Origin of the sequence: Mycobacterium sp. E136 (genome assembly GCF_001666865.1) — a bacterium.
Classification (GTDB): Bacteria; Actinomycetota; Actinomycetes; order Mycobacteriales; family Mycobacteriaceae; genus Mycobacterium.
The window spans coordinates 1-46,505 of the sequence record NZ_LZJE01000399.1 but is presented as its reverse complement, the minus strand read 5'-3'; the positions used below and the strand labels follow the sequence as shown (position 1 = coordinate 46,505).

Below are 46,505 nucleotides of genomic sequence, written 5' to 3'. Positions count from 1 at the left end.
GGGGCGGCCAGCGCCGCCGCCGGTGCGGGCGGTGGAGGCGGAGCGAACGGATCGAACGGCGGGGGCGGCGGAGGCAGCAAGTTGTTCACCGCGTCGATCGCGTCGTCGACGATGTTGCGCGGCGTCGCACCGGACAGGCCGCGACCGCACGTAGGCCACGCGCCCTTGCCCTGGCTGGCGAGCACGCGTTCGGCGACCGCGATCTGCTCTTCCTTGGAGGCCAGGTGCGCGGCGGGTGCGTACTCACCGCCGCCGTGACCGGACCAGGTGCTCGGCGAGAACTGCAGCCCGCCCTGATAGCCATTACCGGTGTTGATCGACCAGTTGCCGCCGGACTCGCAGCTGGCGACCTGATCCCATTCGCTGTCCGAGGCGGCGTTGGCCTGGCTGGCCAGCGCGATGCTTCCGGTTCCGAGCACAGCGCCCGTGAAGGCGACTTTCGCAACGTTGACAGCCGACGAAGTCGGCTTGCGGTGCCGTCCACTCATAGGTGCGTTCGGTCCTCTCTTCGGCGCCCGCGAGGTCAGCTGTCGGGTTCGGGCTGGAGAGGTATGCCCGGCCGTGTCGCACAACGCGATTCGGCTTCACCCCAAGGAACCGTCGGTTCCTGGTCCGTCTTTGACTCGGCGGACCGGTGGGTCCCCCGCCTCCATCCAAGTTGTTCGTTGGTATCCCGTGCGCCAACGGATGGAGCTCGGCGCGGTTGGGCACGGCGGGCCAATCGGTTTGGGGTCGACCGGCTTGGGACTGAACCGTATCGGCTCGTTTTGGCCGCGTCATCTTTTGCCGATTACGGCGTTTTCCGCCTCGGCAAATCTTAAAAATCTTCTAAATGCCCAGCAGTTGCGGGCGTTTCCGCAGGACTATCGCGGGCTCCACCGCGTCGTAGCCAGGTTGTGATCATTCCGTTATGTGACGGAAATCACCGTTATCCGCCGGCGAATGGGGGAAGAACATCGATCGTTTGAGCGTCGCGCAACGCGACCGACTCATCGCGCACTGCGACCCCGTCGCACAGAAAACTGCAGCGTTTCAAGACTTTCGCGAGATTCTCGTCGCGTTCGGCCAGGCCGGCGACAAGCGCCGCGAGCGTCGTTCCGGGCCGAAGCCGAATCGTCTCCTCATCGTTACCGGCGGCGGCCCGTGCAGCCGCGAAATAGCGGACGTTCACCGCGAATGTCGTTGCCGTCGTCATTGCTTCCTTCGACTCATCCGCCGATCGCGCTCATCGGGCGGTCGGGTTGTACGAAGTCCGGATCGTTGATGCCGTGGCCCGCGGCCTTGGCCCACATCGCCGCGCGCCACGCGGCCTCGACGGCGGCGTCGTCAGCACCGTCGCGCATCAGGCGGCGCAGGTCGGTCTCCTGCCGGGCGAACAGACAGTTGCGGACCTGACCGTCGGCGGTCAGCCGGGTGCGGTCGCAAGCGGAGCAGAACGCGTGTGAGACCGAGGCGATGATGCCGACCTTGCCCACCCCGCCGTCGACCCGCCACAACTCGGCAGGCGCCGATCCGCGCGGCGCGGAATCGGGGGTGAGCTCGAAGCGCTGCTGAAGCGCGGCTAGCACGTCGTCCGCGGCGATCGCCTTGCCTCGCTGCCACGCGTGGCCGGCGTCCAACGGCATCTGCTCGATGATGCGCAGCTGATAGCCGTGGTCGAGGCAGTACCGCAGCAGCGCCACCGCGTCGTCGAGCCCGGTGACCGGGTCGAGCACGGCGTTGACCTTCACCGGATCGAGCCCCGCGGCCTTGGCCGCCCGCAGACCGGCCAGCACATCGGCGAGTCGGTCCCTGCGGGTGATCGCGGCGAACCGCGCGGAGTCGACGGTGTCCAGCGACACGTTGATGCGGTCCAGCCCGGAGCTCTTGAGCCGCTCGGCCCGCCTGTCGAGGCCGACGCCGTTGGTTGTCAACGTGATCTCCGGGCGCGGTCGCAGCGCGGCCGTCGCGGCGACGACGTCCTCGAGGTGCCGGGCGACCAACGGCTCACCCCCGGTGAAGCGCACGCTCCGGATGCCCAGCTTCTCCACGGCGATGCGCAGCAGGCGGGTCAGCTCCTCGGGCCGCAACAGCTGTTCGGACGGCAGCCAGTCCAGCCCCTCGGCGGGCATGCAGTAGGTGCAGCGCAGGTTGCAACGGTCGGTCAGCGACACCCGCAGATCGGTGGCGATGCGGCCGAACGTGTCGATCAGCGGCCCGTCGGCGGGGGCGGGCGAGGGCGGTGCGGCCGAGGGCACACCGAGGTCGATGACGGTCATGCGGCGGCTCGCCAAGGGTCGGGTTGGCCCAGGCTGTCGACGGGGACGATGTCCTTCCCGAGCGGCATCAGCGATACCGGGATGAGCTTGAGGTTGGCCAGCGCGAGGGGGATGCCGACGATCGTGATCGCCATCGCCACGGCGGTGATGACGTGGCCGATGGCCAGCCAGACGCCGAACAGGATGACCCAGATAACGTTGCCGATCAGCGCTCCGGGGCGGGGTCCCGGTTTGTCGACGATCGTTTGGCCGAACGGCCACAGCGCGTACACCGCGATGCGCAGGGCGGCGAACCCGAACGGGATGGTGATGATCAGCACGAAGCAGATCAGCGCCGCGAGCAGGTAGCCCAGCGCCAGCCATAGGCCGCCGAAGACCAACCAGATGATGTTGAGTATCAATCGCATATGGGCGCTTCTTCTCCTCCAGCGGTGGCCTTCAGCCTACCGATAAGGGGGTGCTGGCGAGGTGGAGGTCAGAGTAGGATCGAGCAACACGCGTCCCGGCGCAATCGGGGCGCTTTCCTTATGTTCGCGATGTAGGTAGACAAGACGAGCGGGTGAGACCAGTGCCGACCGGCAAGGTTAAGTGGTACGACGCCGAAAAGGGCTTCGGGTTTTTGTCGCAGGAGGACGGCGAGGACGTCTACGTCCGATCCTCGGCGCTGCCATCCGGTGTCGAGACCCTCAAGGCCGGTCAGCGCGTCGAGTTCGGCATCGCCGCGGGTAGGCGCGGTCCCCAGGCGTTGACGTTGAAGGTCATCGATCCGCCGCCGAGCCTCACGCGGATGCGCCGCGAGGCGGCCGCCGCCGAGCGCAAGCACTCGCCCGACGAGCTGCACGGGATGATCGAGGACATGATCACGCTGCTGGAAAGCACCGTGCAGCCCGAGCTGCGTAAGGGCCGCTATCCCGACCGCAAGGTCGCTCGCCGGGTGTCCGAAGTGGTGCGTGCGGTCGCCCGCGAGCTCGAGCACTAGGTTTTATCGGCTCGAAACCGAGCTTGTGTTCGAGTATTCGGGCCTGGAACGCGCATATGTTCAGTTTCGGCTGGGCCCGGTCCAGCCGGCGTCGCACAGAGCGGAAGTTGTGCGCTCGATGATTGTGTTCGGTCGATAGCGCAGCATCTCGGCGCTCACGCGGATGATCCGCCAGCCGAGGGCTTCCAACCTCGCCTGCCTATCGATGTCGGCTGCGCGAATCCGCGGGTTCGTCCAGTGCTGTTCCCCGTCGTACTCGACGCCCACCTTCCACTCAGGCCATCCCATGTCGATGCGACCGACGTGCACGCCGCAAGCGTCATAGACGTTGATCTGCGTGCGCGATGGTCGTAGACCGGCGTCCGTCAGCACGAGCCGGGTGCGTGTCTCCTGCGGCGATTCGGCGCCTGGGTCGGCGAGTATCAGCACTTCGCGCAGTTGTCTCAGACCCCGTGCGCCGCGGTGACGTTCGATCAGGGCGTTGACGTCGGACAGCCGCAGCGCGGTGGCATGAAGCAACGCATCGACGCGAATGATGGCGAGGGTCCGCCCATATCGGCGGCCGAGGTCGAACGCCGTCCGCGCCGGGGTCGTCACCGGTAGTCCACGCACGGTGCAGATCTCATCGGGCGCCAGCGTGTCGTTGTGCAGGACGATTCCTCTTGTCTTGTGCTGGCTGCGCTGGTTGAGTTCGGCCGGAAGTCGGGTGTCGATCCACTTCGCTCCGTGCACCGCCGCAGCCGAGACAGCGACGACCGTCGCCGTGCGTCTCGACCACAGCCACGCAGCACGCGCGTTTTCCATCGGCGTGAGCACCTGACCGCGCGGGACGTACACATTGCGAAAGACAGCCTCGTATCGGGTGGACAGTTGATAGCGGTTGACCGTGCCCGCTGCCAGCGCCTCGGTACCCAAGAACGGCCAGTCCACAGTGGTATGACGGCGGTGTCGCCCAGCCGGTTCCACTCGGCGACTCACTCGAAACTGAGCTTGTGCGCGGAATCCCGGCGCTAGAACGCGCATAAGTTCAGATTCGGCGGGGAAGAATCGACGTCATGGCATATGTCGCCGACAAGTCCGACTCGGGTGGCGAGTTCAACCGCGACACCAAGTACATCGGCACTCGTATCACTGCCGATGGCCGCGACGGCTATCCCGTAGAACCCGGCCGCTACCGGCTCGTCGTCGCGCGGGCCTGCCCGTGGGCCAACCGCGCGATCATCGTTCGACGGCTGCTGGGCCTCGAGGACGTGCTGTCCATCGGCTTCTGCGGTCCGACCCATGACGAGGACAGCTGGACGTTCGACCTCGATCCGGGCGGCGTCGACCCGGTGCTGAAGATCCCGCGGCTCAAGGACGCCTACCTCAAACGTTTCCCCGACTACGACAAGGGCATCACGGTCCCGGCGATCGTCGACGTGCCGACCGGCGAGGTCGTCACCAACGACTTCCCCCAGATCACGCTCGACTTCTCCACCGAGTGGACGCAGTACCACCGCGACGGCGCCCCGGACCTGTACCCCGAGCCACTGCGCCACGAGATCGACGAGGTGGCGCAACGCATCTACACCGAGATCAACAACGGCGTGTACCGGTGCGGGTTCGCCGGCTCCCAGGAGGCCTACGAGAAGGCCTACGACCGGCTGTTCTTCGCGCTCGACTTGCTCTCCGAGCGCCTGGACGGCCAGCGATACCTGGTGGGCGACACCATCACCGAGGCCGACGTTCGGCTGTTCACCACGCTGGCGCGCTTCGACCCCGTCTATCACGGGCACTTCAAGTGCAACCGCCAGAAACTCGCCGAGCTACCCGTGTTGTGGGCTTACGCCCGCGACCTGTTCCAGACGCCGGGATTCGGCGACACCATCGATTTCGTCCAGATCAAGCAGCACTACTACATCGTGCACACCGACATCAACCCGACGCAGGTCGTCCCGAAGGGGCCCGACCTGTCCAACTGGTTGACACCGCACGGCCGGGAAGCGTTGGGCGGCAATCCCTTCGGCGATGGCACCCCGCCGGGCCCGCCGCGCGAGGGTGAGCGCGTACCGCACGGACACGGAGCAGGCTGACTCGTCAGGGCCACACCGTGCGCACCGACCACTCGGCGTGCGGCGCAGGCACCTCTTCCTCGTCGATGCGGACCAGCGTGGGCAGCCATATGACGAACCCGGTGAGCCTGCCGCGGTGCGGGTCGACGGTCGGGATCGTCACCGCCAACCGGGTGTTGGGCCGAAATTCCTCGATCACGTCGGAGTCCTCGTACTGGCGCAACAGCACCCACGGCGCTCGACCGATCGCCGGCGGCACCGACACCTGCACTGCGTGACGTTCGTTGACCGGCAACTCGCCCTGATCCTCGAACACCTCGCACTTGGTCGGGTTCTTCACGTCGCAGTACCGATAGGGGCCGACACGCACGAGGTGGCCACTCGAATATGCACTGATCTCAGGGTATTTCGGGGCGGGGTCCTCGCTGAGCCGCCAAATGAGCACGCCGGTGCCCACGCTCGCGAGAATCACCACCGCGACCAGCGCGGCGATCATGCGCTTCACTCGTGCGCCACCGCCGCGGCATCGGAACGTCCGCCCTCTTGTTCGGCCAGCACGGGTCGGTTTCCGCCGAGGCCGGGAATCAGCGAGTCACCGCGATAACTCACGACGGTTTGCGCGAGGCCGAGGATCAGCACCGAGGTGATCGCCGTGAAGCCGACCCACAGTTCGGTGTAGACCAGCACGCCGACCGCGCCGCCCGCGACCCAGGCCAGCTGCAGCACCGACTCCGAACGACCGAACGCCGACGCCCGCGACTCCTCGGGCAGATCGTCCTGCAGCGACGCGTCCAGCGAGGCCTTGCCGATCGCACTGGCCCCCGAGGTCACCAGTGTCGCGATCGCCGCCACCAGAAGGTTGCCGGTCAACGCGGCGGCCAGCGCGACAAGGGTGACGACGACCGTGCAGCGCACGACCACCTTGGCCGGATAGCCGAGCTTGAGTCGCGCGCTGGTGAAGTTGCCCGCGAAGTTGCCGATGGCCGCGGCCGCACCGATCACCCCGAGGATGCGCAACTGCTCCCACCCGCTGGCGTCATGCGACTTGGCGACGAACGCCGGATACAGGAACAGAAAGCCGACCATCACCTTGATGGTGCAGTTGCCCCACAGCGCGGCGATGGTGTTGCGCCCCAACGGCTGGCGCGCCGGCTTCGGCGGCGACAACGGTTCGGCGCCGCGCCGCAGTTCGCCCGTGCGACCGTGATAGCTCAGCGTCGCGGGCACCTCGCCCTCGGTGACCTCCACCCATCTCGGGATCCGCATCGACAACGCGGCACCGGCCACCGACACCGCGACGATCACGTAGAGCGCGCCCGGCATCTCGAACAGCTTGAACAGGTACTCCGCACCGGCGGCGACCGCGCCGCCAACCATCGTTCCGCCGAGTAGTCCGAACGTGGTCAGCCGCGAGTTCACCCGAACCAGATCAATGGTCGGCGGCAGCACACGCGGGGTCACCGCGCTGCGCAGCACGCTGAATGACTTGGACAGCACCATCATTCCCAGTGCGCACGGGTAGAGCACCCACGACGGGAAGCTTCCGGTGGCACCGTCGTAGTTGGCGATCAACACCACGGCGAGCGCAGTGCGCAATGCGAACGACGTGGCCAGGGCGACCCGGCGGCCGTGCTGCAGGCGGTCGAGCGCGGGGCCGATCAGCGGCGCGATGACGGCGAACGGCGCGATGGTGATCAACAGGTACAGCGCGACCTTGCCCTTGCTCTCGCCGGAGGCCGCCGCGAAGAACAGGGTGTTGGCCAGCGCGACCGCCATCGCGGCGTCGACAGCGAAGTTCGCGACCACCGGCCACGTCAGCGCCGTCAGACCGGACTTGTCGGCGCCGTCGGCGGTCGCGGCCCGGTGCACCAGGCCGTACATCTTGGAGCCCATCTCGCGGCTGCGCTGCGCGGCCACCCTTGTGACGGTGATCTTTTCGCCCGCGGCGCTGCCCATCCGGTGCGGAGGGGGCGTGGCGCCGAATTCACGGGTGGGCTCGTCGAGCGGCGGCAGCCAGCGGTTGGCGCTCGGGGTCGGGCCGTTGCGGCGAGGGCGACGGTAGCTCGGGTCGCTCGGATAGTTCGCCATTCCCGGGTGCTCGTCGCTCCACCGGTCGTCGGCGGGCGGGCGCGGCGGGTAATAGCGGGGGTCGCGCCGACCCGTGAAGTCTCGGGGGTCACGACGCGGTCCGCTCACGATGTCGATTCTCCACCATCGAAGCGGTGGCGGGCGTGCAGCCAACCGGTGTGGCTGCCGGTTAGCCGGTCAGGCAGTATTGAGGGCGATGGACAGCGTGACCGAATCCGCCGAACGGCCGGATCTGGAGGCGGTGCTTCTCGGCGCCGTCGACGACGCCCGCGCGGCGATCGTCGAGTTCAGCGGCGAGAACACCGTCGGTGAATACCTTGGTGCGAGCTTCGAGGACCCGACCGCGGCCACGCACCGCTTCCTCGCCGACCTGCCGGGCTACCGCGGCTGGCAGTGGGCCGTCGTCGTCGCGGCATGGCCGGGCGCCGACCACGCCACCATCAGCGAGGTGGTGCTGGTGCCGGGGCCGACGGCGTTGCTGGCGCCGAAGTGGGTGCCGTGGGAAGAACGCGTCCGCCCCGGCGATCTGGGCCCGGGAGACCTCCTCGCGCCGCCCGCCGACGACCCGCGGCTGGTTCCCGGATACATGGCGACCGGCGATCCGCAGATCGATGACGTCGCGCTCGAGGTTGGTCTCGGCCGACGCCAGGTGCTCAGCCAGTGGGGTCGCCTGGACGCCGCACAACGTTGGCACGACGGCGACTACGGACCGGGTTCGGCGATGGCGCGTTCGACGCGGCGGGTATGCCGGGACTGCGGTTTCTACCTTCCGCTGTCCGGAGCGCTCGGGACGATGTTCGGCGTCTGCGCCAACGAGTTCTCCGCCGACGGTCACGTCGTCGACGCCGAATACGGTTGCGGTGCACACTCGGACACCCCGCAGCCCGCCGGTGGCGGATCACCGTTGTATGACCCGTACGACGACGGCGTGCTCGATCTGGCCGAGCCCGCCGATTAGCTCTCGGCCGCGGCCTTGATCCTCGCGAGCGACTCGTTCATGCCCTCGACGAGTTCGCGTTCGAAGCTGGGCACCCCGCCCATGACCGCGTTGACCGCCATATTCGAAACCGGCTTCACGCCGTTTTCCGCGTGACGGGTCTCCACTAGTCGGGTGCCGGTCTCGGTGGGTTCGAGCTCGTAGCTCCACACCGTGCCGTTCTCGTTGACCCGGAACGCAAGCTTCTTCTCCGGAACCAGCTCGGTGATCTGGCTAGTGGTGGGCCAGAACAGGAACTTCCGGCGATTGAGGTTGATCGTCTTCGCCCCTGGCCGTAGCGGGCCGAACGTCTTCATGAGCCGGCACTGTGGGCTCCATCGCGGCATGTTCTTGAGGTCGGAGACCAGCTCCCACACCCTCGACACCGGGGCGTTGATCGTCGTCTCGGCTTGCAACAGCGGCGCTGCCATTGCGTCCTCCTGTCTCTTGATTACGTGAGTCCGCTCTGAGCCCCGCGCGATCCGCGACGCACGGCGTGACGTTGCCACAACCAGATGCCCGTGCCAAGGGCGCCGACACCCAGCCCGGCCAGCGTGTACGGCCGCCACTCGTGTAAACCGGTCACCGTGAAAGCCAGGATCGCAGCGACGACCCACCCGGCCGCGATCGCGGCGACGACCGGCCCGGGCTTGAGCAGGACGGCGGGCAGCGGAGGTGGTTGCGGGGTCATTGCTATGAAAGGTAGCCCACGGCGCGGCGGTGCCGGTCGGGCGTGACCGTGGCAGCCACCGTGATCGACGTCGCCGATCCGTCCGATCCGCGTCTCGACGACTTCCGCGACCTCAACAGCGTCGACCGCCGACCCGATCTACCCACCGGCAAGGGATTGGTGATCGCCGAGGGCGTGCTGGTGGTGCAGCGGATGCTGGCGTCGCGGTTCGTCCCCCGCGCGATGATGGGCACCGACCGCCGCCTACAGGAGCTCGCGGCCGACCTCGCCGGTGTCTCGGCTCCCTACTACCGCGTGGCTGCCGATGTGATGGCGGACGTGGTGGGCTTTCACCTCAACCGCGGCGTGCTGGCGTCGGCGTCGCGGCCGCGGGAGTTGACGGTCGCGGAGGTGTTGGACGGCGCCCGCACCGTCGCGGTGCTCGAAGGCGTCAACGACCACGAGAACCTCGGCTCGATTTTTCGCAATGCCGCCGGCCTCGGTGTGGACGCGGTGGTCTTCGGCACGGGTTGCGCCGACCCGCTGTACCGGCGTGCGGTCCGGGTGTCGATGGGCCACGCGCTGCTCGTGCCGTACGCGTGGGCGCAGTCGTGGCCGACCGATCTGGAGCTGTTGCGCGACAACGGCTTTCGGCTGTTAGCCATGACGCCCGACCCCACGGCGCGTTCCCTGGCCGATGCGATGTCGGACGTCGTCGACGACAAGGTGGCGATCCTGGTCGGCGCGGAAGGACCGGGGCTGACCGAGCGGACGATGCGCGCGGCGGATCTTCGGGTGCGGATCCCGATGTCGCGGGGAACCGACTCGCTCAACGTCGCGACCGCTGCCGCGCTGGCGTTCTACGAGCGGGTTAGATTGGGCACCGGTGAGCTGGGGCCACACCCGAAGGGTAGGGGAGAGCGGAGCGAATCGGAGTGACGGAGATGACCGACGACTCGACGCCGTGGGCGATGGGGTTGACGGTGGCGGCGTTCGTCGCGGCGGTGATCGCGGCCGCGATCGTGGTGCTCAGCCTCGGCCTGCTGCGGCTGCATCCCCTGCTGGCGATCGGGCTCAACCTGGTCGCGGTCGGCGGCCTGGCCCCGACGGTGTGGGGGTGGCGCAATCGGCCGGTGTGGCGGTGGTTCGTGCTGGGCTCCGGCGTCGGCGTGGCCGCCGCGTGGCTGGTCGTGCTCGCCGTCGCGCTCAGCAGCTGACCTGAGCCGAACTCAGGGGGTCGCCCCGTCCTGCCGAGCAGTCGCAAAACTGCCCAAATTCGCGCGATTTCGGGCAGTTTTGCGACTGCTCGCGGGAAGAAGTGCGGGAGGAACTCAGCGCTGGCCGCTGGAGCGAACGCCCAGCAGGACGTCCTCCCAAGCCGGAACCGCGGGCTTGGCCTTACCCCTGCGGGCCTTGGCCGGTTTCGGCGCGACGGGCTCCGGGGCTTCGTCGGGCTGGGGCTCGGGTGGGGTCGCCTGCACCGGCGGGTCGATCGGAAGCGTCGGCTCCTCGACCTCGACCTCGACCTGCGGCTCGGGCAGCGCGGCGACGGGGCGCAGCGGTCGAGTGAAGTTCGGGTCGATCAGTTCGGATGCCGCATCGTCGAACGCGGTGACCGTCCCACCATGGGCGCCGGGAGAAAAGCGGAAATGCGCCGCGAGGTCAGACCTACCTGCTTTCCATGCCAGCCGCACCGTCCAGCGGCCGTCCTCGTTACGCCACGCATCCCAGGTCGGCGCGTCCGGGTCGAGCCCCCGCGCGATCAGAGCCGTCGTGACCGTCTCCAGCAGGGTCAGGACCGACGGCCCGTCGGCGAGCACAGGATGCGCGGCGGTTGCCAGCTCGGCGGCGCGGGCACGCTCGAGCAACACCGGATGCGCGAACCGCTCGACGCGGGACACGTCGACGCCCGAAGCCTCCGCGACTTGCTCGACGGATGCACCGGCCCTGATCCGGGACTGAATCTCCTTGGGTCGCAGCACGGTTTGAACCTCGGCCTCGTCTCGTGTCTGACTCGAACCCACCTGGTCACCACGGACGGCGGCCCGCAACCGATCGTCGCGTAGCAGCGTGAACTTCTCGCCGGAGCCGTCGGCCTCGCAGATGATTCGTTTGCCGTCAACATCGAGTCCGACGACTTTGAGTTCCCGCATGGCGACCTCCTCCGGGCTAACGCGAAGCCCGATCAACCGGACAGTACTGCGTTATCCGCCCGTTACCTGGTATGACACGCGGGCTAAAGACGCGACACTACCCAGTCGATGCATGCAGTCAACGCGCTGACATCCTCCGGGTCGACGGCCGGGAACATGCCCACCCGCAGCTGGTTGCGGCCCAGCTTGCGGTAGGGCTCGGTGTCGACGATGCCGTTGGCCCGCAGCGTCTTGGCCACCGCGGCCGCGTCGACGTCGTCGTTGAAGTCCACGGTGCCCACCACCTGCGAGCGCAACGCCGGGTTGGTGACGAACGGCGTCGCGAACTGCGCCGCGTCGGCCCAGCCGTACAGCCGCTGCGACGAATCCGCCGTGCGCTTGACCGCCCAGTCCAGGCCACCGTTGCCCAGCAGCCAGTCCAGCTGCTCGGCGAACAGGATCAAGGTGCCGATCGCCGGGGTGTTGTACGTCTGGTTCTTGAGACTGTTCTCGATCGCGATCGGCAGCGACAAGAATTCGGGCACCCAGCGACCCGCGCCCGCGATCGCCTCGACGCGGGCGAGCGCGGCCGGCGACATGATCGCCACCCACAGCCCGCCGTCGCCGGCGAAGTTCTTCTGCGGAGCGAAGTAGTAGACGTCTGATTCGGTGATGTCGACCGGCAGCCCGCCCGCCGCGGACGTCGCGTCGATCGCGATCAACGCGTCGCCCGAACCGTCTGGACGCTGCACGGGCACCGCGACGCCCGTCGACGTCTCGTTGTGCGCCCAGCCGATCAGGTCGACCGACGGATCGGACGTGGGTGCCGGCGCGCTGCCCGGATCGGCCTTGACGACGACGGGGTCGCCCACGAACGGGTTCTTGGCCACCGCCGAGGCGAACTTCGCGCTGAACTCGCCGTAGGTCAGGTGCAGCGAACGCTTCTCGATCAGGCCGAACGCCGCCGCATCCCAGAACGCGGTGGTGCCGCCGTTGCCGAGGATCACCTCGTACCCGTCGGGCACCGAGAACAGCTCACGCAGACCGTCGCGCACCCGGCCGACCAGGTTCTTCACCGGCGCCTGGCGATGCGAGGTTCCGAACAGGTCACCCGCCACGGCGAGCGCGGCCAGCTGTTCGGGCCGGACCTTTGAGGGTCCGCAGCCGAAACGGCCATCGCGCGGTTTGAGGTCGGCGGGGATCGCGAGGGCCGATGAGCCGCTCGGGCGAAGAGCATCTGGCTGCGACATGCGCTCAACAGTAATGACCGGTCCTGCGCGGCCCGCGCGGGGATGGGCGGCAGAGTTATGTCACAAACGTGGGTAAACGACCTACATAGAGACCTCGTTGTGTCCATACTGTGACCTGTCGGGGACTGAAGCTCGAGCCCAGGGGGGCACGTGAACAGTCGTAGAAGAAGCTCGGTCCTGTTTTCCATCTGCACGGGTGCTCTGGCGGTATGCGCACCGCTTGTCGCGGGCCCGGCCCAGGCCGATGGCGCCGACGACGGCGCACTCTTGAACGAGATCAATGCGGCACGCGCCGCGAACGGCTGCGGCCCGGTTGCGGGAAACCCGCAGCTGAGCTCCGCCGCGGCCCGGCAGGCCAACGACATGCTCGCCAACAACGTTCGTAGCCACACCGGTTCGGACGGGTCGTCCGTCGGCCAGCGCATCACCGCCGCCGGCTACACGCAATTCTCCAACGCCGGCGAGATCATCTTCTGGAGCACCGGGGTCGGGGCCGTCCCCGCCGAAGCGGTCAACTGGTGGATGAACAGCCCCGGGCACCGCGCGATCATCACCGACTGCGGCATGACCGAAGTCGGTGTCGCCGTGGTGCGCAACGGCCCCAGGGCCGCCGCCGTGGGCGAGTTCGGCAGCAGATAGCGCCCGGCGCTCACCTCTCCTCGCGGACACCCACAGCTGTGACCGCGATCACATCTCGATGTCTTTGACCCCGTGTGACACATCGCGCTCGGGGGTATGTTCAGTAGGCGATACCTCCGGTACCGTTGTTGGACATCAGAGGCGCGAATGTAAACCTCATAGGGGAGGTCCGAGAATGGCGCGAACCCGACTGGTCAGGCGATGGCGTCGCAACATGGAAGTCACCGAGGACGCCGACTACGTCGACACGCTCACCACGCTGTCCGAGGGGTCGGTGCGGCGGAACTTCGATCCGTACACCGACATCGACTGGGACTCCCCGGAGTTCGCGGTCACCGAGAACGACCCGCGCTGGGTGCTGCCCGCGACCGACCCGCTCGGTGGACACCCCTGGTACCAGGCGCAACCGCTCGAACGACAGATCGAGATCGGAATGTGGCGCCAGGCCAACGTCGCGAAGGTCGGTTTGCAGTTCGAGATCATCCTCATCCGCGGGCTGACGAACTACGCGTTCTGGGTTCCGAACGGGTCACCCGAGTACCGGTACTGCCTGCACGAGTCGGTCGAAGAGTGCAACCACACGATGATGTTCCAGGAGATGGTCAACCGCATCGGCGCCGACGTGCCGGGCATGCCCCGCATGCTGCGGTGGCTGTCGCCGTTCATCCCGCTCGTGGCCGGACCGCTGCCGATCCCGTTCTTCTTCGGCGTGCTCGCCGGCGAGGAGCCGATCGACCACACGCAGAAGAACGTGTTGCGCGAGGGCAAGGAACTGCACCCGATCATGGAGCGGGTGATGGCCATCCATGTGGCGGAGGAGGCCCGTCACATCTCGTTCGCGCACGAGTATCTGCGCAAGCGCCTGCCGCGGCTCAACCGCCGTCAGCGGTTCTGGCTGTCGTTGAACGTGCCGATCATCATGCGGGTGTTGTGCCAGGCGATCATCGTGCCGCCCAAGGCTTTCTGGCGTGAGTTCGACATCCCGCGCTCGGTGCGCAAGGAGCTGTTCTTCCGCGCGCCGAAGTCCCGCCAGTTCCTGCGCGACATGTTCGGCGATGTTCGGATGCTGTGCCATGAGACCGGATTGATGAACCCGTTCGCCAGGTTGATGTGGCGGCTCTGCAAGATCGACGGCAAGCCAAGCCGTTACCGCAGCGAACCGGCCCGCCAGCACGTGATCGCCGCCTAGGACACGCGACGTGCCGCATGTGATCACCCAGTCGTGTTGCAGCGACGGGTCCTGTGTCTACGCGTGCCCGGTCAACTGCATTCATCCGACCCCCGATGAGCCCGGTTTCGCGACCGCCGAGATGCTCTACATCGATCCCGTGGCGTGCGTCGACTGCGGCGCGTGTGTGTCGGCGTGTCCGGTCGGGGCGATATCGCACGATTCGAAGTTGACGCCGGAGCAGCTTCCGTTCGTCGAGGTGAACGCGGCCTTCTATCCCGAACCGGACGGCAAGCTGCCGCCGACGTCGAAGCTGGCACCGGTCATCGAGGCGCCGGTGGTGTATCCGCGCGCCGGCGGACCGCTGACCGTCGCGATCGTCGGTTCCGGGCCCGCCGCGATGTACGCCGCCGACGAATTGCTCACCCAGAAGGGCGTGTGCGTCAACGTTTTCGAGCGGCTGCCCACGCCGTACGGGTTGGTGCGCGCGGGTGTCGCGCCCGACCATCAGAACACCAAGCGGGTGACCAAACTGTTCGACAAGGTAGCGGCGCAGCCGGGCTTCACCTTCTACCTCAACGTCGAGGTGGGCACGGACGTCACACACGACGAGCTGCTCGAACATCACCACGCCGTGCTCTACGCGGTGGGGGCGCCCAACGACCGGCGGCTCGACATCGCCGGGATGGGCCTGCCGGGTACGGGCACCGCCACCGATTTCGTGGCCTGGTACAACGGTCATCCCGATTTCGATTCGCTGCCAATCGATTTGGGACACGAACGGGTTGCCATCATCGGCAACGGCAACGTCGCCCTCGACGTCGCACGCATCCTCGCCACACCCCCGGACGTGCTTGCGCGAACCGACATCTCCGATCACGCGTTAGCCGTGCTTCGCGAATCCAAGGTGACCGAGGTCGTGATCGCGGCTCGGCGCGGGCCGAAGGACTCGGCCTTCACGCTGCCCGAGCTGTTGGGGTTGACGTCGACGTGCGACGTGGTGCTGTCGCCTGCCGATCACGAACTGGTGGACCGGGACCTGGCCGCGGCCGGAGATCCGTTGACGCGCAACAAGTTGGAAGTCCTGAGCAAGCTCGGGGATACCTCGGCGCCGGCGACACGGCCGCGGATCCGCCTGGCGTACCGGATGACGCCAAAGCGGGTGGTGGGCGGGGACCGGACCGACGCGATCGAGTTCACGGTCACCGGAACCGACGAGGTCCGTCGGGTCGACGCGGGGCTGGTGCTGACCTCGATCGGCTACTGCGGCAAGCCGATTCGCGGCCTGCCCTTCGACGAGTCTATGGCGGTCGTTCCCAACGACGGCGGACGCGTCGTCGACCCCCGGTCGGGCGAGCCGGTTCCCGGCAGCTACGTCGCCGGGTGGATCAAGCGCGGACCGACGGGGTTCATCGGCACCAACAAATCGTGCGCCGCACAGACAGTGCACAACCTGGTCGCCGACTACAACGACGGCAGGCTGCGCGACCCGCTGTACAAGCCGGGCGCACTCGACAAACTCGTGCACAGCCGACGTCCCGACACGGTCGACTCGGCCGGGTGGAAGGCGATCGACGCTGCCGAGATCGCCCGCGGCGGCGACGAGCGCCCGCGCGTGAAGTTCACCGCGGTCGCCGACATGCTGACCGCTGCGAAAGCGGACGCGCCGCGGTTCGGCCGACGTTTACTCGCCGGCCTGCGCCGCTGACGTCACTGGGGCTGGTGGATGGCCTTCTCGATCTCCTGTGGGCTGACCTCACGCATCGGCTGCCCCATCGACCACAAATGCCCGAACGGGTCGCGTAGCACGCCGTAGCGGTCGCCCCAGAACATGTCATCGAGCGGCATCACGACGGTCGCACCGGCCTCGACCGCCTTTTGGAACTTGGCGTCGACATCGGTGACCGTCAGGTGAATCGTCACAGGCGAACCGCCGAACGCCTCCGGCGTCTCCGACCTGCCGTCGTTCATCTCCGAAAAATCGTCGTTGAGCATCACCAACGAACCGTTGAGCCGCAGCGCCGCGTGGAACAGCTTCTTCCCGTCCGGTCCGGGCACCCGGCCGAGTTCCTCGGCGCCGAACGCCTTGACGTAGAAGTCGATGGCCGCGGCGCCGTCGCTGACCGTGAGCATGGGGGATACCTCTGGCTTTACCTCGATGGCCATGTGCAGGGCTCCTTTCGATTTCGGGTTTGCGCCCGCGGAGGGGGTCACCAGTACCGACCTGCGTCGAGCGCCGAATTCATCGGTACGTGGCCCATGCAACCACCGACCACCGACAGGATCAGACGATCGAAAAGGACGGCGGCAGCTCGTCGCGTCCGGTCAGCGCCATCAGCACCGTCTCACCGTGCTCCTGGGCCGCGATCCGAGCCGCCAACACCAACGCCTCCTCGAGCACCGATGGCGGCAGTGTGAACGAAATCCCAATGGCGCGTGCGATATCCAGGCTGTGCACGGCCAGCTCGAACGTCCGCGTCGGCAGGTAGTCCCGCAGCCGGATGCCCAGCCCGCCGATCACCTGGATCAGCGGATCGTCCGCCGTCTCCACGCGCGCCAAAGCCTGTGTGACGAGGTCGGCGACCGCCGCTGCCGGATCGTCACCCAGGTCGCGGCCAGCCTGCCTGCCCCGCTCGGCGACGTCGGCGGGATCCATGCCCAGGGCGGTCGGATTCACCCGCGCGTAGTACTCCTGCGGGGAGGCGATGTCCGCGCGGTCGGCGGTGGTCTCGAGGTAGGTGAGCACCGTGATGAGCGACCGTGACGTGTGCCCGACCAGCGAGCGCACATCCCAGTCACCCAGCCCCAGCTTCGACCACGCGTCGGCGGGAATCCGGCCGACGAGGTCCGCGAAACTGTGTGCCGCCGCGGCGAACGTCGGGGTCACGACCGGACGATCTGGTCCCAGCCCTCGACCGACTCCGGGCTGCGCGGCGCCGGGCCGACGTAGATCGCCGACGGACGCACCAGCTTGCCGAGCCGCTTCTGCTCGAGGATGTGCGCACACCAGCCCGCGGTGCGGCCGCAGGTGAACATCGCGGGCATCATCTTGGTCGGCACCTGCGCGAAGTCCAGGATCACCGCCGCCCAGAACTCGACGTTGGTCTCGATGGCGCGGTCCGGCCGCCGCTCGCGCAGCTCGGTCAGGGCGGCCTGTTCGAGCGCGGCGGCCACCTCATAGCGCGGGGCCTCGAGCCGCTTGGCCGTCGCGCGCAGCACCCGGGCCCGCGGATCCTCGGCACGGTAGACCCGATGCCCGAAGCCCATCAGCTTCTCCTTGCGGTCCAGGATGCCTTTGACCACCGCGCGGGCGTCGCCGGTCTTCTCGGCCTCCTCGATCATCGGGATCACGCGGGCTGGGGCGCCGCCGTGCAGCGGCCCGCTCATCGCGCCGATCGCGCCGGACAGGGCGGCAGCGACGTCGGCCCCCGTCGACGCGATCACGCGGGCGGTGAACGTCGAGGCGTTCATGCCGTGTTCGGCTGCGCTGACCCAGTAGGCGTCGATGGCCTCCACATGGCGGGGATCGGGATCGCCCTGCCAGCGGGTCATGAATCGCTCGGTCACCGTTGAGCATTCGTCGATGGTGCGCTGGGGTACCGCGGGTTGGTAGATACCGCGCGCCGATTGCGCGACGTAGGACAACGCCATCACCGAAGCCCGGGCGAGGTGGTCGCGGGCGGTGGCGTCGTCGATGTCCAGCAGCGGGGGATAGCCCCAGATCGGCGCCAGCATCGCGAGCCCCGCCTGGACGTCCACGCGCACATCGCCGCTGTGAATGGGCAGCGGGAAGGGTTCGGCGGGCGGCAGTCCGTTGCCGAACTTGCCGTCGACCAGCAGCGCCCACACGTCACCGAAGGTCACCCGCTGGTTGACCAAGTCTTCGATGTCGACGCCGCGGTACCGCAGCGCGCCGCCGTCCTTGTCGGGTTCGGCGATCTCGGAGGTGAAGGCGACGACGCCTTCGAGGCCGGGTACGAAATCTTCAGGCACCGTGCTCATGGCCAGATTCTTGCACCCGCGGGGCGAGGGTCATCTGGCGGTTGCTGACACCGCGGTGCGCGGTCTGGGCGTAGCGTTGTCGCGTGGCGGAGGTAGGCGCAGAACGCTTGGCGAGGATGCGGGTGGAATACGGTTCGGCGGAAAAAGACGGCAGTCCCGATCTCGATGTGGATTGGCTGGCCGACGGCTGGGTTACGTTGCTGCGCAAGTGGTTAGCCGACGCCGAGCGCGCCGGTGTCGCTGAACCCAATGCGATGGTGGTCGGCACGGTGGACGGTCACGGACGGCCCGTGACCCGATCGGTGTTGTGCAAGAGCGTCGACGACGCCGGCATCACGTTCTACACCAACTACGACTCAGACAAGGGCGAGCAGTTGGCCGCGACGCCGTACGCGTCGGCCACGTTTCCGTGGTACCCGATCGGGCGCCAGGTCCACGTGCGCGGACCGGTCACAAAGGTCTCCGCAGAGGATACGGCCGAATACTGGTCCAAGCGCCCGCGGGGGTCGCAGCTCGGCGCGTGGGCGTCGTACCAGTCGAAGCCGATCGCGTCCCGCGCCGCGCTGCTGGACCAACTGGCGGAGGTGACGCAGCGATTCGCTGACCATGAAACGGTTCCCGTGCCGCCGAATTGGGGCGGCTATCTGATCGCGGCCGAGGTCGTGGAGTTCTGGCAGGGCCGGGAGAACCGGGTGCACAACAGGATTCGGATTCAGGAGGGGCGGGTCGAGCGGCTGCAGCCGTAAGATTCGGCGTTAGCTGCGGCGGGGCAACAGCCCGAAATGCAGACGTCGATCATGTTTCGGCTTCTGCGAATTCTTAGCTCATTCATAGATTCGGCGATTAGGATCGCGTTCGTGTCTGACGGTAGGGGGGCGCAGACTCTCGGGCTGCGCGAGCGCAAGAAGCTGCGCACGCGAGCGACTCTCATCGACGCCGCTGTGGAGCTGTGCAACAGTCAGGGTTTCGACAACACCACGGTGGACCAGATCGCCGCGGTGGCCGACGTCTCGTCCCGCACCTTCAGCCGGTACTTCCCGACCAAAGAGGCGGTCGCGCTGGCGTTGGTCGACGAGATTCTCGACCGAACCGCCGTGGAACTCGCCCGCCAGGGCGACGAAGTCAACCACTATGAGGCTCTGCTGCAAGCCAACGTCGCGATGGTCGAAGCCGCCAAGCGGGCGCGGCCCGGCGAGTTGACTGCCGAGCGGCTGCTGTGCATCACCCGGATCATCGTGACGTCGTCGATCCTGCGCCAGGCCAGCGTGGAGTTTCGCGGCAATGCGATCGAACGCGCGTTGGCCTCCCGACTCGGGGTTTCGCTCCACGATCAGAAGGTCAGGCTCATGGCCGCGGTCTGGGGTGCGGTGATGATGACGGCGCTGGGAAGCGTCGCGCACGACAATCGGGACTGGTCGAAGGTCTCCGTCGACGACCTCATCGATCGCCTGAAGGCGGTATTCGGTGAGTTCGCCGAGTTTGCGGGTAATCTGCATCAGCCCGTCTGAGCAACTGACGCCCCCGCCGGGGCGCGGCTGCCGGAATGGGACTACCTTTTGTAGGAGCAATGTTCGAATACTCCCAGCAGCGACGAAGGGAACCTCGTGGCCGATAACGCGAAGAGTGGGGAAGGGCAAGCCACCCTCTCCTACCCCGGTGGCACGCTCGACCTTGACATCGTTTCCGCCACTGAAGGCTCGGATGGCATCGCGCTGGGTTCACTGCTGGCCAAGTCGGGCTACACGACGTACGACGAGGGCTTCGTCAACACCGCGTCGACCAAGAGCGCGATCACCTACATCGACGGTGAGGCCGGGATCCTGCGCTACCGCGGCTACCCGATCGAACAGCTGGCGGAGAAGTCGAACTTCATCGAGGTGAGCTACCTGCTCATCTACGGTGAGCTGCCCACCAAGGAGCAGCTGGCTGAATTCACCACCAAGATCCAGCGGCACACCCTGCTGCACGAGGATCTCAAGCGGTTCTTCGACGGCTTCCCGGCCAATGCGCACCCGATGCCGGTGCTGTCGAGCGCGGTCAACGCGCTGTCGACGTACTACGAGGACTCGCTCGACCCCTTCGACGACAACCAGGTCGAGCTGTCGACGATCCGCCTGCTTGCCAAGCTGCCGACCATCGCGGCGTACGCCTACAAGAAGTCGGCGGGCCAGCCGTTCCTGTATCCCGACAACTCGCTGACGCTGGTCGAGAACTTCCTGCGCATGACCTTCGGTTTCCCGGCCGAGCCATACGAGGTGGACCCGGAGATCGTCCGCGCGCTGGACATGCTGTTCATCCTGCACGCCGACCATGAGCAGAACTGCTCGACGTCGACGGTGCGGCTGGTCGGCTCGTCGCAGGCGAACCTGTTCACGTCGATCTCCGGCGGCATCAACGCGCTGTGGGGCCCGCTGCACGGCGGCGCCAATCAGGCGGTGCTGGAGATGCTGGAGAAGATCCGCCAGGCCGACTTCGACGTTCACGAGTTCATCAAGAAGGTGAAGAACCGCGAGGACGGCGTGAAGCTGATGGGCTTCGGCCACCGGGTCTACAAGAACTACGACCCGCGCGCCCGCATCGTCAAGGAGCAGGCGGACAAGATCCTCGGCAAGCTCGGCGGCGACGACGAGATGCTGGACATCGCACGGACTCTCGAGGAAGCCGCCCTGACCGACGACTTCTTCATCGAGCGCAAGCTCTACCCGAACGTCGACTTCTACACCGGCGTGATCTACCGGGCGATGGGCTTCCCGACGCGCATGTTCACCGTGCTGTTCGCGCTTGGCCGGTTGCCCGGCTGGATCGCACACTGGCGGGAGATGCACGACGAGGGCAGCGGCAAGATCGGCCGTCCGCGCCAGATCTACACCGGTTACACCGAGCGGGACTACAAGGACGTCAGCAGCCGCTAGCCGGCTTCCGTTCACCGCGAGCGTGCGGGTTTGCATACGACACGCCAGCCTCGAGCAGCAATTCGCGCACCCTCGCGGTGTCACGAGCGTCACCCTTCGAGCGCCTTGCCAGGCAAACAGTTGTAGTTTCACAATTGTTGGGTGAATGAAACCGTCGTCGCGTCAATGAGCGCTCGGCGCAAGGCCATCATCCTGGTGACTTGCTGCCTGAGCCTGTTGATCGTGTCGATGGACGCGACGATCGTGAACGTCGCGATTCCGAACATCCGCGCCGACCTGCACGCCACCGGTTCTCAGCTGCAGTGGGTGATCGACATCTACACGCTGGTGTTGGCGTCGTTGCTGCTGTTGTCGGGTGCGACGGCCGACCGGTTCGGCCGGCGCGGGACCTTCCAGATCGGGCTGACGGTGTTCGCGGTCGCGTCACTGTTGTGCAGCCTGGCGCCGAACATCGAGACGCTGATCGCCGCGCGCTTCCTGCAGGCGATCGGCGGGTCGATGATGAACCCGGTCGCGATGTCGATCATCACGCAGGTGTTCACCGGTCGGGTGGAACGGGCTCGAGCCATCGGCATCTGGGGCGGGGTCGTCGGAATCTCGATGGCGGCCGGTCCGATCGTCGGTGGTGCGCTCATCGAGTGGATGAACTGGCGGGCGGTGTTCTGGATCAACCTGCCGATCTGTGCGCTGGCGATTCTGTTGACCGTGATCTTCGTTCCGGCGTCCAAGTCGGCGACGATGCGCGACCTCGATCCGATCGGGCAGGCGTTGGGGATGGCGTTCCTGTTCGGCCTGGTCTTCGTGCTGATCGAGGGCCCTGGATTGGGCTGGGGTGACGTTCGAACGGTCGCAGTCGCGGTGGCCGCGGCGGTGGCATTCGTCGGCTTTTTGGCATACGAGGCGCGCAGGGTGGACCCGTTCATCGATCTGAGGTTCTTCCGGAGCATCCCGTTTGCGTCGGCGACGATGATCGCGGTGTGTGCATTCGCGTCGTGGGGTGCTTTCCTGTTCATGATGTCGCTGTATCTGCAGGACGAACGCGGCTTCTCGGCTTTCCACACGGGCTTGATCTATCTGCCGATCGCCGTTGGGGCGCTGGTGTTCTCGCCGTTGTCGGGCCGGATGGTCGGGCGGTTCGGGGCGCGGCCGTCACTGTTGATCGCCGGGACACTGATCACGGCGGCGACGGTGATGCTCGCCCAGCTGTCGGCGACGACGCCGGTCTGGGAACTGTTGGTGATCTTCGCGGTCTTCGGTATCGGGTTCTCGATGGTCAATGCGCCGGTGACCAACGCGGCGGTCAGCGGTATGCCGACCGATCGTGCGGGCGCCGCGTCGGCGATTGCGTCGACCAGTAGGCAGGTCGGCGTGAGTATTGGTGTGGCGCTGTGTGGTTCGGTTGCTGGCGGTGCGCTGGTAGCGATGGGTCCGGACTTTGCTACGGCGACCCGGCCGCTGTGGCTGATCTGCGCAGTGCTGGGTGTGGCGATCATCGTGTTGGGCTGGTATTCGACGTCGGGTAGGGCGTTGAGGTCGGCGGATCGACTGGAACCGTTGGTGGCGGCCGATGTCCGGTAAGCGGGTGGCCGACGAGGCGTGGCGGGCGATGGCGGCGTTCGTCATCGAGAACCACGACAGTTGGAAAAGGGCGGTCGTGGAACAGTCGGGGTTGCCGTTCAGCAGGGTGCGCATCCTGCGGCGGTTGAGCCGGCGGCCGATGACGGTCAAGGAGTTGGCGCACGCGGCGACTATCGACGCGCCGGCGGCGACCGTCGCTGTCAACGACTTGGAGGGGCGCGGGTTGGTGGTGCGTCAGGTCGATCCGGAAAACCGTCGGTGCAAACGGGTCTCACTCACCGACGCCGGTCGTGCGATGGCCAGCAAGATCGACGCGATCGACGACCCGGCGCCCGAGGTCATGACCGCGCTGGATAAAGGCGAGCTGCAGGCGCTGCGCGCCATCATCGCGAAGTTGCGGTCCTAGCCCTCCAGCACCGCCATCGCGGCATTGTGCCCGCCGATGCCTGAGACGCCCCCACCTCGTCGCGATGCCGAGCCGCACAACAGGATTCGATTATGAGCAGTCGCCACACCCCAACGCTGCGCGGGGGTGTCGAGTGGCTCATCGTCCTCGGCGAACGGCCACGCCAACCCGCCGTGAAAGATGTGCCCGCCCGTCATGCCGAGCGAGTGCTCGAGGTCGACTGTCGTCTTCGTCTCGATGCACAGCCGACCCGCGGAATCCTCCATCACCACATCGTGAATGGGTTCGGCCAGAACGGAATTCAAAGAGTTGAGCACCGCCGAGGTCAAAGAGTCGCGCATGCGATCCGGATCGCCGGACGACACGAGATGGTGCGGAGTGTGCAGGCCGAACACCGTCAACGTCTGCGCCCCGGCGGCACGGAGTTCGTCCGAGAGGATCGACGGGTCGGTCAACGAGTGGCAGTAGATCTCACATGGTAGCGGGTCGGGCACCACCCCGTGATCCGCTCGCGAGTACGCCTTGTTCAGCTGGCTGAATGTCTCGTTGATGTGTAACGTACCGCCGAATGCCTGCTCGGGTGCCACGGCGTCGTCACGCAAGCGTGGTAGCCGTCGCAGCATCAGGTTCACCTTGACCTGCGCACCCGGCGTCGACTCCGGCGGTCGCTCACCCATCAAGCCCGCCAGCACAGTCGGTGTGACATTGGCCAGAACCACGTTGCCGTGGACCACCTGCTCGGCGCCGTCGCAGTTGAACCGTACCTCGCCGGCCGGGTCGATCGCGTAAACCTCCGCACCACATGTGATTTCGGCGCCGAAGCCGGTAGCGGCGGCCGACAGCGCGCCGCTGACGGCGCCCATTCCTCCGATCGGCACGTCCCAGTCACCGGTCCCGTTGCCCAGCAGGTGGTAGAGAAAACACACGTTCTGAATCAGCGACGGGTCGTCGAGACTGGCGAACGTCCCGATCAGCGCGTCGGTAGCCATCACGCCGCGCACGATGTCGTTGTCGACGGCGGAGGTGATGGCGTGGCCAATCGGCTCGTCGATCATCATTCGCCACGCAGGGTCGTCATCGACGAGACGACGAGCCTGACTGCGGGTCTGAAGCGGCTCCAGCAGCGTCGGCCACAACCTTTCGATGAGGCCGCCACACCGCTGGTAGAAGTCGGCGAGCCGCGCCTCGTCGTCGCCCGCGCCGATGGCGTCGAACGTCGACACCGGCCCGATCAGCAATCCCGTGCGGCCGCCGTTCGCGGGATCGGGCGTGTACGACGAGTAGCGGCGGCGAAGCAACCGCACCCGCACGCCGAGGTCGTCGACTATGCGCCGCGGGAGCAGGCTGACGAGATAGGAGTAGCGGGAGAGCCGAGCGTCGACTCCCTCGAAGGCGTGCGCCGACACGGCCGCCCCGCCCACATGGTCGAGTCGCTCCAGCACCCGCACTCGGCGACCAGCCTTGGCGAGATAGGCCGCCGCGACGAGACCATTGTGCCCGCCGCCCACGACGACGGCGTCATAACGAGAAGTCAGTTGAGGTAGCCCTCGACCTCGTCGGGCGGACGCACCTCCGCTTCCCGCGGATCACCGCCCGTCTCCCGCTTGGCCCGGCGCTGCCGCAGCAGATCCCAGCACTGATCGAGCTGCACCTCGACGGCCTGGAGCCGTTTGTGCTCCTCGGACTCGTCGATCTCTCGGTTCTGAAGCTTCGCCCGGAGTTCCTGCTCCTCGGCGACCAGCTTGTTGACCTGGTTGAGAATGTCTTGGTCTTTGGTCACGGCACCAGTCTGCCCGACTACCGTGAGTGCGTGACTTCAAGTTCAGGGCAGAAACCCGAAATCGAATTCCCCGACGGCCCTCCGCCCAGTGAGCTGGTGATTACCGATCTGGTCGTCGGTGGCGGCGCCGAGGCGGTGCCTGGCGCCAACGTCGAGGTGCACTACGTCGGTGTGGAGTACGACACCGGCGAGGAATTCGACAGTTCGTGGAACCGAGGCGAGTCGATCGAGTTTCCGCTGCGCGGCCTCATTCAGGGCTGGCAGGAGGGCATCCCGGGAATGAAGGTCGGCGGGCGGCGACAGCTCGTCATCCCGCCGGAGCAGGCCTACGGCCCCGCGGGTGGCGGCCACCGGCTGTCGGGCAAAACGCTGATCTTCGTCATTGACCTGTTGGCCACGCGGTAGCTCACTGATGGCCGGGCAGCCGCAGCAGCAGGCGGGCACCGCCGAGCGGACTCTCCGCTAAAGAGGCTGTGCCGCCGTGTAATTCGGCCTGCTGCGCGACGAGCGCCAGGCCGAGACCCGAGCCCGAGACCGACGCGGTCGACCCGCGGGAGAATCGCTCGAACACGATCGAGCGCTCTTCCTCGGGAATACCGACGCCGTCGTCGTCGATCGCGATCTCCACGCCCTCCCGCGAACTGACCGCCGACAGCTGCACCCGGGTCGCGCCGCCATGCTTCACGGCATTGGCGATGGCGTTGTCGACCGCCAATCGCAGCCCTGCGGGCAGGCCCACGATGATGATCGTCGGCGCGGGAACCAGCGATACCTCGAGATCGGGGTAGACCCGCATCGCGTCGTGGGCGGCGCGGTCCAGCAACTCGGTGATGTCGACGGGCACGTGGTCGTCAGCGGTCGACAGCTCGCCCTGGGCCAGGCGCTCCAGCGCGCCGAGCGTGGCCTCGATGCGTGATTGCGTCCGGATCACGTCGTTGACCACCTCTTTGCGCTGGTCCTCGGGCAGGTCGAGGGTGGACAGCACTTCGAGGTTGGTCCGCATCGCCGTTAATGGCGTCCGCAGTTCGTGGGCGGACACCGATGCGAAGTCGCGCGCCGACGCCAGCGCGGCCTTCGTCCGGTCCTGCTCCCTCCAGACGCGTTCGACCAGGCCTTTGACGGCCTCGGCGATCTCGACGGCCTCCGTCGCGCCGCGGACTTCGACGTCGGGGTCCTCATCGCCGGCGTCGATCTGGCGAGTCTGGCGCGCCAGGCTTTTGAGTGGGCGCACGGCGAACGCGGCCAGCACCCAGCCGAACACCGACGCGGCGCCGACCGCGAAGACGCAGATGATGATCACCCGCCGGTGCAGGTTGTTGGTGTCGGCGATGGTGGCGTCGTAGGTGGCGCCCACGGCAACCGACATCGGGCCGGGGTAGTAGGGGATGTCGACGGTGCGGACGCGGTACCGCACGCCGTCGACATAGGTGTCGGCGTACCCGGGTGGCAGCTGCGGGAGGACGACGTCGGAGTTGGACGTCACCTCTGCACCGCGATGGACGGTGATGACGGCGTCCTGGTTGGTGGGAGATTTCGGGATCTCGTCCAGACCGCGGGGGAGGAAGGGGATCGCGAAGCCGGCGGCCTCGTCGAGTCGCCGGTCGAGGCGCTCCTTGCGGTCGTTGGTGATGCCGACCCAGACCACCGTTCCCACGATGACGACGACGATGGCGGCGCCAATCGCGGTGGCCAGTGCCACGCGGGTGCGCAGCGAGGGGGTTCGGCGGAAGATCCGCGACAGCAGGTTCATCGGGTCTTCATCGTTGGTTCTTCGCGCGAGCGCTCATCACTGAGTCCGCAGGACGAAACCCACTCCGCGGACGGTATGCAGGAGTCGGGGGGCGCCGCCCGCTTCGAGCTTGCGGCGCAAGTAGCCGATGAAAACGTCGACGACGTTGGTGTCGGCGGCGAAGTCGTAGCCCCAGACGAGTTCGAGCAGCTGCGCGCGGGAGAGCACGGCCGTCTTGTGCTCGGCCAGCACCGCGAGCAGGTCGAATTCGCGTTTGGTCAGGTCGACGTCGACGCCGTTGACCCGGGCGCGACGGCCGGGGATGTCCACTTCGAGGGGACCGACCTGGATGGTTTCGGAGGAGAAGGTCGCGGTCGAGCCGCGCCGACGCAGCAGGGCCTTCACGCGGGCCACCAGTTCGGCGAGCACGAAGGGTTTCACCAGGTAGTCGTCGGCGCCGGCCTCGAGGCCGGCGACACGGTCGTCGACCGAACTGCGGGCCGACAGCACGCAGACAGGCACGTCGTTATCCATTGCGCGCAAAGCGGTGACCACGCTGACGCCGTCGAGGACAGGCATGTTGATGTCGAGGACGATCGCGTCCGGCCGGGTTTCGGTCGCGCTGCGCAGCGCCTCGGCGCCGTCCACCGCGGTGGCCACGTCGAACCCCGATAGCCGCAGGCCCCGCTCGAGCGAGGCGAGTACGTCAGGGTCGTCGTCGACCACGAGAACCCGAGGGGAGGCACCGCCACTTTCCATATAGCCAATATTGCCTGAAGGACTCATTGGATCGCGGGAGGCCGTGCTGACGCGACCTGCGCCCCCGCGCGGGTGACGCGGATTTGACTGGTGACGTCGCGGCGCCCCTGCCGAATGCGGTGCGTGGTTATCTCGGATACCGGGTCGACATCGGGCAGCGACGCCACGGTAAACGGTTTGCCGCGCTCATTTACGGTCTTTGCTGAAGCCGACCGATCGTTGGTGTCGGCGGCAAGCCGGCACGCGGTTCGGGCTGCTTCAGCGAATCTGGCTGACGACCACATTTCCGCTCGTCGAACGGGCGGTCACCACGGGGGCGCTCAACTCGCTGGTTTGAGGCGCCGTCACGATCACATTGCCGTGGGGCGTCGCGGATCCAGCGGTTATTCGATATGGGGTTGCGCCAGGCAGACCCAGGGTGACCTGCCCGGAGGCGACCGCTTCGGTAGTGCGCGGGGCGGCACGAAATTCGACTGAGACGCGACCGGATTGGGTTATCGCCCTAAAGGATTCGGTGACGGCGATCCTTGCGCCGGTGTCGATATCACCGTTTCGGACGGTGATATCCATCAAGCGGGCCGAACCGCTGAGTGTGACGGTGCCGGTATCGGTCCTCACGATCAGTTGATCGAGGTCCGCCTCGCTCTCGATCGGACCGGTTTGATGGGTGACCGTCACGCGCAGGCCCTTCGCGACGCCTGGCGGAAGGATGACCGTTATTTCTCCGGTGTCGACACCGAAAGGAAGTGGGAAGGCAGAACCACTGTCACCGAGCGTGACCCGGCTGTCGGCGGCATCATTTGCGACCATCATCTGGGTGTCGACGGCCCTGGTGAGCATCCGTAAGTCGACGTATGGCCGGCTGGCATCGGAGTCGGTGATGAGGCGTACGGCCAATGGGAGGTCACCGGTGTCCAGAGTCAACGCTCGTACGCCGGCCGGCAACTCTTGTGAGTCCGTGACGACCCGAGTGCCGCTGAGGCCCACCGCAAGCGTCGCCAGGCCGCCGACGGCGACGAAAACCACCACGGCGGCAAGCACGACGAGCACAACGCGCATCGCGGTACGAGGCCCGCCGTCCCTCAGGTGCGGGTGAGGAGTCACCATAAGGGAGATGACGTCGCTACGCCGGCGCGTAGGGCGGCACCTCTGAGTGACTCGGAAGCTGCACGAAGATGCTTCGATGCATCGAGGTGGCAGCTCGTTTGAGCGTGAGCACCGCGTCGGCCTTGGTGGTGTGCGGGTCGTCGTTATAGGCCTGGAGGGTCAACCAACCCGGCACATCGACGGAGTTGGCCAACTGCAAGAGCAGGTTCTCCAGGCGATCGATCTGTGCCTGCGCGGCGCGGGGATTCGCTGATTGCCAGTAGCCTGCCGCTACGCGGAGCGCCCCACCGAGGCAAAAGCTGCATGGGGTTGCCCCGGGTTCGGTCCGCACCACGTAACCGCCCCCACCAACGTGCTCGGTGCGCTTGCGTACCCATCCACCTGGGATCGCCGCGGCCGGGTGAACCTCAAATCCGTCACCATCTCGGCAGTAGGTGCCTTGCGTCCACCCACCGTCAACCTCGATGAGTGCCAGGGCGTCGTCGATCACCTCTCGGTCCGACTTCATCATCAGCCGCTGATCGGCTGGAGTCACGATCGTTGTCATGATTTCTATCCCTTCCTGTTAAGACTCGAGGAAACGCAGAACCGCAAGCACACGGCGGTTTTCGGTGTCATCGGGTGCGAGTCCGAACTTCGTGAAGATGGAGGCGATGTGCTTCTCGGCGGACCCGGTCGACATGTGCAGGGTCGTGGCAATCGCCGAGTTCGTCCGTCCCTCGGCCATCAACTGCAGCACGTCGCGTTCGCGCGGGGTGAGCTGGTCGAGGGTGCTGCGGCGATGCGATCGCGCGAGAATCTGGGACACGACCTCTGGGTCGAGCACGGTCCCACCGCCGCCTACGACCGATACCGCGTCCAGGAACGCTGGCACGTCGGCGACACGGTCCTTGAGCAGATAGCCGAAGCCGCGGGTATCAGAGGTGATCAGGTCGGAGGCGTATCGCTCTTCGACGTAGTGCGACAACACCAGAACGGGCGACTCCGGATTCTGGCTCCGCAACTGCGCGGCGGCGCGAATCCCCTCGTCGGTGAACGTTGGAGGCATCCGCACATCCACGATCACGAGATCGGGTTTGACCTCGTTGACCAGGGAGAGCAGATTCGAAGCGTCAGACACGCTCGCCACCACCTCATGGCCTGCGTCGACCAGAATGCGTTCCACACCCGCTCGCAACAGCGCAGAGTCCTCGGCGATCACGATGCGCATGGCAGCACCGCCATGACAGTCGTGGGCCCGTTGTCGGGACTGGAAACCGTGAATGTCCCGCGCGCAGCACGCACTCGATCGGACAGACCACGAAGGCCGGTCGCGTTCGCGCTGGTGGTGATCTGCGCGCCGCCGCGGCCGTCGTCGAAAACGGAGACGTGGAGCTTGTTCTCGGTCTCATCGAGGTGCACCGTCACGACGGCTCGCGACGCGTGTGCGTGTTTGGCGATGTTGGTGAGGGATTCGGCGACGACGAAATACGCGACGGCTTCGGTTTCTTCTGGAATGCGCCGCGGTAGGTCGATATCGAGAGTTGTCGGAACGGCGGCGCGGTGCACCACAGACGACAGCGCGGCATCCAGTCCTCGGTCGGAGAGGATCGTCGGGGCAATACCACGCACGACGTTGCGTAGTTCCACCAGAGCGGTTTTCGCGTCATCGTGGGCCTCGGCGATCAGAGCCTTGGCGGCAGACGGGTCGTTGTCGAATTTGGTCTGGGCGAGGCCGATCGTCATCGCCAGCGAGACGAGACGAGACTGCACGCTGTCATGAAGATCGCGCTCGATGCGGCGTCGCTCGGCATGCGCTGATGACACTGCCCCCATTCTGGCGTCGGTCAGCGCGTTCACCTCGTCTTGCAGCAAGGCCGCCGGTGACGACGAGAGCAGCCAGAGGTCGATCTTGGCGTCGAGAATGGGCGCGAACAGCACAATTGCGACTGCGACCGCCAACGCGACCACGGCCAGCGGCCACGCCAGCGCCGGTGGCAAGAAGGTCAGCCCGGCGTCGTCGTCGCTGCGGCTCATCGCAATGGTCATTGCCGGCGCCAGAAACCCGAACGCCAGCAGCAGGAGGGCCAGCCCACCGGCGAGGAAGTCGTAGACCATCCGGAGAAGGTGATGTGCGCAGCCCTTCCAGAACCGGGCACTACTGATGTCAAGCCACAGCTGATGGACCCAGCGTCCAAAGCCGTTGTAAGGGGACTCAATTCGTGGCGGCACGGGGATGTTCATGCCGAAGACGGCCTCGCTTCGCAGGCGCTCGAGCCACTGCGCGCCGCGCATGAGATACACAAATAGGACCACGGCGACCAAAAACCCGATCACCGTCGGAATGGTTGCGAAACCGATGAGCACGATCATGCTCGGGAACCACAGCCAAACGATGGCGATCACCGCGCCGACGAGCAACGATGCGCTCGGTAGTAAGCCGATTCGCCGGCGCGCTGGTGACGAGGTTGGATCAGCCGTTATCGGCTTGACCTCCTGGTTCATGACCGTGACCACACAGTTCAAAGTACGGAATTCCGAGGTGGGCCGAAACGGCGTTTACCGGATAAACGAGGGGGGGTTAACCCCCCCATCACCCCGGTTGTGGGGCGCACCGCGGCTGTTGTCCAGACTACGCCGGGAAGGTACCTCGGCACGTCGCCGTAGTACCGTCCCCACGTGGTTGATTTGGCCTACGAAGACCGCGGCGACGGCGATCCGGTTCTCTTCATCGCGGGCCAGGGCGGCCTCGGACGTACATGGGATATCCATCAGGTGCCGGCATTCCGGGCAGCGGGTTATCGCGTCATCACGTTCGACAACAGAGGCGTCGGTGCGACAGCGAATGCAGAGGGTTTCACGACGGCGACCATGGTCGCTGACACCGCGAATCTGATCGAGACGCTTGGTGTCGCTCCGGTTCGGGTTGTGGCCACGTCGATGGGCTCTTTCATCGCTCAAGAACTGATGCTGGCGCGGCCGGACCTGGTCACCCAGGCAGCGTTGATGGCCACGCGTGGACGCCATGACCGGGCGCGCGAGTTCTTCCGCGCGGCCGAACGCGATTTCGTCGAGGCGGATATCGAGCTTCCGCCTCGATACGGGGCGAAATTGCGCTTGCTCGAGAATTTTTCGCCGAAGACCCTGAACGACGAGAGGATCGTCGGCGACTGGATCGAGACGTTCACGATGTGGCCGACGAAGTCGACACCCGGGGTTCGCGCTCAGTACGGGGTTGCCCCAGAGAGTGATCGGTTGCGTGTCTACAAGGTGATCACGACCCCGGTATTGGTGATCGGATTCGCCGATGACCTCGTCATGCCCCCGCATCTCGGCGCCGAGGTGGCGGCGGCCTTTCCGAACGGACGTTACGTGGAGATCGCTGATACCGGCCACCTGGGCTTTCTCGAGCGCCCCAAAGTGGTGAACTCGACGATTCTCGACTTCTTCTCCGCCGGTGGTCGATGAATCGCCAGTGGCTGGACGCCGGACGCAGCGACGGGCAACAGAGAGCCGCCGCGAGCGAATGCCTAGGCCCGCAATCGATCCCACCGACCGGCAATGAAGTCCGCAACTGCGCAAGACCGGTCGGCGGTCCATTTGGACACTCCCGGCAGATTTGCTGACAAAAGCCTGAACGTCGTTGCACGTTATTCGAAATCGCTTCCGCCCGGCACCCGCGGGAGGTACAGTCCGCAGCGCTCGTGAACGACTGTGGTGCGACTTGTCGGCTGGAGCGCAACTTGGATACCGTGCGGGAGCGCTGGAGGTCATGCATTACGATCGCGTATCGCGTTGGGAACGGGGAGATTGTGGAGGCCGACGGCATGCTTTACTCATCGGGATCGGGTTTTGCTCCCCGAGGCGCTGCGCGTTTGCCGTGACCCCCACACGGCCGAGCTTGGGACCTTCCGGGCATCCCAGGGTCGCCGTCTGGCGTGTCGCGGCAATGTGTAGTTGCATGTTCGAGCAGCTGAGGTGGCGACGGACATGGAGACGGACGGAGGGGATTCGCGATTTTCAGGATCTTTAAGCGGTTGTGGATCCCGCTGCTCATTCTCGTGGTGATTGTCGCGGGAGGCTTCACCGTGTCGCGGCTGCGCACCGTTTTCGGCACCGAGAATCGTCCCTCTTATGCCGAGGCCGACCTCCACGAGTCGGAGCCCTACACCACCAAGAAGCTGGTCTACGAGGTGTTCGGACCTCCAGGGACGACCGCGAACATCAGTTACTTCGATCCCGACGCCGAGCCCCAGTACGTCGAGGGAGTCAGCCTGCCGTGGTCGGCGACCTACGACCTATCCGGTGCGGCGATCGTCGGCAACCTCGTCACGCAGGGCGACTCAGGCAACATCGGCTGCCGCATCATCGTGGACGGCGAGGTCAAAGCGGAGCGGACCAGCCAAGGGGTAAATGCGTTCACATACTGCTTGGTGAAAGCCGCATGAGATGACAAGCACACAGGTACATCGCAAACCGCCATTCGTCGCACGGTGGATCTATCGGCTTGCGCCGGCAGTCATCCTCGGCTGGATTGCGATCGCTGTCATCCTGAGCACCGGTGTCCCGTCACTCGAACAGGTCGAGCGTGAAAACGCGATAACACTCACTCCGGACGACGCCCCGTCCTTCAAAGCCATGCAGCGAATGGGCGAGCTCTACGACGAGGCGCAATCCGACAGTGTGGCGATGATCGTCCTGGAGGGCGAGAACCCGCTCGGCGACGACGCACACGTCTATTACGACGAGTTGATTCGCCGGCTCGAAGCCGATCGACAGCACGTGGAATATGTGCGCGACTTCTGGGGCGACCCACTGACGGCGGGCGCCGCACAGAGCGCGGACGGTAAATCCGTCTACGTCCAAGTCAATCTCACCGGCAACTTGGGGCAAGCCTCGTCGAACGAATCCGTTGACGCCGTCCGGGAGGTCGTCGACGGCCTGCCTGCGCCGCCTGGAGTCAAGGCCTACGTCACCGGACCGGCGGCCTTCGTGGCGGACTTGGGGACCAGCGGTAACAAGACGGTCTTCTTGGTGACCGCAACCAGCATTGCGGTGATTTTCCTGATGCTGCTGCTCCTCTATCGCTCGATAGTCACCGTTATCGTCTCGTTGCTGATGGTGGGGATACAGCTCCAGGTGGCGAGGGGGTTTGTCGCCTTCCTCGGCGATATCGGGGCCGTCAGTCTCACGACCTACGTCATCAACCTGCTGGTGTCACTGGTGATCGCGGCCGGAACGGACTATGGAATCTTCTTCTTCGGGCGGTATCACGAGGCACGTCAGGCCGGCGAGGACCGTGTCGAAGCGTTCTACACCACGTACCGCAGCGTCGGCAAAGTCGTCTTGGCCTCCGGCTCGACCATCGCCGGGGCCGTCTTCTGTCTGAGTTTCACCCGACTGCCCTACTTCCAACCTCTGGGCATCCCCGGCTCGGTGGGTGTGTTGGTCGCGGTCGCCGTTGCCCTCACGTTGGTACCAGCGGTGATCGCACTGGGTAGCCGCGTTGGCCTGTTTGAGCCGAAGCGAATAGTCATCACTCGCCGCTGGCGGCGAATCGGCACCGCGGTCGTTCGGTGGCCCGCCCCGATCCTCGTCGCGACGTTTGCGCTTGCACTCGTCGGGCTCTTGGCCCTACCGGGATATCGACCCACTTACAACGATCAAGACACCATTCCCGATTACATCGACGCTAACCAGGGCTTTGAAGCCGCAAAACGGCACTTTCCGCCCGCGCTCATGATGACGCCCGACGTGGTGATGGTCGAGGCCGATCACGATATGCGCAATTCCTCCGACTTCCTCGTCTTGAACAAGCTCGCCAAGGGAATCTTGGATGTACCCGGCGTGGCTCGCGTGCAGGGTCCCACACGGCCATCGGGAGAACCCCTCGAGCACACGACGATTCCTTACATGCTGAGCATGAACCAGGCGAGCCAGATGCAAATGCTGCCGTTCCAAAAGGCCCGTATGGAAGACATGCTCAAACAGGCCGATGAGATGACCAAGACGATTGGGTTGATGAAGCGCATGTTTGCGCTCATGACAGAGCTCAATGCGACCACTCATCGCATGATCGGAACAACACACGAACTCGAAGAGATCACGAACGAAATGCGGGACAGCATTGCAGACTTCGACGATTTCTTCAGGCCCATTCGTAATTACTTTTACTGGGAGCCGCACTGCTTCAACATTCCCATTTGCTGGGCGATCAGGTCGGTATTCGATGTAATCGACGGTCTGGACAACATCACCGTCACAATGCGCGAACTCGTCACCAATCTCGATCAGCTTGATGTGTTGATGCCTCAGCTGCTCGCACAGTTCCCGCCGATGATCGCCACGATGGAGAGCACGCGGACGATGATGCTGACGATGCACAGCACCATGTCCGGCACGATCTCTCTAATGGAGGAGGGCAGCGAGAACGCCACCGCCATGGGTAAGGCTTTCGACGCGGCCCAAAATGACGACTCCTTCTATCTCCCGCCGGACATATTCAAGAACAAAGACTTCAAGAAGGTCATGGATGTCTTCTTGACGCCGGATGGGAAGGCCGCGCGGATGCTCATCACGCAGCGCGACGATCCTGCGTCACCTGAGGGCATCTCGCGTGTGGAGCCGATAAAGACGGCGGCCGAGGAGGCGCTGAAAGGGACGCCACTGGAAAGCGCCAAGATTTCCATGGGTGGCACCGCGGCGATCTCGAAAGACTTGGTCGAGGGCTCGACTTACGACCTGTTGATCGCGGGGGTGGCGGCGCTGTGCCTCGTCTTCATCATCATGCTGATCATGACTCGAAGCTTTGTCGCCGCCTTGATCATCGTCGGCACCGTCGCGATGTCGCTCGGTACGGCATTCGGGCTATCCGTTCTCATTTGGCAGCACATCCTCGGTATCCAAATTCACTGGGTTGTGCTCGCGATGTCCGTGATCGTCCTCTTGGCTGTCGGTTCCGACTACAACCTTCTGCTGGTCTCCCGGATAAAGGAGGAGATAGGCGCCGGGCTGAACACCGGCATCATCCGGGCCATGGCCGGCACCGGCCGAGTGGTGACCGCCGCAGGCCTGGTGTTCGCATTCACGATGTTCGCGATGCTGGTCAGCGATCTCCGAACGTTGGGCCAGGTGGGCTCCACCATCGGGATGGGTTTGCTCTTCGACACATTGGTCGTGCGTGCGCTCATGACACCGTCGATCGCTGCCCTGCTCGGACGCTGGTTCTGGTGGCCACGCCGCGTACGCCCTCGACCTGCCAGCCAGATGCTTCGGCCGTTCGGGACTCGTCCGCTGGTCCGTTCCCTGTTGCTGAAACAGGATCGTTAAGGCATTGACCGTGAACGAGCCGACTTTCTCGCGCCCGAAGGCAGTATGAGCAACGAGCCGAGGACCAGTAACCCGCCATTCATTGCGCGGGCCGTCTACCTACTTTCAGTACCGATCATCGTCATCTGGCTGGCGATCACTGCGTATCTGTTCTTCGGGATTCCCTCGCTGGAGCAGATCGGCAAGGAACGATCCGTATCGCAGGTGCCCGAAGATGCCCCGTCGTATCAAGCGATGAGGCACATGGGCGAGGTGTTCAAGGAATCCGACTCCGACAGCTTCGCGATGATCGTCTTGGAGGGCGACAAACCGCTCGGTCCCGACGCGCATGCTTATTACGACGAACTGATTCGGCAGCTGCACGCCGACACGAAGCATGTGAACCACGTGCAGGATTTCTGGGGTGATCCCCTGACGGCTCCGGGCGCGGAGAGTAGCGATGGGAAGGCCACCTACGTCCAGGTCAACCTAGCGGGTGACCAGGGCGAGGCGTTGGCGAACGAATCCGTTCGGGCAGTTCGAGACATCGTCGATCGAGTGCCCGCGCCACCGGGCGTCACCGCCTATGTGACCGGTCCCGCGCCGTTGGTGGCGGACATGAACAGGGCCGGCGACGACTCCATCCTCAAGATCACCATAGTCACCCTCATCGTGATCCTCGTGATGCTGCTCTTCGTCTATCGATCAATCGTCACGGTCTTCTTCGTGCTGCTCAGCATGGGTGTACAGGTACAGGTGGCAAGAGGGGTCGTCGCTCTGCTCGCCATGCACGGAATAATGGATCTTTCCACCTTTGCCGTCAGCCTGTTGGTGTCGCTCGGCATCGCGGCAGGCACCGATTATGGGATCTTCTTTTTCGGGCGATATCACGAGGCGCGCCAAGCCGGCGAGGATCCGACGACGGCGTTCTACACCACCTACCGCAGCGTCACCAAAGTGGTATTGGGTTCCGGTCTGACCATTGCCGGCGCGATCTACTGCCTGAGCTTTACCCGACTTCCGTATTTCGAGACGCTCGGCGTCCCCGGGGCGGTGGGCATGCTGATGGTGGTCGCCGTGGCTATCACGCTCGTCCCGGCAGTGATCGCCGTGGGTGGCCGGGTAGGACTGTTCGAGCCCAAACGCAGGATCGCCGTTCGACGGTGGCGGCGATTGGGCACGGCCATCGTCCGGTGGCCCGGCCCCATCCTGGCCGCGACTTGTGCGGTAGCGCTTGTGGGCCTGCTGGCGCTTCCGGCATACCGAAGCAGCTTCAACGACCGCGAGTATGTGCCGCAGGACATTCCCGCCAACCTCGGCTATGCGGCCGCCGAGCGGCACTTTCCTCAATCCCGGATGATGCCCGAGATCTTGATGATCGAGGCAGACCACGATATGAGGAATCCCACGGATTTCCTGGTGCTGCACAAACTCGCCAAGAGCGTGTTCGCGGTGCCTGGAATTGCGAGGGTGCAGGGTATAACGCGGCCCGAGGGGACCCCGATCGAACGCACCTCGATACCGTTTTTGATCAGCATCCAGATGGCCAGTCAAAAACAGATGCTGCCCTTTCAACAAGCCCGTATGGAAGGTTTGCTGAAGCAAGCCGACGATATGAGCACGATGATCGCTCTGATGCAGCGGAATCTCGAATTGACGGGGCAACTCTACGAGGTCACACACCGCATGAACGGTCTTACCCATCAGATGGAAGACACGTTGAATCAGCTGCGAGACAACATCGCTGATTTCGACGATTTCTTTCGGCCGCTTCGCAATTATCTGTACTGGGAGCCGCACTGCTTCAACATCCCGATCTGCTGGGCGATCAGGTCCATATTCGATACCCTCGACGGTGCCGATAAAGTCAGCGTGAAAATGCGTCAACTGGTCACCGATATGGACCACCTCGATCAGATCATGCCGCAATTGCTGGCCGTCATGCCCGAGATGATCGAGTCGATGAAGACGATGCGGACGATGGTCTTGACCATGCACAGCACCATGTCGGGATTCCTCAACCAAATGGAGGAATCGACTGAGGACGTGACCGCCATGGGCAGGGCTTTCGATGCCGCCAGAAACGACGACTCCTTCTTCCTGCCTCCAGAAGTCTTCGAGAACGAGGACTTCAAACGCGCCATGAACCTCTTCTTCTCACCCGACGGCAAGGCGATGCGTCTGATGATCTCGCATCGCGATCAGCCGGGGACGCCGGAGGCTCTCGCGCGTGTCGATGCCATCAGGGTCGCCGCTGAAGAGGCGCTCAAGACGACACCACTGAAGAATGCGCAGATTTACTTAGGCGGAACTGCGGCGACGTACAAGGATATGCAGGACGGTTCTACCTTCGATCTCATGATCGCGGGGGTAGCGGCGCTGTGTCTGATTTTCGCCATCATGCTGATCATCACGCGCAGCCTTATCGCCGCAATCGTCATCGTGGGAACGGTTGCGCTTTCGCTTGGCGCGTCGTTCGGCATCTCCGTTCTCATCTGGCAGCACATTCTCGGAATCGAATTGCACTGGCTAGTGCTCGCAATGTCGGTCATCATCCTTCTGGCGGTGGGGTCCGACTACAACCTTCTGCTGGTATCGCGCATGAAAGAGGAGATAGGCGCCGGATTGAAGACCGGCATCATCCGGGCGATGGGCGGTACAGGAAAGGTGGTGACGTCCGCTGGCCTGGTGTTCGCTTTCACCATGATGTCCATGGTCGTCAGCGACCTTCGCATCATCGGCCAAGTGGGTACCACCATCGGCGTCGGCCTCCTGTTCGACACCCTGGTGGTCCGCGCCTTCATGACGCCGTCGATCGCCGCGCTGCTGGGCCGGTGGTTCTGGTGGCCGCAGCGAGTGCGGCCGCGGCCCGCAAGCCGGATGCTCGACCCGTATGGTCCGCGCCCCCTGGTTCGTGCGTTGATCGGCCAGCAGCGGTAACGAAAGAGCCAGACAGGCTCTTCTAGCTCTCCGATGGATCGTTGCTCGCGGCCATGTGGCGTTGTCGCAGGGACGCTCGCGTGCCGTCCTTTTCGATCACCGATCAATTTGCTGACTCGCTGTTTGGGTTGTCAGTGAACTGGTATCGTCGGCCGAGCAGCAAGGTGGGTGCGCGGCTGACGAGGCGAAGGAACCAACCAGCGTCTCCTGCAGACGAATTCTCTCGCCGGCAGCCGACAGTGCACGAGGGGGCATCGAGAATTGGTTTGAGCACGCCGATCTCAGGGCAATGAAACGTTCGAAGACGGCCGAACGATCAAACGCAATGGAACTGCATTCATCCCGAACGAGAGGTACACACATGATCAAACTGACGATGACCCGAGTGGCCGTTGGCATCGCGGGGTTGGCGTTGTCGGCGACCGCCGGAGTCGGGGTCGCGTCGGCTACTCCTGACCTCGGTCCGGCTGTGAACACCACGTGCAGCTACCCGCAACTCATGGCGGCGTTGAACGCGGCCGATCCAGTAGCCGCGTCGGTCTTCAATTCGTCTGAGCCAATGAAGGCCGGTCTGCAACAATTCCTGGCCGCCCCGCCGAATGTGCGTCAGCAGATGGCACAGCAGATCGCGGCGTCGCCGGAGAATCAGCCGTACATCGGTCTCTATCAGACCGTTTTCAACACCTGCAACAACTTCTAGGTCAACTGGGCCACAACTTCGATCCAGGCTTCAACCCGGCGGACTGTCTGGGTAACTATTCGCCTGCGTGTGGTGTCAAATTCGATTGATCTGGTTCTGCCCGGCGTGCGGGCTGATCGCGTAGCAATGTCTCGCGTCAGCCCGCACGCTGTGCTATTCGCAACCGGCACTTCTTTGCGAGACGACTTTGGCGTCATCTGCCACTCGTTTGCCCATGAGACGGGTCCGCATTTCCTGTGAGCCGATGCGATCCGCGGCCGTGGTTCGCTCGCGCTACTGACGTCGTCCATAAATTTGCTGGCCGTCCACCACCTCGGCGAGGGTGTGAGCACCAGGACCACCGGGCGCCGGCCTCCGTACGCCGAGTCGGATCCGGGGCACATAACTCTGGCTATCCTTTGTATCTGCCTCCTGACGGCATCAGGTTCGAGGGCCTACGATCGCCCGGCCAGGGGCGGACACGGGCTGTCGGCTCAAGCCGTCGTTCGCCGAGGCAGCAGATCTGTCCTGCTGCAGGCTTCCTTCAACATCGTTTGCTGAAACGCATCTCGCCTGCGGAGTTGAGGTCCCGAGAAAAACTTTGCCAAACGGCTGAAACACGTCGGTTCCCTTAAGTATGGTTTGGTGCGGTCGCACACATTAGACGACGCGGTCAGGAGGACTGTGAGTACCAATCCATTCGACGACGACAATGGCACCTTCTTCGTATTGGTCAATGAAGAGGAACAACACAGCCTGTGGCCGACTTTCGCCGATGTCCCAGCGGGCTGGCGTGTCGTTTACGGAGAAGCCGATCGCGCTTCGTGTCTTGACTACATCGAGCAGAACTGGCCCGACATCAGGCCCAAGAGCCTTCGCGACAGGCTCGCACAGGCCCGAGGTTCTGAAGCCTAAACCGACTGGTTTTTGGGGGGCTGGTGAATAGCGACAAGGAAACACTTCAGCTGGCACGGGGGAATGCTTCTGCCTCGCTCGATGGGGCGCTTCAGCTGACGCGGGGACAACTCGATATATGGCTCGCGCAGCAGATGGGCCAATTCGCGACGGAGTGGCACGTCGGCCTGTTCGTCAGAATCGACGGTCGGATTGACCGTGATGCTCTTGAGTGGGCTATCGCCAGGGCGGTGCGCGAAGCCGAACCGGGGCGAGCTTCGTTCTTCGAGGAGAACGGCGAGGTTCTTCAAAAAGCAGTCGATTATCCCGATATCGAGTTGCCGTTCTTTGACCTGACCGAATCCGACAACGCCGTGGAAGAAGCCTATCGGATGGCGTTGTCGATCCAAGAAACGCCGATGCCGTTCAGCGGCCCTCTGTTCAGATACGCCCTATTCCAGACGCGCGCGGATCAATTTCATCTGTTCGCCACGTGCCACCACATCGTCGCGGATGGAGCCGGGCTCGTCCTGGTAGGCCATCGGGTTGCATCTCTCTACTCGGCAATCGTTTCCGGAACACCGATTCCCCCCTCGGTGTTCGGCTCGCTGCAGGACCTGGTGAACTGCGAGACGGAGTACCAAGCATCCGACGACTATCTGCAAGATCTGGATTACTGGACCAAGAACATCCCTGTGGAGACCGGGAGCTCGTACCGCCTGCCAGGGACGCCGCACGGGCAGGATCCGCAATCGTCCTCTGCGCCAATGCCATTGGATCGGGCACTGCTCCAACGGGTCGACGAGATGGCCGACGCCTGGAATGTGCCCCGCTCGTCGGTCATCACCGCGGCATGCGCACTCCTGGTTTGCGAGTGGAGCGTCGACGGCACAGAAGTGGTGCTCGACTTCCCCGTCAACAGGAGGGACCGTCCCGAGCTGAAGACTCTTCCCGGCATGGTTGCCGGGGTGGTTCCGCTGGTCCTGACCGTCTCGCCTGAAACAACGGTTGCCGACTTCTGCGGGTATGTCGACACTCGAATCCGAGAAGCATTGCAGCACCAACGGTTTCCGGTTCGGTCGCTCGAGCGAAGGACCCGCGCCAGCGGTCCGCTGCAGTCGGGCGACCGCGTCACGGTCAACTTCCTTCCGTCAATCTTCAATCTGTCATTCGGTGGCATCGCCGCATCCGCGTCGTTCACCAATCCTGGTGCCGCGGGCGACGGCTTCGGGTTGCTCTTCCTCAGCGAGGGCGACGGGCTTTCCCTCGGCGTCTCAGGTGCTCTGCAGCCATTCTCGAGTTTTGACGTCTCGGACTTGACGGCCCGCCTGGAGCGGGTGTTGACGGCCATGACCGTCAACCCGGGTCGACGGCTCTCGTCGATCGAACTGCTAGCGGGGAATGAGCGCGCAGATCTTGACGTGTGGGGTAATCGGACACTGTTGGCGCGGCCGGCAAGTTCGACGGTGTCGATTCCGGTTATGTTCGCCGAGCAGGTCGCGCGTGCCCCGGAGGCGGTGGCCATCCGTTGTGATGGGCGAACGTGGACTTATCGCGAATTGGACGATGCCAGTAATCGTCTGGCGAACCTGTTGATCGATCGTGGAGCGGGTCCGGGCCGATGTATCGCCGTGATGTTCCCGCGCTCGGCCGAGGCCATCGTCTCGATTCTGGCGGTCCTGAAATCGGGCGCGGCCTATCTGCCAATCGATCCCGCACACCCGCCGACACGCATCGAATTCATGGCCGCCGACGCGGCGCCGCTGGCGGCAATCACAATATCGGATTTGGCTGAGCGCCTGGCTGGCTGCGATCTGCCGGTGATCGACATCGCCGATCCCCTCATCGACACGTACCCCGTCACGAGCGTGCCGGCGCCGGCCGCAAACGACGTCGCCTACATCATCTACACCTCCGGAACGACCGGAACCCCCAAAGGGGTGGTCATCTCGCACAGCAATGTCACCGAGTTGATCGGATCATTGGATCCTGCGTTGGCGGGGCCCGATCAGGTCTGGTCTCAGTGGCACTCCTATGCCTTTGACATCTCTGGCTGGGAGATATTCAGCGCCCTTCTGCATGGCGGGCGACTCGTCGTGGTGCCCGAGTTGGTAGCCAATTCGTCGGAAGACTTCCACGATCTGGTGGCGGCCGAGAAGGTCACCATTTTGTGCCAAACCCCTTCTGCCCTGGGGATCTTGAAGCCGGAGCTTCTGGACTCGGTCACCGTGATGGTGGGTGGAGAGGCTTGTCCCACCGAGGTCGTCGATCGGTGGGCCGCCGACCGGGTCATGATCAACGAGTACGGCCCGACCGAGGCGACGATGTGGGTGGCCCTCAGCGCGCCGCTCACGCCAGGTACCGATGTGCCGCCGATCAGCCCGCCCTTGCCCACTGCCGCATTCTTCGTGCTGAACAAGTGGTTGCATCCCGTGTCGGCCGGAGTGGTCGGCGAGTTGTACCTGGCTGGTCCCCAGCTGGCGTACGGGTATGTGCGACGCGCGGGGTTGACCGCATCGCGATTCGTGGCCTGCCCCTTCGGGGAGTCCGGGGCCCGGATGTATCGCACCGGAGATCTGGTGTACTGGGCCGCCGACGGCCAATTGCGTTATCTGGGAAGAGCCGACGAACAGGTCAAGATCCGTGGGTACCGCATCGAACTCGGTGAAATCCAGGCCGCGCTGGCCGGTCTCGATGGGGTGCAACAGGCTGTCGTGATCGCTCGGGAGGACCGTCCCGGAGACAAGCGTCTGGTTGGGTACTTCACCGGCACTGCAAATCCCGCCGAGCTTCGTAGCGCGTTGGCCGACCGACTGCCTTCTTACATGGTTCCAGCCGCTGTGGTGGCGATCGAGGCGCTGCCACTGACCGTCAACGGCAAGCTCGACAAGCGTGCCCTGCCCGCGCCGGAGTACAAAGCGGTCGATAACTACCGCGCCCCGAGCACCGTCACGGAGGAGATCCTGGCGGGTCTGTATGCCCAGGTGCTCGGTGTGGAGAGGGTCGGAGTCGACGATTCGTTCTTCGACCTGGGCGGTGATTCACTGTCCGCGATGCGGGTCATCGCCGCCATCAACACCAGCCTGGATGCTGGTCTCGCGGTGCGCGCATTGTTCGAGGCGCCCACGGTAGCCGAGTTGGCGCCCCGTATCGGGGGAGATGCCGGTCGGCGTAAGCCGCTCGTGGCCGGTGAACGGCCTTCGGTGGTGCCGCTGTCATTCGCCCAGAACCGATTGTGGTTCCTCAACCAGTTCGAGGGCGGCGCCGCCACGTACAACATTCCGACCGCTTTCCGCATCACCGGGCCGCTGGATGTAGAAGCGTTGGGTGCGGCCCTAGACGACGTCATCGCTCGCCATGAGGCTCTGCGCACCACGTTCCCGGACATAGACGGAGTGCCGTTCCAGGAGGTGTTGCCCGCACGGCAGGGGATGTGGAGACGCGGGCCCGCGGTCGTCTCGTCCCGTGAAGGAGATGTGGCCGCCGAGTTGGTGGCGCTGGCGGGGTATCGATTTGATCTGTCAGCGGAGATTCCGTTCCTCGCGCGGATCTACTCGGTGGGGCCAGAACAGTACGTCGTGGGAATCGTCGTCCATCACATAGCTTTCGACGGTTGGTCGCTGGCACCTATGGTCCGTGACGTGGCTGAGGCGTATCGCGCCCGCCAACAGGGTCATGCCCCTGAGTGGGCGCCGTTGTCGGTGCAGTACGTCGATTACACCTTGTGGCAACAGGATTGGCTGGGTGTCGAAACCAATCCGGACAGCGTGATCGCGGGGCAGCTGCAGTATTGGCGACAAGAGCTGGCGGACCTCCCGGAACTCGTCACACTTCCACCGGACCGAGCGCGCCCGTCGGTCGCCAGCTACCGCGGTGACGAAGTGGAACTCCGCATCGAACCCCACGTGTGGGCCGGGGTCAAGCAGTTGGCGGCGGCGCATAACGCGACACCCTCGATGGTGTTGCAGGCCGCCATGGCGATTGTGCTGCATCGCGCCGGGGCAGGCGAAGACGTGGTAATGGGTACCCCGATCGCTGGACGGTCCGACCAAGCGCTCGACGACCTCGTCGGATTCTTCGTCAACACCTGGGTTTTGCGGGTCGGCGTCAAGTCGGGGCAGCCGTTCGGCGATGTGCTCGCCGAAGTGCGCCGCAAAGCACTCGATGCCTATAGCAACCAGGATGTTCCGTTCGAGTTGCTCGTCGAACAGCTCAACCCCGCGCGGTCGACTTCGCACAACCCGTTGTTCCAAGTGCTGATGGTCTTCCAGAACAACATGCGCCCCGAAGTGTTGACGCTGGACGAGGTCGACATAGAACAGCAAGCGGTCACCACCCGCACGGCTCGGTTCGATCTCGACATCGAGTTGGGGGAGGTACCGACCGAAGATCCGGCCGCGCCGATGGCCGCCGGCATGGTGTTGTACGCCACGGACCTGTACGAGCGAGCCACCATCGAGCGGTTGGTTACCTGGTTCGGTCGAGTGATCGAAGCAGCGATCGCTGATGCTTCGGCAGTAGTCGGCGATGTGCCCCTACTCGACGACGACGAGCGTCAACTGGTGGTGGAGGAGTGGTCGGGTAATACCGTGACGGCGCCGGTGGGAGTGGCGCCGCAGCTGTTGGCCGCTGCGGTGGCCACCGATCCGAATGCGGTGGCCCTCGTCGACGACAACCGGGAATGGTCCTACCGCGAGCTCGACGAGTGGTCGACGCGCTTGGCCCGCGCACTGATCGAGGCAGGTGTGGGTCCCGAGCGCGCCGTGGGTGTGGCGATGGAACGCTGCGCGGAATTGGTCGTGGCCTGGTGGGCGCTGATGAAGGCCGGTGGGGCTTACGTTCCGGTGGACCCCGCCTATCCAGTCGAACGGATCACCACCGTGTTGAACGCGGTGTCCGCGGTGTGCGTTCTGACCGTCGGGGAGGGAAGCATCGCCGGGACGGGTGACCGCCCCGTGCTGCGTATCGACGATCTGGACTTGTCGGCGCAACCCGCCGATCCCATAACTGACGCTGACCGGTTGGCGCCGCTGCAGGCACACAACACCGCCCACGTGATCTTCACCTCGGGATCCACCGGCACCCCGAAGGGAGTGGCTGTCAGCCACGCCGGCTTGCTGGGAGTTGCCGCGCTTCACGAGGTTTACGGGATGGGCGCCGACACCCGGCTGTTGTTGGTGGCCGCGCCGACCTTCGACGTGTCGATCGGTGAGGTGCTGCTGGCGGCAGGGTCGGGCGCGGCCTTGGTGGTGGTGCCACCCGATGCATACGCCGGTGAGGCGTTGACGAGACTGCTCGAGAGCCAACGGGTCAACGCCGCAACGCTTACACCGACCGTGCTCTCCACGCTGGATCGCGGTCGGCTCCACAACGTGGGCACGCTCATCACCACGGGCGAAGCGTGCCCGACTGAATTGGCGGCCGCGTGGGCTACGGGCCGCCGGATGTTCAATGCCTACGGTCCCACCGAGACCACGATCTGGGCCACTTCCAGCTCGAGGCTAGAGCCGGGCCAGCCAGTGGGAATCGGCGCGCCTATCGCCGGGGTGTCCGCCCTCGTACTCGATGCGCGGCTGAGCCCGGCGCCCGTCGGGGTGGTGGGCGAGCTCTACCTGGGCGGTCCCGCATTGGCGCACGGCTACATGGGTAGGCCGGACCTCACCGCCGATCGGTTCGTGGCAAACCCATACGGGCCCACGGGAACACGCATGTACCGAACCGGTGACCTGGTGCGCTGGACCCGCACCGGGACAGTGGATTACCTGGGTCGCGCCGACACCCAGATCAAACTCCGCGGACAACGCATCGAATTGGGTGAAATAGAGAACTCGCTGCTCGCATGTGATCAGGTCACGCAGGCCGCCGCGTTGGTGCATCGCGGCAGTACCGGTGCCCACCTCGTCGCCTACGTCACCTTCGATCGCAGCAGCGCAGGCGGTCACGACGCCGAAATCGTCAACCAGTGGCAACACGTTTACGACGAGTTGTACGACGCCGAGGCCGAGACTCGCGACTTCGGCAGGGACTTCCGGGGCTGGAACAGCAGTCTGACCGATGACCCGATTCCGCTCGAAGAGATGTTGGAGTGGCAATCGGCCACCGTCGATCGGATCATGTCTCTCCGGCCGCAGCGGGTGTTGGAGATCGGTGCGGAAAAGTCTGTCGCCCAATATTCGTCGCAGAGCGGAGCGATCTGTGACAACACCAATCCCGAGCCCGCA

The 46,505-nt window shown here is 65.1% G+C and carries 43 protein-coding genes and 1 riboswitch; of the genes, 21 read left to right on the top strand and 22 right to left on the bottom strand.

The features are described 5' to 3' along the window. From A5698_RS27565 to A5698_RS27550, 4 genes are all read right to left on the bottom strand, one after another. Positions 1–488 (bottom strand): transglycosylase family protein (locus tag A5698_RS27565; protein ID WP_197506912.1); only part of this gene is annotated, 488 nt, incomplete at its 3' end. A gap of 9 nt (positions 489–497) precedes the next feature. Beyond that, positions 498–675: riboswitch (cyclic di-AMP (ydaO/yuaA leader) on the bottom strand. Between the two features lie 253 nt (positions 676–928). Further along, positions 929–1,195, bottom strand: a complete 267-nt coding sequence (locus tag A5698_RS27560) for a MoaD/ThiS family protein (RefSeq protein WP_068303690.1) — start codon at positions 1,193–1,195, stop codon at positions 929–931. A 13-nt stretch (positions 1,196–1,208) separates the two neighbouring features. Continuing rightward, positions 1,209–2,258, bottom strand: coding sequence for a GTP 3',8-cyclase MoaA (gene moaA / locus A5698_RS27555; RefSeq protein WP_068303718.1), 1,050 nt, complete (start codon positions 2,256–2,258; stop codon positions 1,209–1,211). After that, a complete protein-coding gene (locus A5698_RS27550; protein WP_068303687.1) occupies positions 2,255–2,665 on the bottom strand; it encodes a YccF domain-containing protein in 411 nt (136 codons plus the stop codon). Before A5698_RS27550 ends, moaA begins: the two co-directional genes overlap by 4 nt. Positions 2,666–2,826: 161 nt before the next feature. Between A5698_RS27550 and A5698_RS27545 the strand changes: the two genes are divergently transcribed. Beyond that, complete coding sequence (locus tag A5698_RS27545) at positions 2,827–3,237, top strand: cold-shock protein (protein ID WP_067088142.1); 411 nt, start codon at positions 2,827–2,829, stop codon at positions 3,235–3,237. A gap of 60 nt (positions 3,238–3,297) precedes the next feature. On the opposite strand, the gene A5698_RS27540 is transcribed toward A5698_RS27545, so the two are convergent. Then, entirely contained in the window at positions 3,298–4,167 is an 870-nt protein-coding gene (locus tag A5698_RS27540) for an endonuclease domain-containing protein (protein WP_068303684.1), read from the bottom strand. Between the two features lie 125 nt (positions 4,168–4,292). On the opposite strand from A5698_RS27540, the gene A5698_RS27535 reads away from it, so the two are divergent. Beyond that, positions 4,293–5,309: a glutathione S-transferase family protein gene (locus A5698_RS27535; protein WP_068303678.1), complete on the top strand. Its 1,017-nt coding sequence runs from the start codon at positions 4,293–4,295 to the stop codon at positions 5,307–5,309. Positions 5,310–5,313: 4 nt separating this feature from the next. On the opposite strand, the gene A5698_RS27530 is transcribed toward A5698_RS27535, so the two are convergent. Both A5698_RS27530 and A5698_RS27525 read right to left on the bottom strand, forming a co-directional pair. After that, on the bottom strand, positions 5,314–5,793 hold the full coding sequence (locus tag A5698_RS27530; RefSeq protein WP_068303675.1) for a DUF2771 domain-containing protein: 480 nt from the start codon (positions 5,791–5,793) through the stop codon (positions 5,314–5,316). Next, positions 5,790–7,376: an MFS transporter gene (locus tag A5698_RS27525; protein WP_197506914.1), complete on the bottom strand. Its 1,587-nt coding sequence runs from the start codon at positions 7,374–7,376 to the stop codon at positions 5,790–5,792. Before A5698_RS27525 ends, A5698_RS27530 begins: the two co-directional genes overlap by 4 nt. A 196-nt stretch (positions 7,377–7,572) precedes the next feature. Here A5698_RS27525 and A5698_RS27520 point away from each other — a divergent pair, with 196 nt between their 5' ends. Beyond that, positions 7,573–8,334: a DUF3027 domain-containing protein gene (locus A5698_RS27520; protein WP_067088152.1), complete on the top strand. Its 762-nt coding sequence runs from the start codon at positions 7,573–7,575 to the stop codon at positions 8,332–8,334. Here the strand turns inward: A5698_RS27520 and A5698_RS27515 are convergent. Together A5698_RS27515 and A5698_RS27510 are read right to left on the bottom strand one after the other, a co-directional pair. Then, complete coding sequence (locus A5698_RS27515) at positions 8,331–8,783, bottom strand: SRPBCC family protein (RefSeq protein WP_068303671.1); 453 nt, start codon at positions 8,781–8,783, stop codon at positions 8,331–8,333. The two genes, A5698_RS27520 and A5698_RS27515, sit on opposite strands and share 4 nt — an antisense overlap. Positions 8,784–8,803: 20 nt before the next feature. Next, positions 8,804–9,043, bottom strand: coding sequence for a DUF2530 domain-containing protein (locus A5698_RS27510; protein WP_068303669.1), 240 nt, complete (start codon positions 9,041–9,043; stop codon positions 8,804–8,806). A gap of 42 nt (positions 9,044–9,085) precedes the next feature. On the opposite strand from A5698_RS27510, the gene A5698_RS27505 reads away from it, so the two are divergent. Both A5698_RS27505 and A5698_RS27500 read left to right on the top strand, forming a co-directional pair. Beyond that, positions 9,086–9,961: a TrmH family RNA methyltransferase gene (locus A5698_RS27505; RefSeq protein WP_231967576.1), complete on the top strand. Its 876-nt coding sequence runs from the start codon at positions 9,086–9,088 to the stop codon at positions 9,959–9,961. 5 nt (positions 9,962–9,966) lie between these two features. Next, positions 9,967–10,239, top strand: a complete 273-nt coding sequence (locus tag A5698_RS27500; RefSeq protein WP_067088210.1) for a DUF2537 domain-containing protein — start codon at positions 9,967–9,969, stop codon at positions 10,237–10,239. Between the two features lie 114 nt (positions 10,240–10,353). On the opposite strand, the gene sepH is transcribed toward A5698_RS27500, so the two are convergent. Then, positions 10,354–11,175, bottom strand: a complete 822-nt coding sequence (gene sepH / locus A5698_RS27495; RefSeq protein WP_068303667.1) for a septation protein SepH — start codon at positions 11,173–11,175, stop codon at positions 10,354–10,356. A gap of 83 nt (positions 11,176–11,258) precedes the next feature. Then, positions 11,259–12,404, bottom strand: coding sequence for a phosphoserine transaminase (gene serC, locus A5698_RS27490; protein ID WP_068303664.1), 1,146 nt, complete (start codon positions 12,402–12,404; stop codon positions 11,259–11,261). A gap of 150 nt (positions 12,405–12,554) precedes the next feature. Here serC and A5698_RS27485 point away from each other — a divergent pair, with 150 nt between their 5' ends. The 3 genes from A5698_RS27485 (at position 12,555) to A5698_RS27475 (ending at position 15,919) form a co-directional block, all read left to right on the top strand. After that, a complete protein-coding gene (locus A5698_RS27485) occupies positions 12,555–13,043 on the top strand; it encodes a CAP domain-containing protein (protein WP_084792653.1) in 489 nt (162 codons plus the stop codon). A gap of 175 nt (positions 13,044–13,218) precedes the next feature. Then, positions 13,219–14,232, top strand: coding sequence for an AurF N-oxygenase family protein (locus tag A5698_RS27480; protein ID WP_068303658.1), 1,014 nt, complete (start codon positions 13,219–13,221; stop codon positions 14,230–14,232). Between the two features lie 10 nt (positions 14,233–14,242). After that, positions 14,243–15,919 carry an FAD-dependent oxidoreductase gene (locus A5698_RS27475; protein WP_068303655.1) on the top strand — a complete coding sequence of 559 codons (1,677 nt, stop codon included), beginning with the start codon at positions 14,243–14,245 and terminating at the stop codon, positions 15,917–15,919. Between the two features lie 2 nt (positions 15,920–15,921). Here the strand turns inward: A5698_RS27475 and A5698_RS27470 are convergent, their stop codons facing one another. The 3 genes from A5698_RS27470 to A5698_RS27460 form a co-directional block, all read right to left on the bottom strand. After that, a complete protein-coding gene (locus tag A5698_RS27470; RefSeq protein WP_068303652.1) occupies positions 15,922–16,377 on the bottom strand; it encodes a VOC family protein in 456 nt (151 codons plus the stop codon). A 118-nt stretch (positions 16,378–16,495) separates the two neighbouring features. Next, positions 16,496–17,098 carry a maleylpyruvate isomerase family mycothiol-dependent enzyme gene (locus A5698_RS27465; RefSeq protein ID WP_156670923.1) on the bottom strand — a complete coding sequence of 201 codons (603 nt, stop codon included), beginning with the start codon at positions 17,096–17,098 and terminating at the stop codon, positions 16,496–16,498. Further along, positions 17,095–18,213, bottom strand: coding sequence for a citrate synthase 2 (locus A5698_RS27460; RefSeq protein WP_068303649.1), 1,119 nt, complete (start codon positions 18,211–18,213; stop codon positions 17,095–17,097). Before A5698_RS27460 ends, A5698_RS27465 begins: the two co-directional genes overlap by 4 nt. 116 nt (positions 18,214–18,329) lie before the next feature. On the opposite strand from A5698_RS27460, the gene pdxH reads away from it, so the two are divergent. From pdxH to A5698_RS27435, 5 genes are all read left to right on the top strand, one after another. Further along, entirely contained in the window at positions 18,330–18,959 is a 630-nt protein-coding gene (gene pdxH, locus A5698_RS27455; RefSeq protein WP_068303646.1) for a pyridoxamine 5'-phosphate oxidase, read from the top strand. Between the two features lie 111 nt (positions 18,960–19,070). Then, entirely contained in the window at positions 19,071–19,721 is a 651-nt protein-coding gene (locus A5698_RS27450; RefSeq protein WP_068303640.1) for a TetR family transcriptional regulator, read from the top strand. A 96-nt stretch (positions 19,722–19,817) separates the two neighbouring features. Continuing rightward, a complete protein-coding gene (locus A5698_RS27445; RefSeq protein WP_084792652.1) occupies positions 19,818–21,125 on the top strand; it encodes a citrate synthase in 1,308 nt (435 codons plus the stop codon). 141 nt (positions 21,126–21,266) lie between these two features. After that, entirely contained in the window at positions 21,267–22,703 is a 1,437-nt protein-coding gene (locus tag A5698_RS27440) for a DHA2 family efflux MFS transporter permease subunit (protein ID WP_156670922.1), read from the top strand. Beyond that, entirely contained in the window at positions 22,693–23,109 is a 417-nt protein-coding gene (locus tag A5698_RS27435; protein WP_068303637.1) for a MarR family winged helix-turn-helix transcriptional regulator, read from the top strand. The genes A5698_RS27440 and A5698_RS27435 overlap by 11 nt, the downstream gene beginning before the upstream one ends. Here the strand turns inward: A5698_RS27435 and A5698_RS27430 are convergent. Both A5698_RS27430 and A5698_RS27425 read right to left on the bottom strand, forming a co-directional pair. Further along, a complete protein-coding gene (locus A5698_RS27430) occupies positions 23,106–24,617 on the bottom strand; it encodes a phytoene desaturase family protein (protein WP_231967574.1) in 1,512 nt (503 codons plus the stop codon). The two genes, A5698_RS27435 and A5698_RS27430, sit on opposite strands and share 4 nt — an antisense overlap. Positions 24,618–24,640: 23 nt before the next feature. Then, positions 24,641–24,889, bottom strand: a complete 249-nt coding sequence (locus A5698_RS27425; protein ID WP_068303632.1) for a DUF2630 family protein — start codon at positions 24,887–24,889, stop codon at positions 24,641–24,643. A 30-nt stretch (positions 24,890–24,919) separates the two neighbouring features. On the opposite strand from A5698_RS27425, the gene A5698_RS27420 reads away from it, so the two are divergent. Next, entirely contained in the window at positions 24,920–25,294 is a 375-nt protein-coding gene (locus A5698_RS27420) for an FKBP-type peptidyl-prolyl cis-trans isomerase (protein WP_068303628.1), read from the top strand. A gap of 1 nt (position 25,295) precedes the next feature. Here A5698_RS27420 and A5698_RS27415 read toward each other — a convergent pair whose 3' ends face one another. The 6 genes from A5698_RS27415 to A5698_RS27390 form a co-directional block, all read right to left on the bottom strand. After that, positions 25,296–26,639: a HAMP domain-containing sensor histidine kinase gene (locus A5698_RS27415; protein ID WP_068303626.1), complete on the bottom strand. Its 1,344-nt coding sequence runs from the start codon at positions 26,637–26,639 to the stop codon at positions 25,296–25,298. Between the two features lie 36 nt (positions 26,640–26,675). Further along, on the bottom strand, positions 26,676–27,377 hold the full coding sequence (gene prrA, locus A5698_RS27410; protein ID WP_068303624.1) for a two-component system response regulator PrrA: 702 nt from the start codon (positions 27,375–27,377) through the stop codon (positions 26,676–26,678). A gap of 258 nt (positions 27,378–27,635) precedes the next feature. Then, entirely contained in the window at positions 27,636–28,301 is a 666-nt protein-coding gene (locus A5698_RS27405) for a DUF4097 family beta strand repeat-containing protein (RefSeq protein WP_156670921.1), read from the bottom strand. Positions 28,302–28,500: 199 nt separating this feature from the next. Continuing rightward, the gene (locus A5698_RS27400; RefSeq protein ID WP_068303617.1) at positions 28,501–29,031 is read right to left on the bottom strand and encodes a DUF6197 family protein; all 531 of its coding nucleotides are present in this window, start codon (positions 29,029–29,031) and stop codon (positions 28,501–28,503) included. A gap of 18 nt (positions 29,032–29,049) precedes the next feature. Further along, entirely contained in the window at positions 29,050–29,694 is a 645-nt protein-coding gene (locus A5698_RS27395) for a response regulator transcription factor (protein WP_068303608.1), read from the bottom strand. Continuing rightward, entirely contained in the window at positions 29,682–30,968 is a 1,287-nt protein-coding gene (locus A5698_RS27390) for a sensor histidine kinase (protein WP_068303705.1), read from the bottom strand. Before A5698_RS27390 ends, A5698_RS27395 begins: the two co-directional genes overlap by 13 nt. 174 nt (positions 30,969–31,142) lie before the next feature. On the opposite strand from A5698_RS27390, the gene A5698_RS27385 reads away from it, so the two are divergent. The 7 genes from A5698_RS27385 to A5698_RS27355 all read left to right on the top strand — a co-directional run. Next, entirely contained in the window at positions 31,143–31,931 is a 789-nt protein-coding gene (locus A5698_RS27385; protein WP_068303605.1) for an alpha/beta fold hydrolase, read from the top strand. Positions 31,932–32,488: 557 nt separating this feature from the next. Further along, positions 32,489–32,911 carry an MmpS family transport accessory protein gene (locus tag A5698_RS27380; RefSeq protein WP_156670920.1) on the top strand — a complete coding sequence of 141 codons (423 nt, stop codon included), beginning with the start codon at positions 32,489–32,491 and terminating at the stop codon, positions 32,909–32,911. Position 32,912: 1 nt separating this feature from the next. Then, a complete protein-coding gene (locus A5698_RS27375) occupies positions 32,913–35,792 on the top strand; it encodes an MMPL/RND family transporter (RefSeq protein ID WP_068303599.1) in 2,880 nt (959 codons plus the stop codon). Between the two features lie 45 nt (positions 35,793–35,837). Next, positions 35,838–38,711, top strand: coding sequence for an MMPL/RND family transporter (locus A5698_RS27370; RefSeq protein WP_068303592.1), 2,874 nt, complete (start codon positions 35,838–35,840; stop codon positions 38,709–38,711). Between the two features lie 361 nt (positions 38,712–39,072). After that, positions 39,073–39,411, top strand: a complete 339-nt coding sequence (locus tag A5698_RS27365) for a hemophore-related protein (protein WP_068303589.1) — start codon at positions 39,073–39,075, stop codon at positions 39,409–39,411. 663 nt (positions 39,412–40,074) lie between these two features. Next, the gene (locus A5698_RS27360) at positions 40,075–40,305 is read left to right on the top strand and encodes an MbtH family protein (RefSeq protein WP_068303586.1); all 231 of its coding nucleotides are present in this window, start codon (positions 40,075–40,077) and stop codon (positions 40,303–40,305) included. 50 nt (positions 40,306–40,355) lie between these two features. Further along, positions 40,356–46,505, top strand: a 6,150-nt coding sequence (locus A5698_RS27355; protein ID WP_502689000.1) for an amino acid adenylation domain-containing protein, incomplete at its 3' end; no start/stop codon positions are given.

Coding starts and splice junctions, on each gene's coding strand:
- A5698_RS27560 (WP_068303690.1), bottom strand. CDS start 1,195: ATGACGACGGCAACGACATTCGCGGTGAACGTCCGCTATTTCGCGGCT.
- moaA (WP_068303718.1), bottom strand. CDS start 2,258: ATGACCGTCATCGACCTCGGTGTGCCCTCGGCCGCACCGCCCTCGCCC.
- A5698_RS27550 (WP_068303687.1), bottom strand. CDS start 2,665: ATGCGATTGATACTCAACATCATCTGGTTGGTCTTCGGCGGCCTATGG.
- A5698_RS27535 (WP_068303678.1), top strand. CDS start 4,293: ATGGCATATGTCGCCGACAAGTCCGACTCGGGTGGCGAGTTCAACCGC.
- A5698_RS27525 (WP_197506914.1), bottom strand. CDS start 7,376: ATGGCGAACTATCCGAGCGACCCGAGCTACCGTCGCCCTCGCCGCAAC.
- A5698_RS27520 (WP_067088152.1), top strand. CDS start 7,573: ATGGACAGCGTGACCGAATCCGCCGAACGGCCGGATCTGGAGGCGGTG.
- A5698_RS27515 (WP_068303671.1), bottom strand. CDS start 8,783: ATGGCAGCGCCGCTGTTGCAAGCCGAGACGACGATCAACGCCCCGGTG.
- A5698_RS27510 (WP_068303669.1), bottom strand. CDS start 9,043: ATGACCCCGCAACCACCTCCGCTGCCCGCCGTCCTGCTCAAGCCCGGG.
- A5698_RS27500 (WP_067088210.1), top strand. CDS start 9,967: ATGACCGACGACTCGACGCCGTGGGCGATGGGGTTGACGGTGGCGGCG.
- sepH (WP_068303667.1), bottom strand. CDS start 11,175: ATGCGGGAACTCAAAGTCGTCGGACTCGATGTTGACGGCAAACGAATC.
- serC (WP_068303664.1), bottom strand. CDS start 12,404: ATGTCGCAGCCAGATGCTCTTCGCCCGAGCGGCTCATCGGCCCTCGCG.
- A5698_RS27480 (WP_068303658.1), top strand. CDS start 13,219: ATGGCGCGAACCCGACTGGTCAGGCGATGGCGTCGCAACATGGAAGTC.
- A5698_RS27470 (WP_068303652.1), bottom strand. CDS start 16,377: ATGGCCATCGAGGTAAAGCCAGAGGTATCCCCCATGCTCACGGTCAGC.
- A5698_RS27460 (WP_068303649.1), bottom strand. CDS start 18,213: ATGAGCACGGTGCCTGAAGATTTCGTACCCGGCCTCGAAGGCGTCGTC.
- pdxH (WP_068303646.1), top strand. CDS start 18,330: ATGCGGGTGGAATACGGTTCGGCGGAAAAAGACGGCAGTCCCGATCTC.
- A5698_RS27435 (WP_068303637.1), top strand. CDS start 22,693: ATGTCCGGTAAGCGGGTGGCCGACGAGGCGTGGCGGGCGATGGCGGCG.
- A5698_RS27415 (WP_068303626.1), bottom strand. CDS start 26,639: ATGAACCTGCTGTCGCGGATCTTCCGCCGAACCCCCTCGCTGCGCACC.
- prrA (WP_068303624.1), bottom strand. CDS start 27,377: ATGGAAAGTGGCGGTGCCTCCCCTCGGGTTCTCGTGGTCGACGACGAC.
- A5698_RS27400 (WP_068303617.1), bottom strand. CDS start 29,031: ATGACAACGATCGTGACTCCAGCCGATCAGCGGCTGATGATGAAGTCG.
- A5698_RS27395 (WP_068303608.1), bottom strand. CDS start 29,694: ATGCGCATCGTGATCGCCGAGGACTCTGCGCTGTTGCGAGCGGGTGTG.
- A5698_RS27390 (WP_068303705.1), bottom strand. CDS start 30,968: ATGAACCAGGAGGTCAAGCCGATAACGGCTGATCCAACCTCGTCACCA.
- A5698_RS27375 (WP_068303599.1), top strand. CDS start 32,913: ATGACAAGCACACAGGTACATCGCAAACCGCCATTCGTCGCACGGTGG.
- A5698_RS27370 (WP_068303592.1), top strand. CDS start 35,838: ATGAGCAACGAGCCGAGGACCAGTAACCCGCCATTCATTGCGCGGGCC.
- A5698_RS27365 (WP_068303589.1), top strand. CDS start 39,073: ATGATCAAACTGACGATGACCCGAGTGGCCGTTGGCATCGCGGGGTTG.